The following is a 57,671-nucleotide window of genomic DNA, read 5'->3' on the forward strand; positions in this document are numbered from 1 at the left end:
CCAGCTGCGAACGGTCGCCGGCAAAGCTGAATTGCATCATCGCCGCGTGATCGGTCGGCGTCATCCTGGTGACGATGCCATTGTCGAACGTGACCTGATAAAGGTCGGCACGCGCGATTTCGTTGTCGTGCGAGAAGCTCATCGCACGCTTGGCGCGGTCGAGCGTCGGCTCGCCGCTGGCAGCGGCCGCCGGCATCACCTGGAAGGTCTGGCGATCGCCCATCCAGGGGCTGGGCTCGTGGCTGAGCGAGAAGGCTTCGATGCGCGGACGGTTATCCGCGCCATTGTGGTCCTGGTACTGATACATCCAATCCGAGCTGGCCACCGTCACCGGCGTCCAGAAATTGAAACCATGCGGCACGGTAGCCGCCGGAATGTTATTGCCACGCGAGAAGTGTGCGTTGGCATTCGTGCCACGCCGCGTATCGACATATTCGTGCGGCGCGAGCGCATCGCCCGGCGCGGTCGATGTCCCCAGCCGGATATCGTCGATATAGCCGTGAAAGGCCGGACTGCCTGCAGGGGCATCTTCCACCAGTTCGATCGCGGCGATCTTTCGGCCCGCAGCAACGGCACCGATATCGATGTCCACCATGTTCCACTGATTGCCATGCAGGATGCGCGCATCGCCTTGTGCAGCCGCCTGCGCGGCCGTGCGATGCTGATCGGTCGCGCCCAGGCCGGAGAGACGCTTGCCGTCGGTGAACAACACATCGACCGCCACGTGCTGCGCCGGCGCGGCCGTGTCGTCTTCGACCATGACCGGAAAGATCAGATAGGACAGATGCAAACCCGAAGCGGCGCTCAGACCTTCGGGCTTGAACAGCGTCGTACGCCGCTCGGCGCGTTGCGCCACCGCGTCCGCGTCGTAGCGCAGCGCGTGCAAACCGGTAAAACCGGCCCCCGGTTTCGCCGTCAACACTTCGTTCTTGGCCGGACCGGCCACTACCGAAGTACGCCACCCGGCTACTGTCTTTGATGCCAAGGCCGGCTGGCCGTCTTCGAACGAATCGAAGAACGCGGCCTTCGCCGTCTCGGCATAGGCAGGCAGCGATGGCAACGAGACCAACGCCATGGCGATGCCTAGCGTCAACGACGACCAGCGCGTGCCCATCCCGGTGTTGCTGTTTTGTAGCTGCAGCCGCTTACCCATCCAGCTCTCTCCCCGTGCGATGCGGCGTCTGCTCTCCCCAGGCGCCGCATGCGATCGATTCAAATCAGGTGTCAATGAAAATCCGCGCGGTGATCACGAATGCGGTGGCGAGAACGACGGCGGCACATACTTGAGATCGCTGCCCCAGCTCGTGTCGGCGCTGCTTTGCAAACTGAAATTCAAATGGCCACCATGCTCGACCACGCTCGCCGGCAGCCAGGGTTTGACATGCGCCTTGCCATTGAACGTCAGCGCATGCACGAACGGCACATCGGTACCGGCCTGCGGCGCGTCGATCACCAGATCGCCGCCGGCGCGATGCACCACCGCGTGCGTGAACAAGGGGCTGCCCAGCATCAGCTCGGCGCGACCGGGAATTTCCGGATACATGCCAAGCGCCGACCATACGTACCAGGACGACATCTCGCCAAGATCGTCATTGCCCGGAATGCCGTCAGGCGTGTTCTTCCACAGCGTGTTCACCACGATGCGCACCGACTCCTGCGTCTTCGACGGCTGACCGGCGAAGTCGTAGAGCCACGGCGCGGCGACCGACGGTTCGTTATCCAGCTCCGAATGCAGCGGACCGGCCTTGGTCAGCGCCCACTTGCCGCTGTCGTCATGGAAGAAACGATCCAGGCGCGCGCTGGCTTTCTGATAGCCGCCCAGTTCATCGAACAGACCATGCACGTCGAACGGGATCATCCACAGGTAAACGGCAGCGCTGGCTTCGACAAAACCATCGTCGGTTTCCGGCTTGAATGCCGGCCAGCTACCGTCCGCGTTGCGGTTCTGGATATAGCCGCCCTCTGGCGTCGCGTTCGGATTGAAGATATTGCGCCAATAGCCCGCGCGGGTCAGGAACTGCTTCTCGCCCGCCTTGTCGCCCACCTGGGCAGCAAGCTGGGAGAGCGCAAAGTCCGCGGTGACGTCTTCGAGCGTTTCGGCCGCACCACCCCAAGCGTGCGACTGCGTCGCGATGTAATGCAGCTTCAGCCACTGGTCCAGCGATGGGCGCTGGCCCACGCACTCCACATTGCAACCATCGTCGGAGCTGTCGTGTGCGGTCGGCACGGTGGCCGCCTTGACCAGCGAGGCGTACGCACCCTTGAGATCGAAATCGCGCCCGCCGAACGCGTAGATATCCGCCAGCGCCGGCACGGCCGGGTCACCACTCATGACGTGGGTGCCACCGCTGTTGTGCGTCCAACGATCCCACTCGCCATCGTTCTGCCTGGCCTGGTTGTACAGCGACTGTGCGATATCGCTGCCGATCTTGGGATTGATCCAGGTCACCAATTGGAGATGCGAACGATAGATATCCCAGCCTGAGAAATTGGCGTATTGGATTTTCTGGCTGCCATCGACGCGATGGGTCTGCTGGTCGAAACCGCGGTACTCGCCGTTGACGTCGCTATAGACGTTCGGATGCATCAGCACGTGATACAGCGCGGTGTAGAACGTGGCGCGCTGATCGGGTGTACCGCCGTCGACGGCGATACGGCCCAGCGCATCGTTCCACGCCGTGCGCGCCGCGTCATGCACATGCGCGAGACTCGTGCCCTTGGGGATTTCCGCTTCCAGGTTCGCCTTGGCATTGGCGAGGCTGACATAGGAGATGCCGACGCGGACCGTTACCGGCCCCTTGGCCGGATCAAACGCCAGCCATACGCCCGAACCCTTGCCGGGCTCCGGAAAACCCTTGTCGCCGTAACCTGTGCCGCCCTTGGCAGAGGTCGAACCCGGCTTGACCTGATCGTTCTCCCACGCGCCGACATCGCCGATCGGCTGGTCGAAACTGGCGACGTAGTAAAGCGTGTAGTAGCTGCGCTGGTCGGCCTTGGCGAGGTAGCCACAGAAGTTGCCGCTGGTGACCGAACCGCTGACCGTGTTGGCCGCCTTGTCGACCTGCACCTGCGAATCGCTCGAGCCGACTTCGGAATCCGAAGCGCGAATCAGCAGGTTCGCCGGCTTGCCTGCCGGAAAGCTAAAACTCGCCATGCCGCTGCGCATGGCCGCACCCAGTTCGACCTTGACGCCGTCGGCCAGCGTCACGCGATAGTCGCCGGCCTTGGCCATCTCGTTGGCGTGCGTGAAGTCGCTGGCGTACGTGCCGTCTTTCAGATCGGCCGACGGCGAACTCGTCACCGCTTGCGTGATCGGCATGAACGGCACATCGCCGCTGGCACCCGCACAACCAGCGCCGGACAGATGCGTCAGGCTGAAGCCGCGGATACGTGTGGCCTTGTACTCGTAACCGCTGGGCGACGCCGTATGCGTGTGCTTGCCGCGCGTGTTTTCCGGACTCCACTGCAGCATGCCAAAGGGCATCACCGCACCGGGGAACGTATCGCCACCGTTGGTCGTACCGATCAACGGGTTGACGGCGTCGGCGGGGGACACGGCGCTTTGCGCCCATGCACTGCCAGCCATCGCCAGGGAAACGCTGGCGCACAGAACGAGGGACTTTATCGATGCAACGGAACGGGACATAGGCGACATCACGGACTCAGACGAAGGGGGGAATGCCAAACACCGCTCGCGCGGCTTGGCCCTTGGCCGGGTTCGTCGCAAATTCGCCAACATTTTCTGTTGCCATACGACGGTCCCGACTCGGTTGATCCAAGACAACTGACACGCGGCCTCGAGAGGCCCCTGCAACTCAAACGCCTGGCCGCAACCGGGCCGTGTATGCGTGGCCGGAAGCACCCAGACAAAAATTTAGATCGATCCAAATTTCGTGCGGAAAAATGTGCGGTTAGGTCTTCTGTAGTCTGGAATGTCCCCGGGAATCGATGGTGGCGATGCGAAAGACGCAGCTGGATAAACACCGTCAGCCTGCGTGTGGCGGCGACTCTACATCGAAATTTAACGGACGGCTATGCCCCCAAACGATGTTGCGTTGCGGCAACGAAAACGATTGCTGTCAAAGCGCCCGCGTCGGCGCCGCAAAGCAGCCGCGCAGAAAGTCAGCGAAGGTGTGGATCAATAACGAGGTTTGCCGGTGTTGCGGATAGACCGTATGTACAGCAGCCACCGGCGGTCGCCATGCATCCAGCACGGTGACCAACTTCCCCGCTTCGATCGCGGCGCCCACAATGAAAGTCGGTAGATAGGCAATGCCGAGATCTTGAATCGCTGCATCACGCACCAGTTCACCGTTGTTCGCACGCATGCGTCCGTTCACCGTGATACGCGTTGGCGACGCACCGCCAAACAACCATTCGACGTGGCGGCCGTGCCCGTAAAGCAGACAGTCGTGCGTGGCCAGATCAGCCGGATGCTCCGGCGCACCATGCCGCTGCAAATACGCAGGGCTGCAACACGTAACGATCGTCATCGGTGCGATGCTGCGCGCGATCAGCGACGAATCGGCCAGGCTGCCGATGCGCACGGCGAGGTCGTAGCCTTCACCAAGCAGATCGACTGTGCGATCGCTCAAGTCGAGTTCAATCGATACCTCAGGATAGGCCACGAGGAACTTCGGTATGACCGGACTAAGGTGCATCGTGCCGAACGACATCGGCGCGGTAACGCGCAGCCTGCCGCGCGGTATGCGATTGGTACCGGAAATGCGCTGCTCCAGACCGTCGACATCCTGCAGGATGCTGCGTGCCTGTTCTTCGTAAGCACGCCCCAGGTCGGTCGTGCGCAAATGCCGCGTACTGCGCGTCAGCAGCCGCACGCCCAGGCGCGCTTCCAGCGCCATGATGCGTTTACTCAGGAACTGCTTCGATAGCCCCGCTTTTTCGGCCGCGGCCGTAAAGCTCCCCGCATCAACAACCTCGATAAACAGCCGCATGTCTTCGAGCTGGCTCATTGTCAACTCCATGGCGACAGTGTCGCGCATTCTACGTGGTTTATCAGCCCCTGGGGCGACATTAGCATGTGCTTCAACAGATCCGCCGGACATCCCGGCCCCAGACACCAAGGACACCGCGCTCATGAACACTCGCAACCTGCCAGCCGTCGCCCTCATCGGCCGCGTATTGCTCTCCACCCTTTTCCTGATCAGCGGCTTCGGCAAACTTGCCGCACCCGCAGCGACCAAGGCTTACATCGCCTCCGCTGGCCTGCCCTTGCCAGACCTGGCCTATATCGTGGCGGTCATTGTCGAAGTGGGCTTCGGCCTGGCGCTGCTGGTGGGCTATCGCAGCCGCATCGTCGCTACGGTCATGGCGCTGTTTACCCTGGCTGCCGCCTTCGGTTTTCACGCTCACTTCAATGACCTCAATCAGCAGATTCATTTCCTGAAGAACTTCGCCATCGCCGGTGGCCTGTTGCAGATCGCAGCGCTTGGCGCAGGCGCCTGGACCATCGATGGCCTGCTTGCACGTCGTAGCACTTCGCACTGATCGATCCAAACCGATACTTACTTATTACGGAGAACGCCATGTTCGATATTCTCAAAGCCAATGCTCGCGGCGTCGCCAATCACGGCTGGTTGAATTCACGTCATAGCTTTTCGTTCGGCCACTACTACAACCCCGAACAGATCGGCTTTTCCGACCTTCGCGTGATCAATGACGACCGCGTCGCACCGGCGCAGGGCTTCGGCCAGCATCCGCACCGCGATATGGAAATCTTTTCCTATGTGCTCGAAGGCAGCCTGGAACATAAGGACAGCATGGGCACCGGCTCGGTGATCCGCCCGGGCGATGTGCAGCTGATGAGCGCCGGTAGCGGCGTGACGCACAGCGAGTTCAATCACTCCAAGAACGAGCCGGTGCACTTCATGCAGATCTGGCTGATGCCCGCGGAGCTCAATGCCGCGCCGCGATACCAGCAGGAGCATTACGCCGATGAAGAAAAGCGTGGTCGTCTGCGCCTGATCATTTCGCCGGATGGTGCGGAAGGTTCGCTGAAAGCGCGTCAGGATGCGCGTGTTTATGCCGGCTTGTTTGATGGTACGGAATCGGCCACGTTGACGTTGCAGGCGAACCGCTACGCTTATATCCAGGTGGCTCGCGGCAGCGTCACGGTGAATGGGCAGCGCTTGAATGAAGGTGACGGCGCGCGTGTTCGCAAGGTCAATAGTTTGAGCTTCAGTGATGGCGATAAGGCCGAGGTGCTGGTGTTTGACTTGCGGCCGAATGAGTTGCCGCAGATGGGGTGAGTTTTGGGGTGGCACGAAGATCAAGAGCCCCCTCACCCCAGCCCTCTCCCCCGGCAGAGCCAGGGGAGAGGGAGCCTACTGAGGCAACCTCAAAGGTCCGCACTTGCGCAACGCAAGCCTCCTCTCCCCTGGCTTCGCCGGGGGAGAGGGTTGGGGTGAGGGGGCCGGGGACTCGCGAAATCCCCAGCAAAAGCTTGAAAACCCCGCTTTTCGCCCCTTCTATACTGTTATCCCATTCCAAAAAACAGACCCAGCCCCATGATCGAACTAGTCGGCTTCGATGGCGACGATACGCTGTGGCATAGCGAAGGCTATTACCAGAGCGCGCATGCCGAATTCGAACGTATCGTCGGTCGCTATGCCGACCTGGAAAACCTGCGCCTGCACGAGCGTTTGCTGGAAACGGAGCGACGCAACATCAAGCTGTTCGGCTATGGCGCCAAGGGCATGACCTTGTCGATGCTCGAAGCGGCGATCGACGTGACCGACTCGCGCATCAGCGCTACGGATCTGCATCGCATCATCGCCATCGGCAAGGATGTGCTGGCGCATCCGGTGGAGCTTCTGCCCGATATCCGCGCCGCCGTCGAAGCCGTCGCCGGACGCTATCGTGTCGTGCTGATCACCAAGGGCGATCTGTTCCACCAGGAGCAGAAAGTCGCCAGTTGTGGCCTGGCCGATCTGTTCCAGCGCATCGAGATCGTGTCCGAGAAAGACGAGCGCGCCTATCGCCGCGTGCTCGGTGAATGCGCGGTGCCGATGCAGTCCTTCGCCATGGTCGGCAATTCGCTCCGCTCGGATATCGCACCGGTCGTCACCCTTGGCGGCTGGGGCGTGTATATGCCGTATCACGTCACCTGGGCACACGAAGCCGATACCGATTTTGCGGACAGCTCGCCGCGTGTCATGCGCGTGGACGGTGCAAAAGATATCGTCGGCGCACTCGACGAACTCGATCGGCGCGCTGCGGCATGAACACCACTGCCACGGCCATGCTCGACAGTCTGGAGCGCGATCGCGCACGACTCGCGCAATTCATCGAACGCCATCCCCGCCTGTTCGTGCTCACCGGCGCCGGTTGCAGCACGGACTCGGGTATTCCGGACTATCGCGATACCGATGGTGGCTGGAAGCGACCGCCACCGGTCACGTTCCAGGCCTTCATGGGTGAGGAATCCACGCGCCGGCGTTACTGGGCTCGCAGCCTGGTCGGCTGGCGGCGCTTTGGTCGCGCTCATCCCAACGATACCCACCGCGCCCTGGCGAAGCTGGAGCAAGACGGCAGGGTCGATATCCTGATCACCCAGAATGTCGACCGCCTGCATCAGGCCGCGGGCAGCGAGAACGTGGTCGACCTGCATGGCCGGCTGGATCTGGTGCGCTGCATGCACTGCGAAACACGTAGCTCCCGTAGTGATTTCCAGCATGCCCTGGAACACAGCAACCCGGACTGGCTGCATCTGGAAGCCACCGACGCCCCCGACGGCGACGCCGATCTGGACGGCCTGGATTTCTCCGGGTTTCACGTACCGCCCTGCCCACGCTGCCAGGGCATCCTGAAGCCCGACGTGGTGTTTTTCGGCGAGAACGTGCCGCGCGAGCGCGTCGACGCCGGCATGCGCGCTGTACAGGACGCCGATGCCCTGTTGGTGGTCGGCTCGTCCCTAATGGTCTACTCCGGCTATCGCTTTGCCTATGCCGCCTCGCGGGCTGGCAAGCCCATAGCCGCGCTCAACCTGGGCCGGACCCGTGCCGACCCTCTGTTGACCCTCAAAATCGACCAGCCTTGTGCAGCAGCCCTGGGTTTCGTCATATAGTCGACCTCCGATCTGCGTTCCTGTCGTTCTCCGGTCGAGACGAAATCGTATGAATGCACAGAAGTCCCTGGTAGCTGGTCCGGATCATTCCAACGGCGAGTTTCGCCGTTGCTGCCGCGCTATCGAGGGCTATCTGCAAAAAGCCGAGCAGGCGCGCATCGATCTGCTGCTGCAGTACGACGCCAAGCGACTGCATAGCTGGCGCGTGAACCTGCGTCGCGTAACGGCCACCCTGGACAAGCTGATCCATATCCACGGCGGCGATGAAGCGAACGTCTTGCTGGAAACGCTCAAGCAACATCGTGACGCCACCGGCTCCAGTCGTGACCTGGATATTCTTGCCGAAGAAACATTGCCTGCGTTTGCCACCGAACATCCCGGCAGCATCCCGACACCCGCGTTGTGGCAAAAACTGGAGCAGCAACGTAATCAGGCGCGCCATGACATGCTCGAGGCGCTGCGTGAGCATTCATTGACCCCATGGATCGCCGACTTCAACGCCTGGTCGCAGAAACATGATGCGCCCAGCGACAAGACACTGCGACACGCAGCGTCCGCGGCGATCGAATCGGCACATCGCAAACTTTCCAGACGCGCGGACAAACTCGACGGCGGCCGCAAACCCTTGCATCGCATGCGCACGGCAACGAAAAAGCTTCGCTATACCATCGAACTTTTTCAGCATGCGTTTCCGCATAAGGCCGCACAAGCATGGCTTGAAGCGCTGACCGATCTGCAAGGTCAGCTGGGCAAGGCGCACGATCGGATGACGGGACGCAATCTGGGCAGCGTATTGCTCGCCGATCAAAGCGACGAGAAATTCGTCAAGCAGTTGCGTCGCTGGAGCAAACGCACGGCGCATCGCGCGACCATTCATGCCGACACCTCATACAAACACCTTTCCAAATTGGAACCGTACTGGCGTGGTTGATGGCTGAAACAGAGAGGCTGTTTAAATAAATTTTCATGTGCATGGCGGCGTGCCCGCCCTTGCAATCAGGCAAGCCAGCGCCATTCCATTGTTTTTACCTCACTGGCAGGAGTTCACATGGAATTTAGACGTCTAGGTGCATCGGGCTTCAAAGTCCCCGTCTTGAGTTTCGGTACCGGCACGTTCGGCGGCAAAGGCGAGTTCTTTCAGGCCTGGGGCCAGACCGATGTGGCGGAAGCCAAACGCTTGGTCGACATCTGCCTCGACGCCGGCCTGAACATGTTCGACAGCGCCGACATTTATTCCGGCGGCGCCGCCGAGTCGGTACTCGGCGAGGCGATCAAGGGCCGCCGCGACAAGATCCTGATTTCGACCAAGGCCACCTTCCGCTTCAGCGACGAACCGAACGACGTGGGCTCGTCGCGCTTCCATCTGATCAACGCCGTGGATGCTGCGCTCAAGCGACTGGGCACCGACTACATCGATCTGTTCCAGCTACATGGTTTCGATGCGCTGACCCCGGTCGAGGAAACCTTGTCGACGTTGGACAATCTCGTGCGTGCGGGCAAGATCCGCTATCTGGGCGTATCGAATTTCTCCGGTTGGCACCTGATGAAATCCTTGGCCGTGGCCGACCGCTATGGCTACACCCGCTATGTCGCCAATCAGGCGTATTACTCGCTGATCGGGCGCGACTACGAATGGGAACAGATGCCGTTGGCCGTCGACCAGGGTGTGGGCGCCGTCGTCTGGAGCCCGTTGGGCTGGGGTCGTCTCACCGGCAAGATTCGTCGTGGCCAGCCGCTGCCGGAAACCAGCCGTCTGCACAAGACCGGCGACATGGGTCCGCAGATGCCCGACGAACTGCTCTATCGCGTGGTCGATGCGCTGGACGACATCGCCAAGGAGACCGGTAAGACCGTCCCGCAGATCGCCTTGAACTGGTTGCTGCAGCGTCCCACCGTCTCGACCGTCGTCATCGGTGCGCGCAATGAGGAACAGCTCAAGCAGAACCTCGGCGCCGTCGGCTGGAATCTCACCACCGAACAGGTAGCCAAGCTCGATGCGGCCAGCGAAGTCACGCCGGCGTATCCGTATTGGCATCAGAAGGGATTTGGCGAGCGCAATCCGTTTCCGGTGAAGGTGTGAGGGTCTAAAGCCGCCCGCCACCAAGGGTAAAGCCGGCTACCGGCTTTACCTTCGGGAACGAAAAAACTCCCGCAACATCGTCGACGCTTCATCCGCCAGCAAGCCGCTTTCCACCTGGACGCGATGGTTGTGCCGCTCGGAAACCAGCGTATCGAACACGCTGCCGGCCGCCCCGGTCTTTGGATCGGTGGCGCCATAGACCACCCGTGCAATTCGCGCGTGCACCAGCGCCATTGCGCACATGGCGCAAGGCTCCAGCGTCACGTAGAGCGTTGCGCCGATCATCCGATAGTTGGCCAGCTTCTCGCCGGCCGCCCGCAACGCCTGTATCTCGGCGTGTGCGGTCGGATCGTTGAGCGTGATATTTCGGTTCCAGCCCACGCCGATAATCTGGTCGTCGAGCACCAGCACGGCACCCACCGGCACCTCGTTCTCGGCATCGCGCGCGTGTTCGGCAAGCTGCAGGGCGCGGCGCATGTAGTTTTCGTCGGCGGCTGAAAACGCCTGGGCGGGTACGGGGCTTTCGTCGGTCATGAGGGTGCGCCGTGGAAGGGTCGCGAGGAGCGACGTCGGGCGACTCCATCGTGGATCAGGCGGCAGAATACTAGAAAAGCCGGCCAATCGCCCCGACAGGGCGATTGGCCAGCCATTTTCTAAAGATCAAGACGGACGCTTTTCACGGGTCAACAGAAGCAGCAGGCGATCGCGTACATCGCGAACCAAGGCGCTTCCGCCTACCGCACTTATCGCATGTCGATCGTTATCGAATGCGTCGGCCAGCCTGGCGAGCGGACGCCAGGTAAAGAACCATTGCAACCACACATACAGGGCCGCGCATACAGCAAAAAACGCGATCCCGACGATCGACCAGAAGGCCTCCTGGTCGATCCCACGATCGGAACGAGTCGACGGATTCAGTGCAACCAGTGCGGCGTGGCCACTGCTCAGCTTGAGCGGCGTGACCCAGATATCGGCCGACTGCAAACGCATCCCCGTGCCCTGTTCGCTGCCTGCGGCAAGAATCTCCTGGCGATGCGCGCCCAACAATTCGACAAGACCCGCATCGAGGCCACTCGAATAGGACACCGGCTGCGGCGAAGCATCGAGCACCAGCGCGACATCGCCATGTACCAGGTGCCCAACCTTGGCGAAGAAGCTCTCGCTGGCATGCGAGGCGGTAATCAAATACCCCTGCGGCGTGCGGCCCCGCAGCAACGGGCTCACGACGACCCAAAGCAGATCGCCCTGATCGAGCCATGCGCCCTGCACCGTCGTGAGCTGGCTGATCGATGCCACGACCAGCGGGTCGTGCGAAATGCTCGCGCGGTCCTTGCCCAACGTACCGATCGCGGTAATCGGCGTACCGGTCGGATCGAGAAGCATGACGATATCGTCGCCATGGCGGCGCTGCTTCAGCAAATCGCTGATCGACAGATTGTCGACCGCGCCCCCAAGCTGCGGATTGGGTACCAACGATTGGGTGACATAGTCGACGAAGGCAGGATCGCCGGCCAGCGTCTGTGCACGAAGCTGTAGCATTTCCAACTCCTGTGCCTGCAAGTCATGCACGATCTCGCTGGACGTCTGCAAACGCGCCAGGGCACGCGCCCGCTCTCCCCGATGGGCGTTCCATAGCGCGGCGGCCGTGGCCAAGGCTGCGCAAACGATCACAAGAATCCATCCACCCCATAACGCTTTGGTCGCGGGCTTCATGGATGCGCGGCCTGATTCAATTCCGTGGCGACGCGCGGCTTGATCGCGACCAGTTGCAACGAGACATCTTTTTGCGGCGCACCGACAGGCTGGCTTTTAAGGGTTCCGCGAGGATTCCAGGCATACAGAGTCCCGGGACCCGGCGGCAAACCATGGAGCGAGAAACTCCCGTCGGCTGCTACCGCCGCCATGTATGGCGTGGGCACGACCAACAGGTCCAGCTCCATGAAGTGATGCACATTGCAGCTCACCAGCACGGGGCCTGGCTGAGTAAAGCGGTGACTCAATACTTCGCCGACTTTCTGAAACTGGTAGTTGAAAACCGATCCCGGCGTGGACGAATACAGGTTGTGCAGCACCTGGTCCAGGTTGGCGAACTTCACCGTGCTGCCGGCAGGGATCGCCATCGCCGCGGGGCGAAAATCCTGATCGACCGAATACACCGTGTAAGTCCCCGGCCGTACTTTGGCCTTGCCCGACTTGGGCACGAAATAGACGAGCGTGTCGGTCACTTCGCCAGCGGCGAGGACCTGCCCCGGATTGGCGACCAGCTCCACGTGGCCGGAAATCTCCGATCCCGTGGATGCGTGCATTTGATGCGCAGTGGCGGCGCTGGCCGTCGCGGCCAGCCCGCCCAGTGCCATGGCAAGGCACAGACGAAGAACGAACATGTAGCCCCCTGAAGTTGCGTCGACGATTGTCTGGAATGCAAACCCGTCGCAGCTTATAGAGTGGAGCAACATCAATCTAATTGATTGATGAAATGAAGTTCATTCGTTTGGCCTATGGCAGATCCGTTACATATCCTTGAATTACGCCGGTAGCGATACGCCGGTAAGTTTCTCGCTCAAGACCCAAAGCTGTTCGGCCTCGTCGTGATCGATCGCCCATGGGCGCACGCCAAGCGAGGCTTCCGAATCGGCTGCTACGGCCTGTGCGATATCGCTGTTCTCGCAATACAGGCCACCCATGCCATCGAGTTGTGGACTGGTGGCACACCACACGCTGGTCGCCGCACCCTGCGGTGGCGACTTCATATCACGCGATGGATCAAAAACAGGCGTGCCATCCTCTCTGACGAAACCGGTAGCGACCAATTCCTGCTTGCTCAAATGCCGCGCCAGTTCCGTGACGATACCGCCCGGGTGCAAGGCAAATGCGCGGATGCCATAAGGCTGACCGAGCTGATCGAGCTTGATCGCAAACAACGCGTTGGCTGTTTTCGACTGACCATAGGCCACGCGCTTATCGTAGTCACGATGCTCGAACTGCGGATCGTTGAAATCCACCGGCGAAATACGATGGCCACGAGATGACACCGATACGACGCGCGCGCCGCCGGCCCGGCGCAATGCCGGCCATAGACGCAGCGTCAGTTGATAGTGGCCAAGGTGATTGGTGGCGAACTGCGATTCATAGCCGCGTGCATCGCGTGTCAGCGGATTCATCATCACCCCGGCGCTGTTGATCAGAATGTGCAGCGGCTGTCCGGTTGTCAGAAACCGCTCGGCAAACGCATCGATGGACGCCGGATCTATCAGGTCGAGCGATTCGACCGTGACATGGGCGATGCCATCGAGGTTCTTGTGTGCGCGTTCGAGATCGCGCGCCGGCACGATGACCTTGGCACCAGCCGAGGCCAGGGCCTTAACCGTATCGATGCCGATGCCCGAATAGCCGCCAGTCACGATGGCGACCTTGCCGCTGAGATCGATGCCCGCGATAACGTCATAGGCCGTCGAGGCCGGGCCGAAGCCCGAGGAAATGGGGGATTGCTGGTGGGACATGGATGACTCCCGTTCGAAGTGGCGCTCACTATGCGCCGCCGGGACCGGATTTCGAATGCTTGTTCATACGGATTTCTTGCGCCAAAATCCGGACCATGGCCGATCCACTCTCCGATATCCTCGAACTGGTCGACGCTCAGTGCGCCATGAGCGGCGGCTTCCGTGCCGGTACGCGCTGGTCCCTGCGCTATCCGCCGCCGACCCAGATCAAGTTCTGCGCCATGATGAAAGGCCATGGCTGGTTCATGCTCGACGACGGCGCCCTGCCGATCGAGCTCGATACCGGCGACGTAGTGCTGATCAATAGCGACAAGCCGTTTATCCTGACCAGCGATCCGGCACTCGATCCGATCGACGCCACCACGATATTCGCGCGCAAGGTCGATGGCATCACCCGCTACGACGATGGTGACGACACGTTCATCCTCGGTGGCCACGTCACGCTCGACGAAACACGTGGGCATCTGCTGCGCGACGCTTTACCACCCGCGCTTCATGTCAGCGCGGCCTCCAGCGAAGCGGCCATTCTGCGCGGGTTGTTGCAGCAACTCGTCGGCGAAATCGCCCAACGTCAACCTGGCTCCGCGCTGGCTTCGGCCAATCTTGCACAACTGATGTTCGTGCAGATGTTGCGTGCGCATCTGGAATCGAACGATCGACTGGTCAGCGGTTGGCTGCAGGCGCTGGCCGATGGGCGTATCGCGCCGACACTGCAGCTGATGCACGGCGACCCAGGCCGCAACTGGGGCCTGGAAGAACTGGCCAGGGAGGCCAACATGTCGCGCACGACCTTCGCCGAGCGCTTCAAACAGGTCGTCGGCATGGCACCGCTGGCCTATCTCACCCGCTGGCGCATGTACCTGGCCGAGCGCGCCTTGATCGAAGAAGACACACCCGTCGCCCAGCTCGCCTTCTCGCTTGGCTACACCTCCGAAAGCGCTTTCAGCAATGCGTTCAAGCGCACCATGGGGCTGGCGCCGAAGCGCTACCGTTCGCGCGCGAAGCCGGCAGCAGATGTGCTCGACTCCGTCTGACGCAACTCACATCACGGGATACGGCCCGTCGGTAAACACCGTGTCGTGATATCCCTTGCTGCCCACCTCGCGGGCGAGCGGGCTGCGGATATCCGTGCCGTTACGTAGAGTGTCCAGCACATGTTGAAAACCGTAACGCGGTTGCCAACCCAGCGCCTCTCTGGCGCGCGTATTGACGTAGACGCGATCGAGCCCGTCGAGAAGGTGCCAGCCTTGCGCTGCGTAAAGCGATGCGCATGCCGGAAAGCGCGCCTGCACTACCTGATCGGCATGTAACCTGATGCTCGCCAGGTCACCGGGCTCGAATGGCGTCGTCGCCGAAACGATGTAGCGGCCAAAACCCAGCCTGGGTGCCGCGTCCAGCGCCAGAAGATGCGCGCTGACGACATCCTCGATATCGGCTCGCCGATACAACAGCTCATTGGCCTGCGCATTGTCCGGCGCAAAAGCCGAGCGCACCTGCGGATCGTCATCGGCCTCGGGGAAAAAGCGCGATGTGCGCAGCACGATCGCTGGAAGTCGATGCCGCCTCGCAAACAGTTCGCACAGATTCTCCGCCGCGAGCTTGCTCACGCCATAGATATTCTTCGGCACCGGAACAACGTCTTCCGTGATCCATGCCGCCGGCTCGCCGGCTGGTGGAACGAGCGCCGATCCAAATACGCTTGTTGTGCTTGTAAATACAAACGCACCGACCTTGCGACTTGCCGCCTCTTCAAGAAGATTGAGCGTGCCGGTGATATTGGTATCGATAAAATCCTGATATGCATGCGTGGCGACGTGCGGTTTGTGCAGCGTTGCCGTGTGGATGATCTGGTCGATACCAGCCAAGCACTCGCGCACGAAAGTGCGGTCGCTGATCGACCCCACTCGGTCCGTGAACGGTGACGGCTTGAGATCGATGCCAAGTACGTCTCGGCCTGCTTTTCTCAACGTACGCATCAGCGCTTCGCCAAGATGGCCCGCGCTGCCGGTGACCAATATCTTCATGTGCGTCCTCTTGCCTGGGGAGGTCGCGGTCGCGACCGTCCCGCCACATCACGTTAGCAGCCACAGCCAGCGCGATATACGCATAAAATATGCACGGCATCCCAAGGAGCACGCTCATGGGCACGATCAACGCTTTCGGCTTCGACATGCGCCGCATGCGCCTGCTGCGCGGCATGAAACAGCAACACCTGGCGCAACTGCTCGGCGTGGACCAGGCAACGATATCGCGCTGGGAACGCGGCACGCTCTCACCCTCGAAAAAGCAAGGCGACGCCGCGCGCCGTCTGCTGGTGGACACACCGGCGCCGACGCAAGACGCAGCGCTGAAACGCCTGGTCGAATCATCGACGCAAAAAGTGCATCTGATCTGCAGCCGCAGCCATCGCCTGCTCGCCGCATCCCCTGCCCGCACGGCCGCATGGCAAGTCGATGCCACCACACTGCTCGGCACCTCCATGCTCGGCTACGCCAGCGACGATATCCTGCAGGCCGAGGCGAGCTTGAACGAACTCGGCTGGCACGAGGGCGAGATCGCCGCGCTCGAAGTGCGCACCGGCGCAAACCGCGACCCGCACGTACCGATCGTGCCTGGAACGATGCTGTGGGAACGCATCGTGCTGGCGGATGGCACGATCGGGCGCCTGGTCACTACGCTGGCGTGAGCCGGATCAGCTCGCTTGCCGGGCAGCGGTGTTGACCGCCAATTGAGCCGCGAAAGCCCGTTGATAAGCAGGCCGCGCTTCGCCGCGGGCGACATAGGCAGCCAGGTTCGGAAATTCACCCAGGATGCCCGACGGCCGGGTCCTGAGCAGCACCGATACCATGATCAGATCGCCCACGCTGAATGCACCATCGAGCCACTCGGCATCGCCCAGGCGAACCGAAAGCTGACCTAACCGCTGACGGATACGGTCCGCCACTAGCGGCACGCGTTCCGCGCTCCAGGGCTTGTCACCTTCCGCAAACTTGGCGTTCGAGAGTTCGAGGATCGGCGGTTCCACCGTGCTGAGCGCGGCAAACATCCAGGTAATGGCGCGCGCCCGGGCATCGGGATCGGTCGGCAGCAGCCCCGTATGACGCTCGGCGATATGGAAGACGATCGCGCCGGTCTCAAATAGCGCAAGAGTGCCTTCTTCATACGTTGGAATCTGGCCAAACGGGTGAAGGCGCAGATGCGCGGGTGCCTTCATCGCCTGCGGCGAAACGAGGCGAACCTCATAGGGTTGGCCAGCCTCTTCAAGCGCCCAGCGAACGCGCGTGTCGCGTGCCAGTCCCTTGCCACCATCGGGCGAGCATTCAAAAGCGGTAATCGTGATCGTCATCGAATGGCTCCTCTAGACCAGCATCGGTAGCTGTGGGTTCTGAGCTTAGTTAAATGGCCGAATCTCGATCTCACTCGGGCCGGGCATGGGATTCGGGCAGCGCTTCACCCAGGCGAGCGCCTCGTCCATGTCCCTGACGTCCCAGATCCAGAAGCCGGCGACCAGTTCATGGGTTTCGGCAAAGGGCCCATCGATCACCCTGCGACTGGGACCGTCGAATGCGACACGCTTGGCCTGCGAGGTGGGCTGGAGGCCCTCGGCCATGAGCAGAACGCCAGCCTCGCGCAGCTCGTCGTTGAACCTGCCCATCGCCGCCATCATCCCGGCCACCCACTCCGCCGAGGCCGTCCCGTTTTCGCTCTGGTCGGTTGCCTTCACGAATACCATCACGCGCATCGCCTTTCTCCCACCCTGGAGCCGGCTTTACCGGCTTGATATAGGAACGACGAACAAGGCTTTAGAAAATCGACAGCATCCCGAGAATTTTTTCTGCGCTCGAGACTTAACCGGATCGAGCCTCTTTGGAACCCGGAAAATTTCAGCGTTCTCCAGACTGCACACGGACACAGGTATACCCCAGACGCAGATCCGACGTCCCTGCCTCCGCGGCGCCTTCAGGGTCGAAAGAAGCCATGTCGTTCGACGTTCGCGGATCATCGAAATGCCCCGGATGAGCCGCTGGCGTTTGAGGGGCTAGTGGGTACTGCTGCGCCGGCTCTCGGACATGCTTGCCCGAGAGCTCGGTTTCCCGCATAGGAAAGAAACAGTAGCAGTAGCGCGCAAGCTCCGATCGAGGCGGGTTTTCGGTGCACGAGATGCGCTTTACCTGGTGGGCTGGGACCGCTTTAGCACCCAGTGTATCTCGCGTCCGTCATTCCCACTCGATTGTCGCCGGCGGCTTGCCGCTGATGTCGTAGACCACGCGGGAGACGCCACGCAGTTCGTTGATGATGCGATTGGACACCTTGCCCAGGAACTCGTACGGCAGGTGCGCCCAATGCGCGGTCATGAAGTCGATGGTTTCCACGGCGCGCAGCGCGATCACCCATTCGTAGGCGCGCGCATCGCCCACCACGCCGACTGATTTGACCGGCAGGAACACGGCGAAGGCCTGGCTGGTCTTGTCGTAGAGATCCCAGGCGCGCAGCTCTTCGATAAAGATCGCGTCGGCGCGCGCCAGCAGCTCGGCGTACTCGGCTTTGACTTCGCCGAGGATACGCACGCCCAAGCCAGGGCCCGGGAACGGGTGACGGTAGACCATTTCGCGCGGCAGGCCGAGTTCGACGCCGATGCGGCGGACTTCGTCCTTGAACAGTTCGCGCAAGGGCTCGACCAGCTTGAGCTTCATATGCTCGGGCAGGCCGCCGACGTTGTGGTGGCTCTTGATGACGTGGGCCTTGCCGGTCTTGCTGCCGGCCGACTCGATCACGTCGGGGTAGATGGTGCCCTGCGCCAGCCACTTCACTTCGCCGCCGCTGGCCTGGGTGAGCTTGGCCGACTCCTCGTCGAAAATCTCGACGAACAGGCCGCCGATGATCTTGCGCTTGGCTTCCGGGTCGTTGACGCCGGCCAGCGCATCGAAGTAGCGCTGCGCCGCGTTGACGCGGATGACCTTGACGCCCATGTGCTGCGCCATGGTCGCCATGACCTGGTCGCCTTCCTGCCAGCGAAGCAGACCGGTGTCGACGAAGACGCAGGTAAGTTTGTCGCCGATCGCTCGATGCAGCAGCGCCGCGACCACGGAGGAATCGACGCCGCCGGAGAGACCGAGCAGTACCTGATCGTCACCGACCTGGTCGCGTACGCGGGCGATCTGGTCTTCGATGATGTTGGCGGCCGTCCACAGCGTGCGGCAACCGCAGATGTCGGTGACGAAGCGACGCAACAAGGCTTCGCCCTGCTTGGTGTGCGTTACCTCCGGATGGAACTGCACGCCGTACCAACGCTTTTCCTCGTTGGACATGGTCGCCACTGGCACACGATCGGTGCGGCCGGTGACGGTGAAGCCCGGCGGTTCTTTCGCGACGTGATCCCCATGGCTCATCCACACATCGAGTGCGGGCTTGTCGGCCGGGTGATCGGTAAGGCCCTTGAGCAGGCTGTCCTGCGCGATGATCTGCACGGTGGCGTGGCCGAACTCGCGTGCGTCGGCGGCCTCCGTCGCACCACCCAGCTGCGCGGCGAGGGTTTGCATGCCGTAGCAGATGCCGAGCAGCGGCAAGCCCGAATCGAAGACCTCTTGCGGCGCCTTGGGTGCACCTTCGAGCGTGGTCGATTCCGGGCCACCGGAAAGAATGATGCCCTTCGCACCGAAGGCAGCGATCTCGGAGGGATCGTGGTCCCAAGCCCAGATTTCGCAATATACACCGATCTCGCGAATACGGCGGGCGATCAGCTGCGTGTACTGCGCGCCGAAATCGAGGATCAGAATTTTATCGGTGTGGATGTTGGTCATGGGGGCCAGTACATGCAAACGAAAAATGGGAGCAGCGAGGAATCAGTAGATAGTCAAAAGGAGCAAGAAACGAGCATCAAGGCGTCCGCCCTGCACTCTTTTCTCACTCCTCTTCACTCACTACTCGCCTTCAGGAATTCAGCCGATAGTTCGGCGCTTCCTTGGTGATCTGAATATCGTGCGGGTGCGCTTCGGTAACGCCGGCCGAGGTCACCTTGACGAATTGCGCGTTGTTGCGCACGTCGTCAATGGACGCTGCACCGAGGTAACCCATCGAAGCGCGAAGACCACCGATCAGCTGATGGATGATGTTGCGCAGCGGACCACGATACGGCACGCGACCCTCGATGCCTTCGGGCACCAGCTTGTCCGGGTCGGCATCGTCCTGGAAGTAGCGGTCCTTGGAACCGAGCGCCATCGCACCGAGCGACCCCATCCCGCGATAGCTCTTGTACGAGCGGCCCTGAAACAGTTCCACTTCGCCCGGCGATTCTTCAGTGCCGGCAAACATGGAACCGAGCATCACGGTCGACGCGCCGGCGGCAAGCGCCTTGGGGATGTCGCCCGAGTAACGGATGCCGCCATCGGCGATCAGCGGGATTTCGTCTTTCAGCGCAGTAGCGACCAGGTCGATCGCGGTGATCTGCGGCACGCCCACGCCGGCAACGACGCGCGTGGTGCAGATGGAACCGGGGCCGACGCCGACCTTGACGGCATCGACACCGACGTCGAGCAGCGCACGCGCCGCTTCGCCGGTGACGATGTTGCCGGCGATGACCTGCACCTGCGGGTAGTTCTTCTTGACCCAACCGGCACGCTCGATCACGCCTTGCGAATGACCGTGCGCGGTATCCACCACCAGCACGTCGACGCCGGCATCGACCAGCGCGGCCACGCGCTGCTCGGTATCGCCGCCCACGCCGACGGCCGCGCCGACCAGCAGGCGCTCGAGGCGATCCTTGGCGGCGTTCGGGTTGTCACGGGCTTTCTGGATGTCCTTGACGGTGATCAGACCGCGCAGCTGGAAATCGCCGTTGACGACCAGCACCTTTTCGATGCGGTTCTTGTGCAGCAGTTGCAGCACTTCGTCCTGGCTGGCGCCTTCGGGTACGGTGATCAGCTTTTCCTGGCGCGTCATGATGTTGCGCACCGGGTCGTCATGCTTGCGCTCGAAACGCAGGTCGCGGCTGGTAACGATGCCGACCAGCTTTTCGCCGTCGACGACCGGCACGCCGGAGATATTGTGTGCGCGAGTAAGCTGCAGCACTTCGCGAATCGAGGTGTTCGGGCCGACCGTAATGGGGCTGCGGATCACACCGGCTTCGAATTTCTTGACCAGTCGAACTTCGGCCGCCTGCTGCTCGGCGGTCATGTTCTTGTGGATGATGCCGATGCCGCCGTTCTGCGCCATGGTGATCGCCAGACGCGCTTCGGTCACCGTATCCATCGCCGCGGAGACGATGGGAATATTGAGCCGGAGGTTACGGGTCAAACGGGTGGAAGTGTCTACGTCGCGGGGAAGGACGGCCGAATGGGCCGGTACGAGGTAGACGTCGTCGTAGGTGAGAGCCTCGGCGAGGATGCGCATGCGAAAAGTCCCGCTGCAAAGAGAGGATTATACGCGCCATCCCGATGGTGCGCCACACCATCGGTACCGGGCTGCGTCAATCCGTCCGCGCCTCGGCAGCCTCGAGGGTATTTTCCATCAGCGTGGCCACGGTCATCGGGCCGACACCGCCGGGGACCGGCGTGATCCAGCTGGCGCGCTCGGCAGCGGGCTCGAATTCCACGTCGCCGATCAGGCGTCCGTCGTCCAACCGGTTGATGCCGACGTCGATCACCACCGCACCAGGCTTGATCCATTCGCCCTTGACCAGACCGGGGCGGCCGACGGCAACGATCACGATATCCGCCTGCCGGACAAACCCTTCCAGATCCTGGGTGAATTTGTGGCAGGTGGTGGTGGTGCAGCCGGCGATGAGCAGTTCCAGCACCAGCGGTCGACCAACATGGTTGGACACGCCCACGACCACGGCGTGCTGGCCGCGCACCGGGCGATCGGTATGCCCCAGCAGGGTCATCACTCCCTTGGGAGTACACGGGCGCAGACCGAAGCGGCGCAACGCCAGGCGGCCGAGATTGACGGCCTGGAAACCGTCCACGTCCTTGTTGGGGTCGATGCGGTCGACCAGCGCGTCTTCGTCAATATGGTCGGGCAGCGGCGACTGCACCAGGATGCCGTGCACCGCGGGGTCGGCATTGAGCCGGTCGATCAGGGCGAAGAGTTCTTCCTGACTGGTACTGGCCGGCAGGTCGAAGTCGAAGGAGCGGAACCCGACCTGATGGCAGGCCTTGCGCTTGTTGCGCACATAGACCGACGAACTGGCGTCGCTGCCGACCAGCACCACGGCCAGCCCCGGCTCGGCCAGCCCCTTGGCTTTGCGCTCGGCTACACGCTTGGCAATGCGGTCCAGCAGTTCCTGGGCTATCCGCTTACCGTCGAGGATGCGAGCGCTCATGGCATTTTCCTTATCCTGCAAAGCGCGACATTATCCTGACTCGACCTTGGCCGCACAAACGATGTCGGCTATTTACCAACAAGAGTCATCATGGCCACTGTTTCCGTACCCGTCCCCACCCCGTTGCATGCCCCGCCGCTACTGTTACGTCCCTGGCAGGACGACGATGCGCCGGCACTGTACGAAGCCATTCGCGAGTCGATCGAGAGCGTCGGGCGCTTCATGCCCTGGTGCCATCCCGAGTACCGCCTGGACGAAGCCCAGGCATGGACGGCCCATTGCCGCGCCAGCTGGCTCGAAGGCAGCATGCACGACTTTGCGATCCTGACGACGGAAGGCCGCCTGCTCGGTGCGGTCGGGCTCAACCAGCTCGACTATCGCAATTTTCGCGCGAACCTGGGCTACTGGATCCGCGATTCGGCCCGCGGCCAGGGCTATACGGCACTGGCTGCACGCACGGTGGCGGCGTTTGGCTTCGGGTCGCTTGCTCTACAGCGCATCGAAATTGTTGCCGCCGTGGACAACCTGGCCAGCCAGCGATGCGCCGAGAAGATCGGCGGTCAACGCGAAGGGATCGCACGTCGGCGTATCTGGATGCATGACGAGGCGCACAACGCCGTGGTCTACGGACTCGTCCCCGACGACCTGATTCAGCCGGCCGCGGCGCACCAGCGCACGATGTCTTCGTAGCCTTCGAAGATCGCCTGCGGCCCGCAGCCCGGGCATTCCGGATCGCGCCGCAAGCGGGTTTCGCGAAAACGCATGCCCAGAGCATCGAACGACAACAAGCGTCCGACCAACGGTTCGCCGAGCGCCAGGATCAGTTTCAAGGCCTCGGTCGCCTGTAGCAGACCGACGATGCCGGGCAGCACGCCAAGCACGCCCGCCTCGCTGCAATTGGGCGCATCGGCCGCTGCGGGTGGCTCGGGGAACAGACAGCGATAGCACGGCGAATCGGCACGGCGTGGATCGAACACGCTGACCTGGCCGGTGAAGCGTTCGACTGCGCCGTAGATCATTGGCATTTTCAGACGCTGGACGGCGGCGGCAATCAGGTAACGCGCGGCAAAGTTGTCCGCGCCATCGATGACGAGGTCGTGGCCTTGCAGCAAACGTTCGACGCTATCGGCCTGCAGGCGCTCGCTATGCAGATGCACTTTGATGCGCGGATTGAGCGCCGCCAGCGTCAGTTGCGCCGACTCGGTTTTCAGCATGCCCACGCGCGCGTCGGCATGGATGATCTGGCGATGCAGATTGGAACGTTCGACACGGTCGTCGTCGATCAACGTGATTTCGCCCACACCCGCCGCTGCCAGATAAAGCGCCGCGGGAGCGCCCAGGCCACCGGCGCCAAGCAGCGCGACTTTCGCCTTGCCGAGCTTGGACTGCCCTGCTTCGCCCACCTGGGGCAAACGCAGCTGGCGCGCATAGCGCTCGGCCGCGTCGCTATCGATGGTGCCGGCGGTGACCGGCAGGCCCTCGGTTTTCCAGCGCGTGAACCCGCCGGCGATCGAGGCAACCTTGCTGTAGCCCATGCGTTGCAGGGCTTCGGCCGCGAGCAGCGAGCGTTGTCCGCTGCCACAGATCAGCAGGATCGGTCGATCACGATCGGCCTCCTGCTGTTCGATGCGCAATTCGAGAAAGCCGCGTGAGATGCCCAGCGCACCGGTGGCGATACCGCTGGCGCGTTCGTCGTCTTCGCGTACGTCGATCAGCAACGCACCATGCGCTTGACGTGCGATGGCTTGGGCGGGGGTGATTTCTTCGACTTGCTGACGGAGGGCGGCGAGCCAGCTGTCGCGGTTTAGGGCGTCGGTCATGGGGTTAGTTTACGCCGCTGGAACGAGAGCGCCCCCTCACCCCAACCCTCTCCCCCGGCAAAGCCGGGGAGAGGGAGTTGAGTGAGGAGAGCTTCAGTGTTTCGATCTTGCGCAACATAGCTCCCTCTCCCCTGCCTTCGCCGGGGGAGAGGGTTGGAGCCTGCCCCGGACTTGATCCGGGGGTGAGGGGGCTTTAGAGCAAGCGCCTACTTGCGCTTCTTCATCTCGCGAATCATGCGCTGACGCTTGCGCATCTGCCCTTCGGTCAGCACGTTCTTCTTGCCGGCATACGGGTTCTCGCCATCACGGAAGCTGATGCGAATCGGCGTGCCTTCCAGCTTGAAACGCTGGCGGAAGAAGTTTTCCAGATAGCGGCGATATGCCGGTGCAATGTGCTTGGTGCGGCTGCCGTGAATGACGATGGTCGGCGGATTGCTGCCGCCGGGATGTGCAAAACGCAGCTTGGGCGCATGCCCGCGCACCAACGGCGGCTGATAGCCTTCGTAGGCGCGTTCGAGCGTCTTGGTCAGCTCGGACGAACCCAGCTCCTTGGTGGCGGCAGCATGCGCACGCACCACGGCGCGCATCAGTTCGCGCAAACCCGAACCATGCAGAGCCGAAATGAATACGCGCTTGGACCACTCGACGAACTGCAGTCGGCGCTCCAACGCACGCTCGCACTGTTCGCGCTGATACGCATCCATGCCGTCCCACTTGTTGACGGCAATGACCAGCGCCCTGCCCTCATCGATGGCATGACCGATCAGGGTGAGATCCTGGTCCGCAAGATTTTCGCGTGCATCGACCATCACTACGACGACTTGCGCGGCAGCCATCGATTGCAGCGTCTTGATCACGCTGAACTTCTCGACGGATTCTTCGACACGCGCCTTGCGCCGCACGCCGGCGGTATCGATCAGGGTGTAACGCTTACCGTCGCGCTCGACCGGCACGCGAATGGGATCGCGCGTCGTGCCGGCAACGTCGGAAACGATCAGGCGATCTTCGCCAAGCAGACGGTTGATCAAGGTCGACTTGCCGGCATTCGGACGGCCGACGATGGCGACACGAATACTGCCGTCTTCGCCTTCGACCGCTTCTTCCGACTCCGGCGGCAACAGCGGCAGCGTTGCCTCGATCAGCTCTTCGGTTCCGCGGTTATGCGCGGCGGACAAAGGCAAGGTCGTACCGATGCCGAAGACCGAGAACTCGGACAGCGAGGTCTGGATATCCAGGCCATCGGTCTTGTTGACTGCGGCAATGATCGGCTTGCCGCTGCGGCGCAGCTCGTCGAGGATGCTGCGATCCTGCGGCAGCAGGCCGTCGCGCGCGTCCACCACAAACACGAGCACGTTCGCCTCGGCGATGGCCAGGCGAACTTGTTGCGCAGTCAGACCTTCGAGACCTTCTTCGGTACCGGACAAACCACCGGTATCCACTACCACGAAGGGCCTCTCGCCAGTACGGCAGATACCGTAGTGGCGATCGCGGGTGACACCTGGCATATCGGCTACCAGGGCATCACGGCTGCGCGTCAGCGCGTTGAACAGGGTCGATTTACCGACGTTGGGGCGACCGACCAGAGCGACGACGGGCAGCATGGGGAATCATCGGCCTCGGGGATCAATGTCCGCCGAGACGATAGGCGCCAATACGGCCCTTCACGTCTTCGACGTACACGACATCGCCCACGACCAGCGGCTGAGCGCGGATGGCCTTCTTGGACAGGCGCTCGCGAGCGGCCAATGCACCGTCGCCGGTCTGCAGCCAGTGCACGTAGCCCTCCATATCGCCAGCGACGATATAGTCGGCCTGCACGGCCGGCGCGGTCAGCCAGCGGTACTTGAGCTTGTCGTTCTTCCAGATGTCGGCGCCACCGCTCTTGTCGAAGCTCCACACCTGCGAGTCGTCGCCAACGCCGTAAAGCGCATTGCCTTTGACATCGATCGAGGTGAAGGTAGAGAACGGACGCGACCACAACGGGCGACCGCTGGGACCGTCTACGGCCACCAGGTTGCCGTGAAACGCTGCGCCATACAGCGTGTTGCCGTCGATCAGGATGGCGCCGTCGGCATCGTTCAGGCGGTCGATTTCGGTACGGCCTTCACCGCTGGCGAGCGACTGCTCCCACAGCTTGTCGCCGTTATCCATGCGCAGCGCCACCAGCTTGCCAGCATCGCTACCGAAGAACACCACGCCGTTGGCGCCCAGCAGCGGGCCGTTGCCGCGCAGGCTGAGCAGCGGCACGGTGCTCTGGTCGTAGGCCCAGCGACGCTCGCCGGTACCGCTGTCGAAGCCATACAGGCGGCCGTCACCGGTACGGGCAACCACCAAGTTACCGACGATGGTCGGCGCGGTCAGCACTTCGGAATTGATCGTGGCCGACCAGCGCTCGCTGCCGTCCTTTGCATTCAGGCCATAGACGTGACCGTCGAGGGTGCCCACGACCAGCAGGTCGCCGGAAACCGCCGGACCGCCGGCGTAGTACGAATCGTAGCGCTGCTTCTTGGTGTCGCCCCAGCCGAACCAGCCATGCTGGCGCGAGCTCTTGCTCCACAGGGTCTTGCCGGTCTGCGCGTCGAACGCGGCCAGATGGCCATCCGTGCTGGCGGCGTAAAGCACGCCATCGGCATAGGCCGGACGCAGGCGCAGACCGCTGTCGCCCGCCCCCTTGCCGACACTGCTGCGCCACAGGCGCGTGACCTGCACGGACGACTTGAAGCCCTTCTCAAGCGGTGTGGGCGGCTGAACGTTCTCTTTCTTGAAAGAGTGGCAGCCAGCGAGCGCTACCAAAGACGTCAGCGCGATCAGCAAAAAACGACGGTTCATGCACCCTGCTTCCCGGCCACTGCCAGATCATCGATTTTGTTCTGCAACAAGGCACCGCCCTGTGGCGCGTTTTGACCCAGGATCGCTTTAGCGGCCTCATAGGCCTTGCGCGCTTCCTCGGGGTGACCAAGCTTGACCTGCGCATCGCCGCGTAGTTCCTGGCTGATGCCTTCGTAGCTCTTTGCGGGCATGCGACCCAGGGTGGCGATGGCGTCATCGGCCTTGCCCTGCGCCAGCTGCACCTGCGCGGTACGGAACTGCATCAGCGCCTTCAATTGCGCGTCGCCGGCGTATTTCTCGGCATCGCCGAGCGCGGCCACGGCCTTGTCCAGCTGATTGGCCTGCACCAGGCGCTGCGCACGCTCGCTGGCGGCAAAGCTGGCGTAGGCGGTATCGCTATAGTCCTTGAGCAGGCTGTCGGTCAGCGTTTCGGCCAGATCGTTCTTTTTGGTCAGCACCGCCATCTGCATCTGCTGATAAAGCTCGGAGGCCTGTTCCTGGTGGCCTACGCGATGCGCGCGCCACTGCTGCCAACCGAAGATGCCCACCAGGCCGATGGCAATACCGACGATGATCGACAAGCCGTTCTGGCGCAGCCACTTCTGTACGCGTTCGCTCTGTTCGTAATCGTCGTACGCTTCAAATGCCATGCTTAAAGTTCACCGTTGAAAAGACCACGCAGGACCAGCGCCGGCAGACAGCGCCTGTTGCGGAAAAAGTCGAGCCTCGCCCGGCGGAAGGCCGGCGGGCGGACAATACCCAAGCATAACGTAACTTGCCCCCGGCCGCGTAGCCGGCGGGCAAGCGGGAGCCGATCAGAAGTTGGCGGGACTGGCCTTGCCGTCCTGCACTTCGATACGGAAATGCGCCACATTGGCGCGGCGATAGCTGTCCAGCGGCATCGGCTGGCCATCGAGCGTCACCTGTGCGCCGTTGGCATTGCCGATACGTACATCCAGCGGCTGATCGCTCTGATAGGTCTTGCTGGTGCCCGCACGAAGCAGGCCGTATTCGAGCTTTGAGCCATCCTTGCGGATGATCTCCACCCAGCTGTCGCTGGGTAGGCTCAGCACGAGGCTGTGCGCACCGGAACCGGCGACCTGCGGCGCGGCGATCTCCGGCTTGGCGGTCGCGTTGTCGTTGCTCAGGTTCGGGAACGGCGCCATGGATGCCAACAGCGGCTGCTGGTCGTCCTGGCGCTGCGGCTGCGCTGCTGCCGCCGGCGTGGTCGCCGTGCTGCTGGACGCGGGATTGGCCGACGCCATCGTGGTAGCCGTCGTGATCGCGCTGCTGCCCGATGCGGCCGGCAGCACCTGCTCCTGCTGCGCCACCGGCGTTGCATCGAGCGGGGCCAGATGGCTGACATCGCGATCGAACGCCCCGCGCATGCCCAGCCAGATCGCCGGCACGGCGATCACGCCGGTCAGCACCACGTAGGTTGCCGCGCGAAGGTAGTTTTCAAGCAGATAGCGCGAATGCGAAATGCCGCCGGTCGCCACCAGCGTGGGCTGGACCTGGCTCGGCTTCAGGCGCTGGATTTCAGCCTGGATCGCCGATTCTTCGACACCTACGTGCTGACCGTACTTGGTCAGGTAGCCGGCCAGATAAACCTGGTAGTCGATGCCGCTGTAATCGCCGCTTTCGAGTTGGCGAACAACCCGAATCGGCAGACGCAACGTATGAGCGCAAGCTTCTACGCTCAGGCCACGTGCTTCGCGGGCCGCGCGCAGGCGGGCACCAAAGGATTCAGTCGCTTCATGCGTCGTCGATGTGCCCACGCCCGTCGCGGACGTGTTGAACAGATCAATGTCGCCCTGAGCGTGTTCGGCCGGTTGTGACGGATTGGAAGTCATGGGCTAGCAGTAGTATCGAGGGCACGCGCCTGTTCCGAGTCCGGGAACTGGGTCTGAAGTCGCCTGCTGTAATTAAGGGCCGCATCCCTGTTGCCCAGGCGGGATTCGATGTCGTGACCGAGCTTGAGTGCCTGCGGGCTGCTGCTGGATGGCCCAAGGGCATCGTAGCGCTGCATGAAAGCACGTGCACGGAACGCATCGTTACGCTGATAAAGCATGTTGGCGAGCTGATAGAGCGCCTCGCCATTGTTCGAATCGATCGCCAACGCCTTGCGGAAAGATTCTTCCGCGCCGGCAACATCGCCATTGCGCGATTGACAGCTACCGGCATTCGTCCAGGCCAGCGACGGCGTCTGATAGAACGGATCGGCAACGGCTTTCTGGAAATACGGCATGGCTTCGGCCGCGCGACCGGAGTTGCACAGGAATACACCCAGATTGTTGTTCGGGCCCCCGCGAGCCGGGTCGATTTCCAGCGCCTTGCGGTAGTGCAGCTCGGCGTTGGGTTGATCCTTGATGCGCTCGTAAACCACGGCGATGACGGTTTGCGCCGGCTCGTAGTTGGGGTTGTACTTGAGCGCCTTGTTGAGTTGCTCCAACGCGCCCTGCAGATCGTTGTTCTGCATGTACTGCTGGCCGAGCTGAGTCAGGATGCGCGCGCCGTCCTCGTTCTTGTTGGACTTGGTTTCACGCAAACGGCTTTCGGGTGTGTCAGGGCCGGTCGTCACGCAACCGGCAAGCGCCAGCATCAGTCCTACGGACAGAGCCGCACGATCAAGCCGCATGGGCGGACCCCTCATCCAGACGCTTGCGGAATTCGGCCTGGCGACGCGTGCGATCGAGCACCTGCCCCTTCAACTGACCGCAAGCCGCATCGATGTCGTCGCCGCGCGTGCGACGCAGCATCGTCAGGATGCCGGCATTGAGCAACTGGGTCTGGAAAGCGCGAATGACTTCGACGTCCGAACGCTCGAAACGCGTACCGGGAAATGGATTGAAGGGAATCAGGTTGACCTTGCAATTGGGCAGGCGACGCATCAGCTTGATCAACTGGCGTGCATGCTCGGGCTGGTCGTTGATGCCCTTCATCAAGGTGTATTCGAAGGTGATCGACGTACGCGGCTTGCGTGCCAGCCAACGCAGGCAGGAGGCCACGAGTTCGGCGATCGGATACCGCTTGTTGAGCGGCACCAGTTCAGTGCGCAGTTCGTCGTTGGCCGCGTGCAGCGACACCGCCAGCGAGACATCAATGGATTCGGACAGCTTGTCGATCATCGGCACCAGGCCGGCGGTCGACAGGGTCACGCGCTTGGACGCCAGGCCAAAGCCGAAGTCGTCGCGCATCAGGCTCATCGCCTTGACCACGTTGTCGAAGTTCAGCAGCGGCTCGCCCATGCCCATCATCACCACATTGGTGATGCGACGGTTCTGATGCGTGACATTGCCCAGGTGCTTGGCCGCCACCCACATCTGACCGATGATCTCGGACGTGGCGAGGTTGCGGTTGAAGCCCTGCGTCGCGGTAGAACAGAACTGGCAGTTGAGGCCGCAGCCGACCTGCGAGGACACGCACAGCGTGCCGCGCGTGGGCTCGGGAATATAGACCGCTTCGACGGCATTGCCGCCGTCCATGCCCAACAGCCATTTGTGCGTGCCGTCGGCCGCGCCCTTGTCGAACATCGTCTTGGGCGGCCCGACATAGCAGGTCGCTTCGAGCTTGGCTCGAAGCGACCTGCCTACATCGGTCATGTTTTCGAAGTTGTCTTCCAGGCGGTGGTAGATCCACTTCATCACCTGATCGGCGCGATAAGGCTTCTCGCCGATACCGGCGAAGAAATCGCGCAGGCCCTGTCGATCGAAATCGAGCAGATTGACCTTGTCGTTGGGGGTGACTTCAACCTGGTTCACTTGCGTCATGACCTCAGCGCGAAAAGACTTCCGTCTCGGCGAAGAAATAAGCGATTTCGACCTTGGCCGTCTCGGCCGCGTCCGAACCGTGCACCGCATTGGCGTCGATCGAATCGGCGAAATCGGCGCGGATCGTACCCGGCGCAGCGTCCTTCGGATTGGTCGCACCCATCAGCTCACGATGCTTCAGGATCGCGTTCTCGCCTTCCAACGCCTGGATGATCACCGGACCGGAGATCATGAACTCGACCAGCGCATTGAAGAACGGACGCTCGCGATGCACCGCGTAGAAGCCTTCGGCTTCACGACGCGACAGATGCTTCATCTTCGCAGCCACGACCTTCAGGCCGGCCTTTTCGAAGCGTGCGTAGATTTCACCGATCACGTTCTTGGCAACGGCGTCGGGCTTGATAATGGAAAGGGTGCGCTCCAGCGCCATAGTCGATCTGCTCCGGGAAACGGTTTTTGAGTTTTTGTGCTTGGGCGGTGCCGACCCCCCGGCCGGCGGATTTTGGCCAAATCCGTCAAGAAATATGGATTTAGCGCGGGAAAGTCTGACAGATTCTAGCGGATACGCAAGTTGTACACATACAAGGGGACATGCTCTGTATGAAAGGTCTCAAACAAACGTTTGACGGAAGCGTTCGACCGATATAATCTTAAACGATCGTTTGACTCCTACCGCCCAGGCCAGAACGTGCAGACATCACAGCAATCGACCAAAGAACGCATCCTCAGTGCCGCCGAAGTGTTGTTTGCAAGGCACGGATTCGACGGCGCTTCGCTGCGCCAACTCACCGCCGCCGCCGGGGTCAACCTCGCCGCGGTCAATTACCACTTCGGCTCGAAGGACCGCCTCGTCGAAGAGGTCTTCCGGCGCCGGCTGGACGAGCTCAACAGCCGCCGCCTGAAGGCGCTATCGCGCATTTCCGGCGACCCCGGGACGACCCTCGAAGACGTGCTGGCTGCCTTTATCAAGCCCGCGCTGGAGCTGTCACACGATGGCAGCGGCACGCTGTTCATGCGCGTACTGGCTCGGGCCTTCGCCGAGCACGACGACACCCTGCGCAAATTCCTGTCGGAGAACTACGGCCATGTCATGCGCCAGTTCACCGCCGAATTCGCCCGCCTGCTCCCGCACCTGAGCAAGGAAGAGCTGTATTGGCGCGTCGACCTTGTCACCGGCGCCCTTACCCACGCCATGTCGGGCTTCGGCATGATTCAGCGCAAGAGCGATGTCACCGAAACGGTCCATCGTGAGCAGACTGCCGCCCATCTGATTCGTTTTGCCGCCGCCGGCCTCAGCCATCCCTGAGTCGAGCCTGGCACCCGTCTTTAACGCAAGCACCTTCAGTGTCCGTACTTCGTCGGAGATCCCAATGACTGCTCCATCTTCATCAACGTCCGCCCTACGAATTCGCAAAGCCGCGGTACTCGGCGCCGGTGTCATGGGCGCGCAGATTGCCGCGCACCTGACCAACGCCGGTGTCGAAACCGTGCTGTTCGACCTGCCCGCCAAGGAAGGGCCCAAGAGCGGTATCGCCCTGAAGGCGATCGAGAACCTCAAGAAGTTGTCGCCTGCCCCGCTCGCCGAGAAGAACCTGGCCGCCGCGATCATCCCGGCCAACTACGACGAGGACATGGCGCACCTCAAGGACGTCGACCTGGTGATCGAAGCGATCGCCGAAAAGATGGACTGGAAGCTGGATCTCTACACGAAGATCGCGCCGCATCTGTCCAAGACCGCGATCATCGCGTCCAATACCTCGGGCCTGTCGATCAACGGCTTGGCCGAAGCGCTGCCCGAAGACATGCGCCATCGTTTCAGCGGCGTGCATTTCTTCAATCCGCCGCGCTACATGCATCTGGTCGAACTGATCCCGACCAAACTCACCGACAAGAACGTGCTGGACGGCCTTGAAGCCTTCCTGACCACGACCGTCGGCAAGGGCGTGGTCATCGCCAAGGACACACCGAACTTCATCGGCAACCGCATCGGCGTGTTCTCGATGCTGTCGACGATGTATCACACCGAACAGTTCAAGCTCGGCTTCGACACCGTCGATGCGCTGACCGGTCCAGCCGTGGGCCGTCCCAAGAGTGCGACCTACCGCACCGCCGACGTCGTCGGCCTGGACACCATGGCGCACGTGATCAAGACCATGGCCGATACGCTGGCCGACGATCCGTGGCACGAGTTCTTCAAGGCACCGGCATGGCTGCAGGGCCTGATCGAGCAAGGTGCGCTCGGCCAGAAGACCGGCGCCGGTTTCTATCGCAAGGCGGGCAAGGACATCGTGGTGCTCGATGTCGCCAAGAAGGACTACCGCCCCTCCGAGCAGAAAGCCTCGGACGAAGTGACTGCCATCCTCGCCATCAAGGACCCGGCCGAGAAGTTCGGCAAGCTGCGCGCGTCGAGTGATGCGCAGGCGCAGTTCCTGTGGGCGACGTTCCGCGACCTGTTCCACTACACCGCCTATCACCTGGCCGATATCGCCGACACCGCACGCGATGTCGATTTCGCCATTCGCTGGGGTTACGGCTGGAAGCTCGGTCCGTTCGAAACCTGGCAGGCCGCCGGCTGGCAGCAGGTGGCCAAGTGGATCGAGGAAGACATCGCCGCCGGCAAGACCATGAGCAAGGCACCGCTGCCCAAGTGGGTGACCGACGGCCGCACTGGCGTGCACGGCAAGAGCGGCTCGTACTCGGCCAGCGCCAACGCCGACAAGCCGCGTTCGCAGCATCCGGTTTATCAGCGCCAGCTGTTCCCCGATCCGATCCTCGGCGAGAAATTCGATCAGGGCACGACCGTGTGGGAAAACGACGGCGTTCGTTTGTGGACGCTGGGCGATGATGGCATCGGCATCATCTCGTTCAAGACCAAGATGAACACGGTCAACGATTTCGTGCTCGACGGTATCCAGCATGCGATCGGCATTGCCGAGGAAAAGCTCAAGGGCGTGGTGATCTGGCAGACCGGCGAGCCGTTCTCGGCCGGTGCCGATCTGAAGGGCGCGCTGGGCTTGCTGCAGGCCGGCAAGTTCGACGACTTCGACAAGATGGTCGCCAACTTCCAGCGCACCAGCATGCGTATCAAGCATTCGCTGGTGCCGGTCGTGTCGGCCGTGCGCGGCCTTGCCCTCGGTGGCGGCTGCGAATTCCAGATGCATTCGGCGCGCACCGTTGCCGCACTGGAAAGCTATATCGGTCTGGTTGAAGCCGGCGTCGGCCTGCTGCCGGCCGGCGGTGGTCTGCATGAGCTGGCCGTACGCGCCGCACAGCAGAATCCGAGCGACCCGTTCGAAGCCTTGAAGAAGGTGTTCGAAACCATCGCGATGGCCAAGGTGGCTGGCAGCGCGCTGGAAGCGAAGGAGATGGGCCTGATGCGCGACAGCGACGTGGTCGTGTTCAATGCCTATGAGCTGCTCTACGTCGCCAAGAAGGTCGCGGCCTCACTGGCCGAAAGCGGCTATCGCCCGCCGTTGCCGGCACGTGCGATTCCGGTCGCCGGCGATGTCGGCACGGCCACGTTCAAGGCGTCGCTGGCAAACATGCAGGCCGGTTACTTCGCGTCGGAGCACGACGTGGAGATCGCCTCGCGCATTGCCGACACCTTGTGCGGCGGCGTGATCGAGCGCGGCTCGCTGGTGGACGAGGAATGGCTGTTGGCGCTGGAGCGCAAGCATTTCGTCGAACTGGCGAAAACGGAAAAGACCCAGGCACGCATCGCACACACGATGACGACCGGCAAGCCGCTGCGTAACTAAAAGCTCGTCGCTCCTGCTGACGCGGGAGCCCAGCGACTTCGTATCACTGCAAAGACACTGGATCCCGGCCCACGCCGGGATGACGAACAAAAAACCTAGCGCGTCGCAGCCTCGAAGCGCGACGCAACGGAGCAAATCCATGAGCAAGCAAGTGCAAGACGCTTATATCGTTGCCGCCATCCGCACACCCGTCGGCAAAGCGCCGCGCGGTGTCTTCCGCAACACCCGCCCGGACGACATGCTCGCCCACGTGATCCGTGCCGTGATGGCACAGGCACCGGGTATCGACCCGCACGAAATCGGCGACGCCATCATCGGCTGCGCCATGCCCGAAGCCGAGCAAGGCATGAACGTGGCGCGCATCGGTGTGCTGCTGGCCGGCCTGCCGGACACCGTGCCGGGCGTCACCATCAACCGCTTCTGCTCGTCGGGCGTGCAGGCCATCGCCATGGCTGCCGATCGCATTCGCCTGGGCGAAGCGGACCTGATGATTGCCGGCGGCACCGAAAGCATGAGCATGGTGCCGATGATGGGCCACAAGGTCGCGATGAATCCGGCGATCTTCAACAACGAGAACATCGGCATCGCCTACGGCATGGGCATCACCGCGGAAAACGTCGCCAAGCAGTGGAAGGTCAGCCGCGAAGAACAGGACACCTTCTCCGCCGCCAGCCACGACAAGGCGCTGGCTGCGATCAAGGCCGGCGAATTCAAGGACGAAATCACCCCGTTCAAGCTCGACGATCACTACCCGGATCTGAAATCGCGCGGCATCAAGACCGATAGCCGCGTAATCGACACCGACGAAGGTCCGCGCCCGGGCAGCACGGTCGAAGTGCTGGGCAAGCTCAAGCCGGTATTTCGCAATGGCCAGTTCGGCGGTTCGGTGACCGCGGGTAATTCGTCGCAGACCTCCGACGGTGCCGGCGCCTTGTTGCTGGCCAGTGAAGCTGCGATCAAGAAGTACAACCTGCAGCCGCTGGCGCGCTTTGTCGGCTTCTCGGTTGCCGGCGTCAAGCCGGAGATCATGGGTATCGGCCCGAAGGAAGCGATTCCGAAGGCGCTCAAGCAGTGCGGCATGACCCAGGATCAGTTGGACTGGATCGAGCTCAACGAAGCGTTTGCCGCGCAGTCGCTGGCGGTGATCAAGGACCTGGGCCTGGATCCCTCCAAGGTCAACCCGCTCGGTGGTGCGATCGCACTCGGCCACCCGCTCGGCGCGACCGGTGCGATCCGTGCCGCCACGCTGATCCACGGTCTGCGTCGCCGCAAGCAGAAGTACGGCATGGTGACGATGTGCATCGGTACCGGCATGGGCGCGGCGGGGATTTTCGAAGCGCTTTGATCCTTCGTTAGACGATGCTTCAAGTCCAGCGGCGGTGCGCAAGCATCGCCGCTTTTTATTGCGTCGCGTTTGGGCGCGTGCTTTGACATTTCTGGAAGATGTCATCGTTCAAAATAACCGCCTTGCCGTTTGTCCAAGGAGCTATTCCGTGCCGTCCATGCAAGCCATCGAAATAAGCCAGCCCGGTCCGCCTGAGAACCTTCGTCTGACGACGCGGCCTCGCCCGCAACCTGGCAAAGGCGAGGTCTTGATCAAGGTGGCGGCATCCGGCGTGAATCGTCCGGATGTCTTTCAACGACAAGGCGCCTACCCGCCCCCGCCCGGCGCCTCGGACTTGCCCGGCCTCGAAGTCGCCGGCGTCATCGTCGAAGGCGATATCGATCACGACAATCCATTCGGACTGAAAGTCGGCGACGAAGTCTGCGCACTGCTTGCCGGTGGCGGTTATGCGGAGTATGTCGTTGCGCCGCTTCCACAGTGTCTTCCGGTGCCACAAGGCTTTTCGGCAATCGAAGCGGCGGCCTTGCCGGAAAACTACTTTACGGTCTGGAGCAACGTCTTCGACCGCGGGCGCCTGGGACAGGGCGAAGGCGGCGAGCATGAAAGCCTGTTGGTGCAAGGCGGCTCCAGCGGCATCGGTGTTACTGCGATCCAGCTTGCGCATGCGTTCGGGCATCGTGTGTTTGCTACGGCCGGCAGCGAAGAGAAATGCCGTGCCTGCGAAAAGCTGGGTGCCGAGAAAGCGATCAACTACAAGTCCGATGACTTCGTCAGCGCGATCCATGCATTGACCGACGGCCGTGGTGTCGACGTGATCCTGGATATGGTGGCCGGCGACTATGTGCCGCGCGAACTCGATGTACTGGCCGAAGGCGGCCGGTTGGTGGCCATCGCAACGCTGGGCGGCAACAAGGCGAATATCGATATCGCCAAGATCATGCGTCGGCGCATCACGATCACTGGCTCGACCTTGCGACCGCGTCCGGTTGCATTCAAAGGTGGCATTGCGCGTAGTTTGCACGAAAAGGTTTGGCCGCTACTCGCTGCAGGCACGGTTCGTCCGGTGATCCATCAGGTGTTTCCGGCCGCACAGGCGGCGGGTGCGCACGCCTTGATGGAGAGCAGCTCGCATATCGGGAAGATCATGTTGAGCTGGTAGCTCGCGCCTATAAAAACCCTTCCTATCCGTCATCCCGGCGAAGGCCGGGATCCAGTGGCGTCGGTTTCAGGTTTTCGCTATAGAGCAGAGGCTTGTTGTCCCTCGCGATAACCCATCACAAAATCACTGGATCCCGGCCTGCGCCGGGATGACGACTAGGGTGTTCGAGGTTCCTTACGTCCCACGAAAACTCCGCCGATAAGAAGCCGGCGACGTAGCAAACGCCGCAACAAAATGCTGACGTAGCGATACGGTGGAACCGAAACCGCTCGACTCCGCAATACGATCCACGGTTTGATCGGTAGTCTCCAGCAACCGCTGTGCATGCGCCAGGCGCTGCGACAGCAGCCATTGCGTCACGCTCGTTCCCGTCGTGCGCTTGAAACGCCGGGTAAAGGTACGCCGGCTCATGGCGGCACGGTCGGCCAGTGCATCCAGGCAAAGTGGTTCACGCAGATTCGCCAGCGCCCACTCCAGGGTGCTGTTCAGACGGTCGGCATGATCCATCTTCGGCACGGGTTGTTCGATGTATTGCGCCTGCCCGCCATGACGATGCGGTGCCACCACCATGCGTCGAGCGACCCGATTGGCCACCTCGGCACCATGGTCGCGACGCAATAGATACAGACAGCAATCGATGGCCGCGGCGGTACCTGCCGAGGTAATGATGTCGCCATCGTCCACGTACAGCACATCGCGCTTCAACAGCACCTGCGGATAGCGCTCGGCAAAATCCTCCATCCACACCCAATGCGTCGACGCGCTGCGTCCGTCGAGCAGCCCGGCTTCGGCCAGTACAAATGCCCCTAGGCACAAACCCACGATGCGTGCGCCACGCGCATGGGCTGCCTGCAGCGCATCGAGCAAGGCTTGCGGTGGACGCTCTGTCGGATCGCGCCAGGCCGGGACAATGATCGTGTCAGCGTCAGCCAGCCGTTCCAGGCCATGCGGCGCATCGATCGAAAACCCCGCCATGGTCCGCAGAGGCCCAGGTTCGGCCGCGCAAACCACCAGCTCGTAGCGCGGCGCACCTAGCCGGGCCAGATCCTCGCCAAACACCATGCACGGCACAGCCAGGTGAAAGGGGCTGATCTGGTGGTAGGCGATCACCGCCACCGTGTTTTGTGGGCACTCCGGAGACATGGCCCGATTCTATCACTGAGTGTCCCGCGAGCCACTTCTGGGCGTTCCGCGATCGGCGAACAATGCACACCAAGCCGCCAGCTCGGCGGTATGGACTTCTCAGTACATATCAACTTGTGCTCGCAAACCTTTGATTAAGGAAATCAATATGAAAAACGCTTTGTTCGCTTCATTGGTCGCCATGACGGTCACCGGCCCGGTTGCCGCGGCAACCAACGATCACCCCACCCTGCGCGCCATCGGCGGTGCCACTGCACCGACGTCGCTCGACGCCAGGACAACGGCCCTGCTGGTGATCGACTTCCAGAACGAGTATTTCTCGGGCAAGTTGCCGATTCCCGATGGCCGCAAGGCGCTCGACCAGGCCAGGAAGCTGGTGGGCTTCGCCGACCAGCACGGCATCGACGTGATCCACGTGCGTCACATCACGCCGGCTGGCTCACCGGTCTTCGCCGAAGGCAGTAACGGCGCCGAGATTGTCGACGGCATCAAGCCAGGCAAGAACCACACTCTACTGACCAAGAACCAGGTGAGCGTGTTCGCCAGCACGGACATCGATGCACGCCTGCGCGCCAAGGGCATCAAGACCCTGATCATCTCCGGCTTGATGACCCATGCCTGCGTTGCCGGCGCAGCGCGTGACGCGGTACCGCTGGGCTACAACGTGATCGTCGCGTCCGACGCGGTGGCTACGCGCCCGATCGATGCGTTCGACGGCAAGGGCGTGGTCTCCGCGCAGGATCTCCATCGCGCGGCGCTGACGGAAATCTCCGACGCGTTCGCCACGGTGGAACCGACAGGCGACATTCTCGCCCTGCCGGTGAACTAAGGCCGGCTACGCCAGACGAGCTCCGTTGGGAACGCTGCGTTCAACCGTCGTCACCACGATGCCTTCGTCGGTATGAAAACCGGTCAGCAAAAACTGGGAACGGAACGGACCGATCTGCTTTTCGGGGAAGTTGATCACCCCGACGATCTGTCGCCCAAGCAGATCGTCGGGCTTGTAGATGCCGGCGATCTGCGCGCTGGTTTTCTTTTCGCCATACGGGCCGAAATCCACCCACACCTTCAATGCCGGCTTGCGTGCTTCGGGGAACGGTTCCACGCGCACCACGGTGCCGGCCACGATCAATACCTTTTCGAAATCGCCCCAGCTGATGGAATCGACCTCTTGTGCGATAACGTTGCTCATCCTTCCAGTCTCGTCTTGAACCAGTCTTTGCCCTGCTGCCACCAGTAGCCGGCCTGCGCCGCGAGGTAACCGATGGGGCGATAGGTATTATCCAGGCCGTAGTGCGCAAACGGTTTCCATGCCTCGCTGCCTTCGGCTAATGCCGCCGCCAGCAGTTCGCCGGCGGCACAGGTCGGTGCCAGGCCGTGACCGCCAAAGGCCTGCGCCCACCATAGGCCATCGCCACGCGTGCCGATCTGCGGCATCTGATGACGTGCATAGCTCATCAGACCCGACCAAGCATAGTCGACGCGTGTACCTTTGAGCGACGGGAACACGCGCAGCAGATCGTTCATCAACAACCGCTGCACCCCTCGCGCGGAACGATCGCGCACCGAGATGCGTCCACCCCACAACAAACGCGAGTCCGACAGCGGCCGGTAGTAGTCGAACGCAAACCGCGAGTCGTAGATGGCAGCGCGTGTACGAAGGATGTCACCTATCCGCTCACCCAAGGGCTCGGTGACCATCACATACGTAGCGATCGGCAGGATGGCGCGATCGATCTGGCGATGCAGACCGCCGAGATAACCGCCACAGGCCAGCACGACCTGATCGGCCAGGATTTCTCCATGTGCCGCACTGATGCACCATCGCGCGCCCTCGCGCCGTACACGCCACACATCGGTTTCTTCATGAATACGCACGCCCTGCTCGCTCGCCGCCTTGGCCAGGCCAATGGCGAAATTGAGCGGATGCAGATGCAGCGCATTGCGCTCGTACAGGCCGTCGAAATAACGTTCGCTGCGTACCAGCTCGCGTAATCGGTCGCGTTCGAGCCAGGTCCAGTCCACGCCATAATGTTCGGCCAACAACTGCTGACGTTGGCGCAAGACACCCGGATCGCGGAACCAGTTCGCCCAGATCACGCCTTCATCGACCACGTCGCATGCGATGGCGTAACGGCGGGTCAGCTGCCGGATACGTTCTACTGCATCGGTCGTGCGCTGGAACATGGCTCGCGCCAGCTCCGCGCCATGTGCATCGAGCAGGGCTTGTTCGCCCAGCGAATAGCCGGCGAATACGAAACCGCCGTTGCGTCCCGAAGCGCCAAACCCGACCTGCTCGCGCTCCAGCAGAACCACATCGTGCACGCCGCGCTCGGCCAGTCCCAACGCCGTGTGCAGCCCGGCGAAACCGCCCCCAATGATGGCCACCTTGGCTTCGCTACGGCCTTGCAACGGCGCGTACGCGGGATACGCGTTGGCCGTGGCGCGGTAGTAGGAAGCGGGGGACGTGTTCTTCATTCGTGTCTGAGATGCTTGATGCAACGATAAGGTTGGGAGGATAGCGCCAAGAGCGCCCCCTCACCCCAACCCTCTCCCCCGGCAAGCCAGGGGAGAGGGAGCTAAAGCCGGCACGTTTCGATCTTGCCTCAAGCTGCTCCCTCTCCCCTGGCTCCGCCGGGGGAGAGGGCTGGGGTGAGGGGGTGCTCTTACTCCACCAGACTCACACCAAGCGCCCGCTGATCACTCTGCCCCCGATCATCCACCACACGCACCGAATAATTCCCCGCCCCCGGCGCATCCCAGAACAGCAACTCGCCGGGCGCGCTATGCCCGATATAGGCATCGTTGACGAACCAATAAAGCTGACGCACGGCCGCATCGCTATTGGCACTGAAACCGATGCGATCGTCACCCTGCTTTTTCAGCCGCATGGTGTAGATACTTCCGCGCAAGGGCGAGGTGATTCTTGGCGGTTCGCCTTCGGCCGCGCCGCCATCGACGCAGGCATCGTTCTGCGGCGGCTTTCGGCGTGGCATACCGGCCTGCACGAAGACCCGTTGCAATTCGGACGGCCAGTATTCGTAGACCTCGATATGCGTGAGCTTGCCGGCATAGGGCGGACACGCCGGTTTGCCCGTGGCATCGTCGATCACCACCGGCCTGTGCACCTGACTGACACGAATCGGCGACTTGCCAGGAATGAACCAGGTGTAGCCCTTTTGCGGACACCACTGGTTAGGCAGATCGCCACTGGCCAGACAGATTTGCTCACGTTTCAGATTGGCCGGCATGTGGTGGATGGGCTCGGACATGCCCGGCCATTGCGCACGCATCGCGTCGACGATCTGAAAGAACAAAGGCGCTGCCGCTTCCACGCCGATAAAGGCCGGATTGCCGCTGCCGTCGAAATTGCCGACCCACACGATCAATACATAGGGGCCGAAACTGCCGGACGTCCAGGCATCTCGAAACGCCCATGACGTGCCTGTTTTCCAGTAGACCGGTACGCGCGACGGATTCGCACCGGACGCCTCGTCCGGACGCGGATTCTGCCGCAGCATGTCCATCACCATGAAGCTGGCTTCTTCGCTGATCAGTCGCGTGCCGGTAGAGGCAGGATCGGACGCAAGCCAGCGCAGCGGCTTCAGCTCACCGCGGTTGGCCAGCATCGCGTAGAGGCCCGCCTCTTCCTGCATGGTCACCTCGCCACCACCGAGCACCAACGCCAGCCCATAGTGTTTTTCGCTGGCCATGCGGCTGATGCCTGCCGCACGCAGGAATTGATACAGGCTGGGCTGCTGCAGCTGCGACGCCACCCAGACAGCGGGAATATTACGACTGCGAATCAATGCATCGGTCGCAGTGATCGGCCCGAGGAAATGGCCGTCGAAATTTTCCGGCGTATACGGACCGAACGAGGTCGGCACATCGCGCAATACCGTCTGCGGATGCAGTACGCCCTGATCGAAGCCCAGCGCGTAGATGAAAGGTTTCAGAGTCGAACCGGGCGAACGCTTGGCCTGTGTCCCGTTGACCTGCCCCTGGATGCCCGCGTCCGCATAGTTGGCCGAACCGACCAATGCCTTGACGCTCATATCGCGCGTATCGACCAGGATGGCTGCTGCGTTGCGTATACCTTGCGCATCGCCACGCTGGACAAAATGAGCGACTTGGCGCTCCAGCGTGTGCTGCATATCCAGGTCCAGCGTCGTGGCGATACGGCTGTCTACGGCGTCGCCTTCGACACGCCGTGTCGCCAGGATCTGTTCGACCGCGTGCGGCGCTTCGAACGGCAGCTGCGATAACGGGCGCAGATTGAGCGGCAACGAAAACAGCGGCTTCAATGCGGCGTCGCTTGGATGCCCATGCAGCCAGCGTTCGTAGAGTCGATTGCGCGAGTCGGCCAGATACTTGCTGATGATGCCGATCGGTGCATCGCTATCGAGCGATGGCGCACGCAAGCGGCGACTCGGATCCTGCGGTATCACCGCCAGCGTCAATGCCTCGGGTAGATTCAATGCCGCTGGCGATTTGTCGAAATACGCGAGACTGGCCGCACCTACACCTTCGACGTTGCGGCCATAAGGCGCGTAATTCAGATACGCCTCGAGGATCTGCTGCTTGGAGTAGAACATCTCCAGCCGCACCGCAAGACCAACCTGGCGCAGCTTGCCCCATGGCGAACGGGTGTTGAGGCGATACAGCAGGCGTGCCAGCTGCATGGTGATGGTCGAACCACCTTGTGGGTTACCGTGGCGCACATAGGTCACCCAGGCGCCGCGCAACAGACCATACGGATTGAAACCCGGATGCCAGCGAAACCAGCGGTCCTCGTGCAATTGCACGGCGTCGACCAGTGCCGGCGACATGTCTTTCAGCGGCACCCACAGACGATAACGATCATCGTCGGCCAGGGTCAGACGCATCAATCGGCCGCGATCGTCGTAGACCGCGGTCGATGACGGCAGGTAATCACGCAACGACTGATGCGGCCACACACGGATGCCGACCAGTACGCACACGATCAACCCCGCGCCGACCAGCCAGTTCTGCCAGCGTTTGATCCAGCGGATGAACGCCTGGGTTATCGAGTACGGCAACTTAGCTCACGCTCATTCGATGCCGCTCTCCCAGGACGGGAGAGCGGCGCTGTCGCTTACGGTTTGCGTACGACGGTCAGGATGGCGCCACCGGGTGCGCGTGCCTGAATCTTGCGGTCGTACAAGGACTCGCCAAAGGCCGGCGGCACGATGAACTTGCCCGCATTGGTCGCCTTGATGCGATAGACGAACTCGCCCACATTGGGTGTGGCCTCGCCATAGAGCACGACGCGGTCTTCGCGCACGTCCGCGTATTGCAAGGTCCAGCTCGATTGACCCACGCCGATCGGCGAACGCCATGCGCTGGCCGCGACGGTGCTGTCACCGCCCTGGTCGTTTTCGCTGTCGTCCGCGGCCTGTTGATCGGCGACGGGCGGTGGCGGCTGGATGACCGGCTCGAAGCCGCCCGGCAGCAGGTCGACAATGGCCAAGTCGCCAACGGAGACGTTGGTGGTGGAACGGATCTTCAGATGAACGTCGATTTCCTGACCGATGGTCACCTGATCCAGCGCCTTGCCGTTGGTGTCGGTGTAGTCGCGGGTGATCTCCACGCCCTCACGCTCGGCCTTGGTCGGGGCGTCACGATCGTAGCCACCCTGACTGACCACATACCATGCCGGCAAGGTGGTGCCGTTGGTGAAGCGCAGGCGTGCATCGGACGGTGTCCAGCTACCGTTCTGCAGCATGCCCTCGACCTTGCCGATGGATCTTACGTTGCCATCGGCCTTGACCGCAGCGATATCCAGCTTCGCCACTTCGCCTTGCGCCTGATCGGCATAGGCATCGAGTGCAAGGATCGTCATCGACGAGGAATAGGTATTGAACCACCCGTTCTGCAGCGGACGCACGATGTTCTCGAACGCTTGCGGCGGCAGGCTCTTGAGCTGGTCGGGGAAATGCTTGGCCAGCAGATAGAGCGTGATCGAATCGCGGGTCAGCGGATCGTAGTAGTAGTGATAACTCCAGGGCTCGCGACTGCCTTCGCTAGACAGCATCTTCAACGGACCGGCAAGCATCTGGCCAGCCAGCTTGTCCTGCTTGAGCAACTTGTAGGATGCAGCAATCCACGCCGCCGTCAGATCGTCCTTCCATTCCTTCGGCTGTGTTTCGCTCAGGCGCTTCTGCAACGACGCCAGATAGTTGGTGGTGACGTTGCCCTGGCGAGTCAGCAGATAGATGGCATAGGCACGCTGGCGCAAGGCTTCGATCGAGTCGCCACTATCGTCGGCAGCGATCTGCTTCAGGAAACCATTGCCGGCGTCGAACATATCGCGCGGCACGGCCAGACCACGGTCGCGCGCTTCGAGCATGAAGTGCATCGCGTAGTCGGTCAGGAAGGCATCGCCGTCCGGCGTCGCGGTCCACAGGCTGAAGCCACCCTGCCCGTTCTGGCGCGTATGCAGTGCGTCGTACAGGCTCGCCAACGACTCCGCTTGCGTCTTGCCACCAGTGTTCTGCGACGCCATCAGCACCTGCTTGAACTCCGGGCGCTGTCCAAATACCAGCGCCGGCATCGAGCTGCTGAGTATCTGCTCGGTGCAGTAGTGCTCGAAATCGACCAGATAGGACGTCAGGCCCTGGGCCAGCACGAGCGGCAGGTTCGACATCGCCACATTGCGTTTGGCATAGGCGTCGTACAACTTGCGCACGCCCGTGAAATCCGCCTTGTTGCCCGCTTCGACCTTGCCGATGCCGACTGTGGTGCGGAACGCGGCCGCCGGACGTACCGAAAGGTCAACGCTCTGCTTGGCCGACTTGTCACCGTAGGCCGCACTGAAGGTCAGGTTGCCCGAGCCCAGCTGATCGGTCGCCTTGACCCGGAACAGCGCCACGCCTTCGCGCATTTCGCCCAGACTGATGCTCTGCGTCGCATTGCCGACCAACTGCAATTGCGGGCCGGTCTTCAAGGTCACCGATACCGGCACCTGCTTGCCGCCCAGCCCGGTGAGATTGTTTGCCACGCCGACGCTTACTTCGACTTCGTCGCCTGGTGCCAATGTGGTCGGCACGTTCGGCGACAGCACGAAGTCGCCGCGCACCGTAGTGGCGCCTTCGAAGGTACCGATCTTTTCTGGCGAGACCGCCACGGCCATCACACGCAGCTTGCCGTTGAAGTAATCGGGCACGTGATAGGTCACCTCCTTCTCGCCATCGACATCGACGATGCCGGACCAGTAGGCCACTGGCTTGTCGCGTTTGCGCTTGAACGGGTTCAGCTGACGACCGATCGCACCATCCGCATCGCCGCCCGGCGCGGCCATCGCCATCAGTTTCTCGAAGTCCGGCAGGATCAGGTCGAGAATCTGCGAGGTGCCCACTTCCAGCATGCGCTTGCGAAAGAAGTACTTCAGCGGATCGCCCAGCTTGTAGCGCGCGACCTGCAGGATGCCTTCGTCCACGGCGAAGATCACCGCTTTGGTCGGCTGGGTCGAGGTCAGCTTCAAGGTGACGTCCTGCCCCGGCTTCACCATGGCCGGCGCATCGACCTTGATGTCGTTGCGGCGGGCATCGAGGTTGACCGAGAACGGCACCACGCCGTAGCTCAGCGGGCTCATGAAGATTTCATCCGACGACGGATCGCGGATGTACTGCACGTTGATGTAACCGTTGCCTTCGAAATCCGCTGGCACCGTGATGTGCTGGACCGAGCTGGTGGTATCGGCATGGAACCATGCATGCGCATAGACCTTGTCACGCTCGATGGTGATCAGGCCGCTACCGGCATACGGTGCGCGCACCGCGATCTCAACCGACTCGCCCTGTGCATAGTCCTTCTTGCTGAGATTGAGCTGCAACTCGGCATTGCGGTCGAGCGAACGCGACACATTGGCGTCGCCCGCCACGCTGTATTCGACTCGGTTTACTTCCTTTCGGTCCGTACGAAGGATTACCAGCGCATAATTGCCTGGCTTGTCCGTCGGCAGAGTGTAGTCGGAGCCACCGGCGGGAATGGTCAGCGGCTGTTCGCTGATCGGTACTTCCTTGAGCTTGGACTCGTACTTGTAGACGCCCGAGTTCTGTTTGGTCAGCACGGAGATGTAACGGCGCTCGATCAACTGGGCTTTCAGATCGCCCAAGACCATCGACTTGGCCTGCGGGTCGATCGCGACCAGGTGCACCGTACGGCTGGCATTACGGCTGACGTAATCGAGGTTGTCCTCTGCCTTGTAGCCAACCAGCCATTCGTTGCTCGACACCAGGGTCTGCGTCGCAGCGGCGACATTGCGGCCGCCTTCGGCCTCGTACGCCTTGGCCAGGAAATACAGCTGGTAGGTCGCGTCGGCGTATTTTTTCAGATCGAGATCGAACTCGGCATGGCCCTTGTCGTCGGTCTTGCCGTCCTGAAGATTCTCTTCGTAACCTTCCTTCGCGCGCTTCACATCATAGAAGTGATAGTCGGGCCAGCTACGGAAGGCCGGGAAAGCCGGACGCAGTGTCAACGACGCCTCGACACGACGATCGGCGGCAGGCGTACCGAACAAGTTCTGCGCGTCAACCTCACCCTTCAATTGATCCGGCTTGACCCAGCCTTCGGCCACCTGCTGCGACAGCTTTGCGTCGACCTTCATGCGATCGGGGAGGAACTCCTTGACCTGCACGGTGGTGTTGCAGACCTGCGCGTTCGCCTTGCCGTCCTTGACGATGTAGAGATTGACCGTCCAGGTACCGGTCGGTGCGGTTTCAGCCGGCGCGTATTCCAGTTCGCCGAAGCCGGACGCATCCATCGACAGCGGGATCTGCTTCACCGCCACGCCGCGCGGGTCGACGATTTCCGCCTGCAACGGAATACCCGCAACGCTACGCGTCCACGTCGCTGCACGAACGATCAGACCGATGTGGAAGGTATCGCCCGGGCGATAGATACCGCGATCGGAGAACAGATAGCCCGACAACTGACCCTGGTTGATCGCATTGCGCTCGCCGCCGATATCGAAGCGCGAGAAGTCGAGCTGACGATCATAGGTGCCGATCGGCAGGAACGACAGGTCATCGCCTTTCTTGACCAGGTACAGCGTCGGCTTCTTGTCGCGGTCCAGACCCTTGAAGGTTGGAAAATGCACAACGCCGTCGGCGCTGGTGGTCTGCGTATAAAGCGTCTGGCCGTTGATCGCCATCACCGAAACGCTGGCGCCACCAACCGGCTGACCATTGCCGATCGACTGCACAAACACGTCCTGGCTGCCATCGACAGCCTTCTTTACCAACATGCCCAGATCGGTGACGACGACCAGACGGGTGTCCTGCGGCGTTACGCCGGTGTCCTCACTCGCCTCGCCACTGTCATCGCCATCGGCGGCACCATCGGGTTCATCACCGGTTGCCTCATCGCCTTCATGGGCGTTATCTGGCGCATAACCTTTTTCGGCATCCGCCGCGGCCTGCTTCTGTGCCTTTTCGCGCTTGGCTTCGGCCGCGGCATCGTAGGAAGACAGATGCAGCATGAACACGCCGCGCTTGCCTTCCTTCAGATATTGGCCGAGGTCCACGCCTTCGTAATGTGCCTTGCCCGGATCGCCCTTGGGGAAGCTGCGCTTCACCTCGTAACGCTCAACGATATGGTCTTCGCTGAAGCCATAGGTCAGCTCGGGCTTGGTGTAGTTGCCCTGGTTGAGGCTGACCAGATGCTGGATCTGATCGGGCAGCACGCGGCCGACTTCCACACGCATACCGGGCAGATTGCGCGACACGACCGAAATGCGCTTGCTGCCGCTCATCGACAGCAACGAACCGTCCGCCATGAAGCGCAGCAGCTTCGGATAGTCAGGCACGGTGATGGCTTGCGCCGTCGCCTGCCCCGACAGATAGCCGCCGAACGATTTCAACCCTTTTTCGACACGCACATAAATGCGCTGGCCGGGTTCGGCGTGAAACTTGAAGCTTTGCAGCGACGCGTATTCGTTTTCCGTCGGCACCAGCTCCAGCTTCAGCGGCTGGGATTTTTTCAACAGCGATTCGCTGATTTCCGACGGCTGCCACTCATACGGTGCCGCATCTTCGTCATCGCTGTACTTCGGATTGCGCTTGGGCAGCACCCAGGCCTTGGTCAGGCCGGCGACTTCGCTGTCGCGCACGTTGTCGCTGACATCGACCAACAGCACCTGCTCGGGCTCGTACTTGTCGTTGTCGACCAAGGTCGGTTCGATACTGGTGATGGCAAGGCTGTACAGGCCCGGCACCGCGATGCTGGTCTCTTTCTTGTCGGCCGTAGCGTCGCCACCACGCGAACTGCGCACGCCCTTGTCGATCGTGTAAGCCACTGCGCCGGCAGCGCTCGGCAAGGCCAGCGGCTGCGAATGAATCCAGGCGTGCAGCTTGTATTGATCGTAGGTGACGGTGTACTTCAGATCGCCGCCCTTGCTACCTGGCTGGTTCAACTCCAGCCCGATGCGCTTTTCAAACTGCGCAGCATCCACCGGGTAATTGAAATCCACCGGCAGAATGGTTTTCTTGGCGGTGGCGTCCTGGGGATCCTGATAGAACTCGCCACGACCCACGGTCATGTCGAACGCCACGGTGTCGAACTCCACGTGGTCGTCTGCCATCAATACATGACCGGCAAACGCCTTGGGTACGTCAAAGCGGACCTCGAAATGTTTGCCGACCGGCCAGTCTTCGGCGGGAACGAAGCGCAGGTTTCGATCGTCGACCCAGCTCCATTGACCTTTGACGACAGGTTGCATGCTGATGCCCGTCGTCACCGTCTTGCCGACCTGCTCGATCGGCGCGGCAGACTTGGAGAAGCGTATATCCAGCGGCGAGATGACGATCGGCTGCTTGGTGTAGTCGGTCAGCAGCGGCGCATGCGCAGTGATCGCGATCTTGACCGGTTCCTCGGGCTTGGGCCGGTTCTTGTACCACTGCCACCCGTACCAGCCGCCAAAGCCCACCAGCAGCACGGCAATCAGCGCTCCTGCCGACTGCAGCGGCCGGCGACGCACGGCGCCGGCTGTCGCCGGCGCCCAGGCGGGCGCGGACCAGGACACGTTGCCGATCAGCGGCTTGAGTATCAAGCCGATAAGGCCAAACAGGCCGCGCACGAGGCGCACAGGCAACAACAGCAAAAACCGCAGCAGATCCATAGTGCTTTCCTGAGCTCATCCGATGAAACAAACGGCGGGGATCAGCCAAGCACATGCCAAAGCCGCCCGAACCACGGACGGCCAATGATCAAGCCAGCTTCCCCAATGCGAATCCTGCGCCCGAAAAATGGCAGGTTCGGGCGCAGATTGTGACATGTTGCCGCCTTCGGCGGAAACGGGGTGACGCCTGTTTAGAGGGGCGCAGGCAACCTTGTAGGAGCGACTTCAGTCGCGACCGGCCGTGACGTCACGGTGGGTCGCGACTGAAGTCGCTCCTACAGGCTTAGGCGGAGCTCTCCGGCTTCAGAGCGCTTTAATGAAGTCGCGCACGGTCGGCGCGAGCTTGGGGTCCTGCATTGCCATATGCATGGTGGCGCGCACCAGGCCGGCTTTGTTGCCGCAGTCGAAACGCGTACCTTCGAAGCGGTAGGCCAGGACCTTGCCCTGCTCCTTCAGCAACGCATCGATGGCATCGGTCAGCTGAATCTCGCCACCGGCACCAGGCGTGGTCTGCTCCAGCAACTGGAAGATGCGCCCGGGCAATACATAACGGCCGACCACGGCCAGGTTCGACGGCGCGTCGGCAGGCTTGGGCTTTTCCACCATATGGCGGATCTGCGCACTGCGCTCGTCGATCGGCGTGGCGTCGACGATGCCGTACTTGTCGGTGTCGTTCTGCGGTACTTCTTCCACCGCGATCACACCGGCACCCTGTGCCTGCGCAAGCTCGGCCATCTGGCGCAGTGCGCCCTTGCCCTTATTCCAGATCAGGTCGTCGGGCAGGATGATGCCGAACGGCTCATCGCCCACTACCGGCTTGGCGCACAGCACCGCATGCCCGAGGCCGAGGGCCTCCGGCTGCGTGACGAAGATCGCGCGAACGTGCCGCGGCAAGGTGCCCTGCACCAGCGCAAGCAGTTCGTCCTTGCCTTTCTCTTCGAGCTTCGCTTCCAGCTCGTAGGCCTTGTCGAAATAATCGGCAATGGCGTGTTTATAACGATTGGTGACAAACACCAGCGTATCGGCGCCGGCGTCGACAGCCTCGTCGACGGCGTACTGAATCAACGGGCGATCCAGTACCGGAAGCATTTCCTTGGCGACAACCTTGGTCGCGGGCAAAAAGCGTGTTCCCAAACCAGCAACGGGAAAAACCACCTTACGCAACGGCTTGCTCACTCACTTCTCTCCAGATTCAACGCGACGAATCGACACCACGTTTTCCGGCTGGCCGATATCGCTCCAGCGGAACGAAGGCAACAAGCCGGAGACACACGCACGAAGATTTTCTTCGTCGAAGGCAATGGTAGCGTCCGTCGCCTTGGTCAGCTGAACCTGCAACAGATCCCACGAGACCTGACGATGCTGTGCCAGGAAGATCTTTGCGTGCGTGGTGGCGCTATAGTTTTCCAACGGATGAAACAGCTCTTCGAACAGCTTCTCACCCGAACGTAAGCCGGTATAAACGATCGGCACTTCGGTGCCCGGTTTCTTGCCGGCCAGACGAATCATCTGCTCGGCGAGATCGCGAATCTTCACCGGCTCGCCCATGTCGAGCGCGAAGATCTCGCCGCCATGCCCCAGACTCGCCGCCTGCAGAATCAGCTGGCAGGCTTCGGGAATGGTCATGAAGTAACGCGAGATCTCCGGGTGCGTGATGGTCACCGGCCCGCCATTACGAATCTGCTGGCGGAACAGCGGCACGACCGAGCCGGCCGAATCCAGTACGTTGCCGAAACGCACTGTGATATAGCGCGTATTCGACTTGGCGTTGAGATTCTGGCACCAGATTTCGGCGATGCGCTTGCAGGCGCCCATGACGCTGGTCGGGTTGACCGCCTTGTCCGTCGAGATCAATACGAAGCATTCGACCTTGTGCTGATCGGCCAGGTCGGCGATGTTGCGCGTAACCAGTACGTTGTTGCGGAAGGCCTGACGCAACTGACCTTGCAGCATAGGCACGTGCTTATAGGCTGCCGCGTGGAAAACTACCTGCGGCTGATTTTCAGAAAACAACTTGCGCATGGCAGCCGCATCGCCGGCATCGGCCAGGATGCCCTCGAAAATCAGCTCGGGATATTCCGCGCGCAGTTCCTGAGAAATTTGATAGAGATTGAATTCGCTGTGATCGACGACTGCCAGCGAATGCGCGCCCAGGCGTGCCACTTGTCGGCACAGCTCCGAACCGATCGAACCACCGCCGCCCGTCACCAGCACACGGCGACCCGTCAGTGTTTCGCGAATAGCCGTCCAATCCAACTCGACCGGATCGCGGCCAAGCAGATCTTCGATGGCCACTTCCTTGATCTCGTTGAACTGCGCGCGACCGGCGACGACGTCCTCCAGCTTGGGAACGGTGCGGTACGGCAAGCCGGTGAGATCGCACAGCTCCACGATGCGGCGCATTTCCGTGGTGGTCGCGCCAGGCATGGCGATCAGCAGCATCTGCACCGCCGCTTCGCGGGTCAACTCCGGCAACTGATCGATACGGCCCAAGACGGGACGTCCATTGATGCTGGCGCCACGCAGGCTTTCCTTGTCGTCGACAAAACCGACCACATTGAAACGCGCATCGCGATGCAGGTCGCGCGAGAGCGCCTCACCCGCCCGGTCGGCACCCACGATCAATACGCGCTGCGCACCTTCGGCCGGAAACATGTCCAGGCGACTGTCCTTCCAGAAGCGGTAAGCGAGTCGGGGCGCACCGAGCAAAATCGACAGCACCACCGGATACAACAGAAGCACCGAGCGCGGAACGTCGTTGAGGCGGTTATATAAGAACAACGCCAGGCCGATGGCCAATGCGCCAATGATGGTTGCTCTCAGAATATTCCACAGATCGGGCAAGCTGGCGAAACGCCACACGCCACGATAAAGACCGGTCCAGCTAAGCACCGCCGCCTGCACCAGCAGCACCAGCGGAAACTCCAATGGATGAAAGGCGTAGTTCCCGTCATTGATCAGGTCGTAGCGCAGTGTCTTTGCGATCCACCAGGCCAATGCGGCCATCAGCAGATCGTGCAGCACGACCGCCGTACGTGGATGAATGACACCGATTAATTTACGTAACGACATGACGGGCCTTGTGCGAAATGCGCCTCAGGCGTTGGCGCTTGACTAGCATCCATGCTGCGCTCGCAGCAAGGTAGACGAAAACGCAGATCGGGAATGCCAGCCGGGGATAAACCCATGCCAGTACTACCGAGGGCGCCACGACTAACGCATTCCAGATCAGATACCACATGCCCCCTGCTGCATGGGATAACCCGCTGCGAACCAACCATTGGTAGAGATGTTCGCGGTGCGCAGTGTACCAGCGCTTTCCTGCCAACATCCTGCTCAAAAGGGTAAGCGCAGCATCCACGACAAAAGATGAACTCAAGGTCAAAGCAGGCCAAACCAGCCCCGTTTCGACGCGCCACAGCATGACCGTGAGCACAAAAATCAGCAATCCTACGGTGCCGCTACCGACGTCCCCCATGAAAATGCGAGCACGGGGCCGATTGAAGAACCAGAAGCCCAGACTGGCCGAGGCCAGGCAAGCACCCGCCCCCGCCAGCGCCGACTGCCCTGCGGCCCAGGCCAGCCAGGACAGCCCCAGGCCGACGAAAATCGCTTGTTGCGCCAACAAACCGTCGATCCCATCCATGAAATTGTGCAGGTTGATGCTCCATGCGCCAGCCAGCATAAGCACCGGCAGCCACAGCATGGACAGGCTGCCATCGAACAAAATTACGACGGCGAACAGTGCACTGGCTAGAAGCTGAACGCCCAGCCTGGGAAGGATCGGTAAAGGGCGGTGATCGTCCCACCAGCCCACCCCCGCCGTGAGCAAGGTGGCCACAGCCAGGGCCGCAGCTACCTGCCAGGACCACGCAGCGGGCAAAAGCAGCAGCGCGACCGGCATGGTCAGCACCGCCGAAATGATCAGACCTATGCCGCCACCGCGAGGCGTGGGGATGGTGTGCGAACGGCGCTGGCCCGGCTGGTCGAACATGCCGCGCCGATGGGCATAAGCGATCGCGCCACGCACCAGCGCAACCGATATCAGCAAGGCCGCCAATGCCAGAACGAGAAGGCGCTCGAAACTCGGCATGAAACTCACTCGTTGGCTACGCCATGGATCGGGCGAATCGTGCTCCAGCTCTTGCAGCTCGGACACTGCCAATGATGTGCCTTGGCACCGAAGCCACAACGGCTGCAGCGATACATCGCCTGGCCTTCGAGCAACTTTTTGGTGAGGTCGCGCAGGATCAGGAAATTCTCCCTCGCCTCACCGTCGATCTTGTCCATGGTCGCATCGATCAAGGCCATCAGCCCACGTACCGACGGACGCTGACGCAACTGCGAGGTCAGGAAATCAATCGCCGTGCGTTCACCATCGCGCTGCTGATAAAGCTTGGTCAATGCCAGCACCGGCGAGATACCGTGATAACGGCCAAGCATGTCGCGCAGGAAATGCTCGGCGCGTTCCATCTGCTGCGAACGTGCATAGCTATTGAGCAAAGGCGGCAGGATTTCCGGCACAAAAGCGATATCCGCTTCGATCGCTTCTTCGTACACCTTGACCGCTTGCGCGTGCTCGCCTTCGTCGGCGAACAGGCGCCCCGTCAGCATGAAAGCGCGCACGCTACTGGGCTGGCTGGCGAATGCCTGCTGCAGATACTCGCGTGCTTCCTGACGTGCACCGTGCTGGCGTGACTGGTCGGCCAACTCGCAGTAGAACTGCGCGATCATGCCCGACTCGTCTTCGCCGATCATTGCCTCGAGCCGGCGCGCATGTTCGATGGCTTTATGCCAATCGCGCTCGTGTTGATAGATCGCAATCAGATGACGCAAGGCCGATGGTGCATGTGCATCCATGGCCACCAGATCGGAGAACAGCGTTTCGGCGCGATCGAGCAGACCGGCACGCATATAGTCTTCGCCCAGCTCCAGCAGCGCGACGGTCTTCATCGCATCGGACAGGCCGGGACGCGATACCAGATGTTGATGCAGTCGAATGGCGCGATCGACCTCGCCCCGGCGGCGGAACAGATTACCCAGCGCGAGATGGGTTTCGACCGTGTCGCGGTTGTATTCGGCCAAGCGCAGGAAAACTTCGATCGCCTTGTCCTGCTCCTCGTTGAGCAGGTAGTTCAGGCCGCGGAAGTAATCGGACGACAGCTCGCTGACCTGTGCCCCCGAGCGCCGGGCGCCCGATCGACGGGCACTCCACCACCCACTGGCAAAGGCCAAGGGAACCAGCAGAGCAAGCACATAAAGCCCCGTCATGTGCCGACCGTCTGCCCCGTCTTGTCCGTAGCCTTGCGCTCCCGACGGAGACGGCGGCGATGTTTCATGCTCACGCCGAGCCAAGCGGTCAGGCCGCCGAGCAACCAGCCGATCACCAGGGCGGTCAGCAACGCGGCACCCTTGGGTAGCTGCACGTGGGCAAAAGCCAGGTCGTAACTGACGAAGTCGGCGTTGAGCGCCCCCAGGACAATGCCGGCGGCGACGAAGAACAGAAGGATCAGGATGACGAGCAGTCGCATCGCGTGACTTTAGCTGATTGCCCGGCCCGGGCACAGCCGGGCGAGGAAGCGATGTTGTGATCGATGGCATACATATGCGCCCGGCCCATGCCCACCATGAGTGCCTTGGCAGCGCAGGAAGGTTTACCCGGGGCTAAAAAAAACGGCCGGCTTGCGCCGACCGCTTCTTGCTTTCTTTATAGCCACTGGACTCGACGGGCTCAGGCCGCGCCGGCTTGCTCCAGCAACATATTGACTCGCTCGCGCAATTCCTTGCCCGGCTTGAAATGCGGCACGTGCTTGCCCGGCAGCGCAACGGCGTCGCCAGTCTTGGGGTTGCGACCCATACGCGGCGGCCGATAGTGCAGCGCGAAGCTGCCAAAGCCGCGAACTTCGATCCTCTCACCATGAGCCAGCGCGTGGCTCATCTGTTCGATCACGCTTTTCACCGCGAGTTCGACGTCACCAAACGCAAGATGGGTTTGGCGCCGAGCCAGCGCTTCGATCAGTTCGGATTTGGTCATGGGTCCCCAATGTCCGTGACATGAAAACACAACTATAACGTTGGAGCGGCGCAATGCCGCTCCAACGCCAGGCCTGATTAGTCAGCCTTGTTCAACTGCTCTTTCAGCAACGCACCGAGCTTGGTCGTACCGCCGGAAGCGGACGAGTATTCGGCCATCGCATCCTGCAGATCTTCCTCGTCCTTCGCGCGGATCGACAGCTGCAGCTGGCGGCCCTTACGGTCCATGCCAGTGAACTTGGCTTCGACCTTGTCGCCCACCTTCAGATGCTGGGTAGCGTCGTCGATGCGCTCCTTGGCGATGTCGTTGGCGCGCAGGTAACCCTCGACGCCTTCGCCCAGGTCAATGACTGCACCCTTGGCGTCGACTTCCTTGACGACACCGTTGACGATGGTGCCGCGCGGGTTGGTCGCCATGAACTGACCAAACGGATCCTGCTCCATCTGCTTGATGCCGAGGGAGATGCGCTCGCGCTCCGGATCGACCGCCAGAACCACGGCTTCGATCTCGTCGCCCTTCTTGAAGTTGCGAACGAGGTCTTCGCCCGACGCCTGCCAGGAGATATCGGACAGGTGAACCAGGCCGTCGATGCCGCCGTCCAGACCGATGAAGATGCCGAAATCGGTGATCGACTTGATCTGACCGGACACCTTGTCGTTCTTCTTGTGCATCGCTGCGAAGGCTTCCCACGGGTTCGAGCGGGTCTGCTTGATACCCAGCGAGATGCGGCGACGCTCTTCATCGACGTCCAGCACCATCACTTCGGTCTCGTCACCAACCTGCACGACCTTGGCCGGGTTGACGTTCTTGTTGGTCCAATCCATTTCGGACACGTGGACCAGGCCTTCGACGCCCGGCTCGATCTCGACGAAGCAGCCGTAATCGGTGACGTTGGAGACCTTGCCGAACAGGCGGCTGCCGACCGGGTAGCGGCGAGCGATGGCGACCCACGGGTCGTCGCCGAGCTGCTTCAGGCCCAGCGACACGCGGTTGCGCTCGCGGTCGTACTTCAGCACGCGGACGTCCAGCTCGTCGCCGACGTTGACGACTTCGGACGGATGACGCACGCGCTTCCACGCCATGTCGGTGATGTGCAGCAGGCCGTCGATACCGCCCAGGTCCACGAATGCGCCGTAGTCGGTGAGGTTCTTGACCGTACCCTTGACCACTGCACCTTCGGTCAGGCGCTCCAACAGCTTCTCGCGCTCCTCGGAGAACTCGGTCTCGACGACGGCGCGGCGGCTGACCACAACGTTGTTACGCTTGCGGTCGAGCTTGATGATCTTGAACTCGAGGTCCTTGCCTTCCAGGTAAACCGGATCGCGGACCGGACGCACGTCGACCAGCGAGCCCGGCAGGAATGCGCGGACGTCCTTGATGTCGACGGTGAAACCGCCCTTGACCTTGCCGGAGATCTTGCCGGTGATGGTCTCTTCCTTGTCGAACGCCTGCTCGAGGTCGTCCCACACCATCGAACGCTTGGCCTTCTCACGGGAGAGCTTGGTCTCGCCGAAACCGTCTTCCAGTGCGTCGAGGGCAACCTTCACCTCGTCGCCCACCTGCACTTCCAACTCTCCGCTCTCGTCCTTGAACTGCTCGATCGGGACGATGCCTTCGCTCTTCAGGCCAGCGTTGATCACGACGACGTCGTTGCGGATTTCCACAACGATACCGGTGACGATCGCGCCCGGCTTCAGCTTGGAGATGGCCTGTTGGCTCTGTTCAAACAGTTCGGCAAAACTTTCAGTCATGTTGATTCCAGAAATGGGAAAAGGCCGTAGACCCTCGTGCGTTATGACGAACGCTCGAGCATCTCATCGGCCCACCGGCTGTGGGTGTCTTTCGGATTGGCTACCGTCGAACACCGTTGACCAAAACTCCATGCCGTAGCACGGAGCACGAATGCCATCGGCAGCCTTATGGCTGCACGACGGCGAGTACTTTAGCGACCACGTCCCCGATGCTTAAGCCGGTGCTATCCACCAGAATCGCATCTTCGGCGGGCTTGAGCGGCGCGACGGCCCTCGATGCATCCCGGGCGTCACGCGCTTCAATTTCGCGCTGAAGGCTTGTAAGTGTAACGCTGAGTCCCTTTTCCTTCAACTGCTTATAGCGTCTTTTCGCGCGTTCGGCGGCACTGGCGGTCAGGAACACCTTGAACGGGGCATCCGGGAAGATCACCGTCCCCATGTCCCGGCCATCGGCCACCAGTCCCGGCGCCTTGCGGAAACCCAGCTGCATGGCAACCAGGGCCTCCCGGACCGAGGGTACGGAGGCGATGGCCGAGGCTGCAGCGCCGGCTGTCTCGGTCCGCAGCTCATCGGTAGCGTCATGCCCGTTCACGATGACCCGGGTGTCCTGCCCGTCGGGAGCGGCCCGAAACTGGATCTTGGTGGTCTGCGCGCAGCGGGTGACCGCTTCCACGTCGGACAGGTCCAGCCCGCCCGCGCCCGCGGCATAGCCGACGGCCCGGTACAGGGCACCCGAATCGAGCAGGCGCCAGCCCAGATGCTCGGCCACCAGGCGACTGATCGTGCCCTTGCCCGACCCGGACGGCCCATCGATGGTAAGTACAGGAACGGGGGTGGCAGGGGTCATGACGGCTCCGGTCGGGCTAAACCACTTATGATATCGCGTTGACCCCCACGCCGAGCGCGTGGTATCAAGCCGCGCACCTTTCCGCAAGC

At 61.8% G+C, this 57,671-nt stretch carries 48 protein-coding genes (1 of these 48 only partly in view); 14 read left to right on the forward strand and 34 right to left on the reverse strand.

Going from position 1 to position 57,671, the window contains the following annotated elements; genetic code table 11:
• The 3 genes from QMG46_RS16985 to QMG46_RS16995 all read right to left on the reverse strand — a co-directional run.
• On the reverse strand, positions 1–1,153 hold the start of the coding sequence (locus QMG46_RS16985; RefSeq protein ID WP_345781773.1) for a GH92 family glycosyl hydrolase. The gene continues 2,258 nt to the left of window position 1, outside the view; 1,153 of the gene's 3,411 nt are visible here — the first part of the coding sequence; its start codon is at positions 1,151–1,153; its stop codon lies off the left edge, out of view.
• A 93-nt stretch (positions 1,154–1,246) separates the two neighbouring features.
• Positions 1,247–3,646 carry a GH92 family glycosyl hydrolase gene (locus QMG46_RS16990; protein WP_281849034.1) on the reverse strand — a complete coding sequence of 800 codons (2,400 nt, stop codon included), beginning with the start codon at positions 3,644–3,646 and terminating at the stop codon, positions 1,247–1,249.
• Between the two features lie 433 nt (positions 3,647–4,079).
• Positions 4,080–4,973, reverse strand: a complete 894-nt coding sequence (locus QMG46_RS16995) for a LysR family transcriptional regulator (RefSeq protein ID WP_281849035.1) — start codon at positions 4,971–4,973, stop codon at positions 4,080–4,082.
• 124 nt (positions 4,974–5,097) lie between these two features.
• Here QMG46_RS16995 and QMG46_RS17000 point away from each other — a divergent pair, with 124 nt between their 5' ends.
• The 6 genes from QMG46_RS17000 (at position 5,098) to QMG46_RS17025 (ending at position 10,166) form a co-directional block, all read left to right on the forward strand.
• Positions 5,098–5,508: a DoxX family protein gene (locus QMG46_RS17000; protein ID WP_281849036.1), complete on the forward strand. Its 411-nt coding sequence runs from the start codon at positions 5,098–5,100 to the stop codon at positions 5,506–5,508.
• Positions 5,509–5,546: 38 nt separating this feature from the next.
• Entirely contained in the window at positions 5,547–6,269 is a 723-nt protein-coding gene (locus QMG46_RS17005; RefSeq protein WP_281849037.1) for a pirin family protein, read from the forward strand.
• 258 nt (positions 6,270–6,527) lie between these two features.
• Complete coding sequence (locus tag QMG46_RS17010; RefSeq protein WP_281849039.1) at positions 6,528–7,244, forward strand: HAD family hydrolase; 717 nt, start codon at positions 6,528–6,530, stop codon at positions 7,242–7,244.
• Positions 7,245–7,261: 17 nt separating this feature from the next.
• Positions 7,262–8,086 carry an NAD-dependent protein deacetylase gene (locus QMG46_RS17015; RefSeq protein ID WP_281852915.1) on the forward strand — a complete coding sequence of 275 codons (825 nt, stop codon included), beginning with the start codon at positions 7,262–7,264 and terminating at the stop codon, positions 8,084–8,086.
• 49 nt (positions 8,087–8,135) lie between these two features.
• The gene (locus tag QMG46_RS17020) at positions 8,136–9,017 is read left to right on the forward strand and encodes a CHAD domain-containing protein (RefSeq protein ID WP_281849041.1); all 882 of its coding nucleotides are present in this window, start codon (positions 8,136–8,138) and stop codon (positions 9,015–9,017) included.
• 117 nt (positions 9,018–9,134) lie between these two features.
• Positions 9,135–10,166, forward strand: a complete 1,032-nt coding sequence (locus tag QMG46_RS17025; protein WP_281849042.1) for an aldo/keto reductase — start codon at positions 9,135–9,137, stop codon at positions 10,164–10,166.
• A gap of 45 nt (positions 10,167–10,211) precedes the next feature.
• Here the strand turns inward: QMG46_RS17025 and tadA are convergent, their stop codons facing one another.
• The 4 genes from tadA to QMG46_RS17045 all read right to left on the reverse strand — a co-directional run bounded on the left by tadA (position 10,212) and on the right by QMG46_RS17045 (position 13,666).
• Complete coding sequence (gene tadA / locus QMG46_RS17030) at positions 10,212–10,700, reverse strand: tRNA adenosine(34) deaminase TadA (protein ID WP_281849043.1); 489 nt, start codon at positions 10,698–10,700, stop codon at positions 10,212–10,214.
• Between the two features lie 126 nt (positions 10,701–10,826).
• Entirely contained in the window at positions 10,827–11,879 is a 1,053-nt protein-coding gene (locus QMG46_RS17035) for a hypothetical protein (protein WP_281849044.1), read from the reverse strand.
• Positions 11,876–12,550 carry a cupredoxin domain-containing protein gene (locus QMG46_RS17040; protein ID WP_281849045.1) on the reverse strand — a complete coding sequence of 225 codons (675 nt, stop codon included), beginning with the start codon at positions 12,548–12,550 and terminating at the stop codon, positions 11,876–11,878. The genes QMG46_RS17035 and QMG46_RS17040 overlap by 4 nt, the downstream gene beginning before the upstream one ends.
• 141 nt (positions 12,551–12,691) lie before the next feature.
• On the reverse strand, positions 12,692–13,666 hold the full coding sequence (locus tag QMG46_RS17045) for an oxidoreductase (protein WP_281849046.1): 975 nt from the start codon (positions 13,664–13,666) through the stop codon (positions 12,692–12,694).
• 95 nt (positions 13,667–13,761) lie between these two features.
• Here QMG46_RS17045 and QMG46_RS17050 point away from each other — a divergent pair, with 95 nt between their 5' ends.
• Positions 13,762–14,700, forward strand: a complete 939-nt coding sequence (locus QMG46_RS17050; RefSeq protein WP_281849047.1) for an AraC family transcriptional regulator — start codon at positions 13,762–13,764, stop codon at positions 14,698–14,700.
• A 6-nt stretch (positions 14,701–14,706) separates the two neighbouring features.
• Here QMG46_RS17050 and QMG46_RS17055 read toward each other — a convergent pair whose 3' ends face one another.
• On the reverse strand, positions 14,707–15,690 hold the full coding sequence (locus QMG46_RS17055) for an NAD-dependent epimerase/dehydratase family protein (RefSeq protein WP_281849048.1): 984 nt from the start codon (positions 15,688–15,690) through the stop codon (positions 14,707–14,709).
• 116 nt (positions 15,691–15,806) lie between these two features.
• Between QMG46_RS17055 and QMG46_RS17060 the strand changes: the two genes are divergently transcribed.
• Complete coding sequence (locus tag QMG46_RS17060) at positions 15,807–16,352, forward strand: helix-turn-helix transcriptional regulator (protein WP_281849049.1); 546 nt, start codon at positions 15,807–15,809, stop codon at positions 16,350–16,352.
• A gap of 6 nt (positions 16,353–16,358) precedes the next feature.
• Here the strand turns inward: QMG46_RS17060 and QMG46_RS17065 are convergent, their stop codons facing one another.
• The 5 genes from QMG46_RS17065 to folD all read right to left on the reverse strand — a co-directional run bounded on the left by QMG46_RS17065 (position 16,359) and on the right by folD (position 21,986).
• Positions 16,359–17,012: a glutathione S-transferase family protein gene (locus tag QMG46_RS17065; protein WP_281849050.1), complete on the reverse strand. Its 654-nt coding sequence runs from the start codon at positions 17,010–17,012 to the stop codon at positions 16,359–16,361.
• A 45-nt stretch (positions 17,013–17,057) separates the two neighbouring features.
• Positions 17,058–17,408 carry a YciI family protein gene (locus QMG46_RS17070; protein WP_281849051.1) on the reverse strand — a complete coding sequence of 117 codons (351 nt, stop codon included), beginning with the start codon at positions 17,406–17,408 and terminating at the stop codon, positions 17,058–17,060.
• Between the two features lie 475 nt (positions 17,409–17,883).
• Complete coding sequence (gene guaA / locus QMG46_RS17075; RefSeq protein WP_281849052.1) at positions 17,884–19,467, reverse strand: glutamine-hydrolyzing GMP synthase; 1,584 nt, start codon at positions 19,465–19,467, stop codon at positions 17,884–17,886.
• Between the two features lie 130 nt (positions 19,468–19,597).
• Positions 19,598–21,055, reverse strand: coding sequence for an IMP dehydrogenase (gene guaB / locus QMG46_RS17080; protein ID WP_281849053.1), 1,458 nt, complete (start codon positions 21,053–21,055; stop codon positions 19,598–19,600).
• Positions 21,056–21,131: 76 nt separating this feature from the next.
• A complete protein-coding gene (folD, locus tag QMG46_RS17085; RefSeq protein WP_281849054.1) occupies positions 21,132–21,986 on the reverse strand; it encodes a bifunctional methylenetetrahydrofolate dehydrogenase/methenyltetrahydrofolate cyclohydrolase FolD in 855 nt (284 codons plus the stop codon).
• 90 nt (positions 21,987–22,076) lie between these two features.
• Here folD and QMG46_RS17090 point away from each other — a divergent pair, with 90 nt between their 5' ends.
• Positions 22,077–22,676, forward strand: a complete 600-nt coding sequence (locus tag QMG46_RS17090) for a GNAT family N-acetyltransferase (RefSeq protein ID WP_281849055.1) — start codon at positions 22,077–22,079, stop codon at positions 22,674–22,676.
• On the opposite strand, the gene moeB is transcribed toward QMG46_RS17090, so the two are convergent.
• The 8 genes from moeB to ndk all read right to left on the reverse strand — a co-directional run bounded on the left by moeB (position 22,637) and on the right by ndk (position 30,835).
• Positions 22,637–23,806 carry a molybdopterin-synthase adenylyltransferase MoeB gene (gene moeB / locus QMG46_RS17095; protein ID WP_281849056.1) on the reverse strand — a complete coding sequence of 390 codons (1,170 nt, stop codon included), beginning with the start codon at positions 23,804–23,806 and terminating at the stop codon, positions 22,637–22,639. The two genes, QMG46_RS17090 and moeB, sit on opposite strands and share 40 nt — an antisense overlap.
• 206 nt (positions 23,807–24,012) lie before the next feature.
• Positions 24,013–25,407, reverse strand: a complete 1,395-nt coding sequence (der, locus tag QMG46_RS17100) for a ribosome biogenesis GTPase Der (RefSeq protein WP_281849057.1) — start codon at positions 25,405–25,407, stop codon at positions 24,013–24,015.
• Positions 25,408–25,429: 22 nt separating this feature from the next.
• A complete protein-coding gene (gene bamB, locus QMG46_RS17105) occupies positions 25,430–26,635 on the reverse strand; it encodes an outer membrane protein assembly factor BamB (protein WP_281849058.1) in 1,206 nt (401 codons plus the stop codon).
• On the reverse strand, positions 26,632–27,285 hold the full coding sequence (locus tag QMG46_RS17110) for a YfgM family protein (RefSeq protein WP_281849059.1): 654 nt from the start codon (positions 27,283–27,285) through the stop codon (positions 26,632–26,634). The genes bamB and QMG46_RS17110 overlap by 4 nt, the downstream gene beginning before the upstream one ends.
• 165 nt (positions 27,286–27,450) lie before the next feature.
• Complete coding sequence (locus QMG46_RS17115) at positions 27,451–28,488, reverse strand: helix-turn-helix domain-containing protein (RefSeq protein WP_281849060.1); 1,038 nt, start codon at positions 28,486–28,488, stop codon at positions 27,451–27,453.
• A complete protein-coding gene (pilW, locus tag QMG46_RS17120) occupies positions 28,485–29,273 on the reverse strand; it encodes a type IV pilus biogenesis/stability protein PilW (protein WP_281849061.1) in 789 nt (262 codons plus the stop codon). Before pilW ends, QMG46_RS17115 begins: the two co-directional genes overlap by 4 nt.
• Positions 29,263–30,405: a dual-specificity RNA methyltransferase RlmN gene (rlmN, locus tag QMG46_RS17125; RefSeq protein WP_281849062.1), complete on the reverse strand. Its 1,143-nt coding sequence runs from the start codon at positions 30,403–30,405 to the stop codon at positions 29,263–29,265. Before rlmN ends, pilW begins: the two co-directional genes overlap by 11 nt.
• 4 nt (positions 30,406–30,409) lie before the next feature.
• On the reverse strand, positions 30,410–30,835 hold the full coding sequence (gene ndk, locus QMG46_RS17130) for a nucleoside-diphosphate kinase (protein ID WP_281849063.1): 426 nt from the start codon (positions 30,833–30,835) through the stop codon (positions 30,410–30,412).
• 258 nt (positions 30,836–31,093) lie between these two features.
• Here ndk and QMG46_RS17135 point away from each other — a divergent pair, with 258 nt between their 5' ends.
• From QMG46_RS17135 to QMG46_RS17150, 4 genes are all read left to right on the forward strand, one after another.
• On the forward strand, positions 31,094–31,711 hold the full coding sequence (locus QMG46_RS17135) for a TetR/AcrR family transcriptional regulator (protein ID WP_281852916.1): 618 nt from the start codon (positions 31,094–31,096) through the stop codon (positions 31,709–31,711).
• 64 nt (positions 31,712–31,775) lie between these two features.
• Positions 31,776–34,163 carry a 3-hydroxyacyl-CoA dehydrogenase/enoyl-CoA hydratase family protein gene (locus tag QMG46_RS17140; RefSeq protein ID WP_281849064.1) on the forward strand — a complete coding sequence of 796 codons (2,388 nt, stop codon included), beginning with the start codon at positions 31,776–31,778 and terminating at the stop codon, positions 34,161–34,163.
• A 139-nt stretch (positions 34,164–34,302) separates the two neighbouring features.
• Positions 34,303–35,508, forward strand: coding sequence for an acetyl-CoA C-acyltransferase (locus tag QMG46_RS17145; protein ID WP_281849065.1), 1,206 nt, complete (start codon positions 34,303–34,305; stop codon positions 35,506–35,508).
• Between the two features lie 157 nt (positions 35,509–35,665).
• The gene (locus tag QMG46_RS17150) at positions 35,666–36,667 is read left to right on the forward strand and encodes an NAD(P)H-quinone oxidoreductase (protein ID WP_281852917.1); all 1,002 of its coding nucleotides are present in this window, start codon (positions 35,666–35,668) and stop codon (positions 36,665–36,667) included.
• A gap of 174 nt (positions 36,668–36,841) precedes the next feature.
• Here QMG46_RS17150 and QMG46_RS17155 read toward each other — a convergent pair whose 3' ends face one another.
• Positions 36,842–37,810 carry a helix-turn-helix domain-containing protein gene (locus QMG46_RS17155; RefSeq protein ID WP_281849066.1) on the reverse strand — a complete coding sequence of 323 codons (969 nt, stop codon included), beginning with the start codon at positions 37,808–37,810 and terminating at the stop codon, positions 36,842–36,844.
• Positions 37,811–37,958: 148 nt separating this feature from the next.
• Here QMG46_RS17155 and QMG46_RS17160 point away from each other — a divergent pair, with 148 nt between their 5' ends.
• A complete protein-coding gene (locus QMG46_RS17160) occupies positions 37,959–38,639 on the forward strand; it encodes a cysteine hydrolase family protein (RefSeq protein ID WP_281849067.1) in 681 nt (226 codons plus the stop codon).
• Positions 38,640–38,645: 6 nt separating this feature from the next.
• Here the strand turns inward: QMG46_RS17160 and QMG46_RS17165 are convergent, their stop codons facing one another.
• The 12 genes from QMG46_RS17165 to cmk all read right to left on the reverse strand — a co-directional run bounded on the left by QMG46_RS17165 (position 38,646) and on the right by cmk (position 57,582).
• On the reverse strand, positions 38,646–39,002 hold the full coding sequence (locus tag QMG46_RS17165) for a tRNA-binding protein (RefSeq protein WP_281849068.1): 357 nt from the start codon (positions 39,000–39,002) through the stop codon (positions 38,646–38,648).
• Positions 38,999–40,288 carry an NAD(P)/FAD-dependent oxidoreductase gene (locus tag QMG46_RS17170; protein ID WP_281849069.1) on the reverse strand — a complete coding sequence of 430 codons (1,290 nt, stop codon included), beginning with the start codon at positions 40,286–40,288 and terminating at the stop codon, positions 38,999–39,001. Before QMG46_RS17170 ends, QMG46_RS17165 begins: the two co-directional genes overlap by 4 nt.
• 188 nt (positions 40,289–40,476) lie before the next feature.
• The gene (gene pbpC, locus QMG46_RS17175; RefSeq protein WP_281849070.1) at positions 40,477–42,870 is read right to left on the reverse strand and encodes a penicillin-binding protein 1C; all 2,394 of its coding nucleotides are present in this window, start codon (positions 42,868–42,870) and stop codon (positions 40,477–40,479) included.
• A 56-nt stretch (positions 42,871–42,926) separates the two neighbouring features.
• Entirely contained in the window at positions 42,927–48,950 is a 6,024-nt protein-coding gene (locus QMG46_RS17180) for an alpha-2-macroglobulin (RefSeq protein WP_281849071.1), read from the reverse strand.
• A 303-nt stretch (positions 48,951–49,253) separates the two neighbouring features.
• Positions 49,254–50,126 carry a UTP--glucose-1-phosphate uridylyltransferase GalU gene (gene galU / locus QMG46_RS17185; RefSeq protein WP_281849072.1) on the reverse strand — a complete coding sequence of 291 codons (873 nt, stop codon included), beginning with the start codon at positions 50,124–50,126 and terminating at the stop codon, positions 49,254–49,256.
• Positions 50,127–52,022, reverse strand: a complete 1,896-nt coding sequence (locus QMG46_RS17190; protein ID WP_281849073.1) for a polysaccharide biosynthesis protein — start codon at positions 52,020–52,022, stop codon at positions 50,127–50,129.
• Positions 52,009–53,043 carry an MraY family glycosyltransferase gene (locus tag QMG46_RS17195; protein ID WP_281849074.1) on the reverse strand — a complete coding sequence of 345 codons (1,035 nt, stop codon included), beginning with the start codon at positions 53,041–53,043 and terminating at the stop codon, positions 52,009–52,011. Before QMG46_RS17195 ends, QMG46_RS17190 begins: the two co-directional genes overlap by 14 nt.
• Positions 53,044–53,048: 5 nt before the next feature.
• The gene (gene lapB / locus QMG46_RS17200; protein WP_281849075.1) at positions 53,049–54,221 is read right to left on the reverse strand and encodes a lipopolysaccharide assembly protein LapB; all 1,173 of its coding nucleotides are present in this window, start codon (positions 54,219–54,221) and stop codon (positions 53,049–53,051) included.
• Positions 54,218–54,481, reverse strand: a complete 264-nt coding sequence (locus QMG46_RS17205; RefSeq protein WP_281849076.1) for a lipopolysaccharide assembly protein LapA domain-containing protein — start codon at positions 54,479–54,481, stop codon at positions 54,218–54,220. Before QMG46_RS17205 ends, lapB begins: the two co-directional genes overlap by 4 nt.
• Positions 54,482–54,681: 200 nt before the next feature.
• Positions 54,682–54,984: an integration host factor subunit beta gene (locus QMG46_RS17210; RefSeq protein WP_281849077.1), complete on the reverse strand. Its 303-nt coding sequence runs from the start codon at positions 54,982–54,984 to the stop codon at positions 54,682–54,684.
• 77 nt (positions 54,985–55,061) lie between these two features.
• Positions 55,062–56,735: a 30S ribosomal protein S1 gene (rpsA, locus tag QMG46_RS17215; protein WP_281849078.1), complete on the reverse strand. Its 1,674-nt coding sequence runs from the start codon at positions 56,733–56,735 to the stop codon at positions 55,062–55,064.
• A 166-nt stretch (positions 56,736–56,901) separates the two neighbouring features.
• Positions 56,902–57,582: a (d)CMP kinase gene (cmk, locus tag QMG46_RS17220; RefSeq protein WP_281849079.1), complete on the reverse strand. Its 681-nt coding sequence runs from the start codon at positions 57,580–57,582 to the stop codon at positions 56,902–56,904.
• Positions 57,583–57,671 lie beyond the last annotated feature (89 nt).

Origin of the sequence: Dyella sp. GSA-30 (assembly GCF_027924605.1) — a bacterium.
In the GTDB taxonomy this organism is placed as follows: domain Bacteria; phylum Pseudomonadota; class Gammaproteobacteria; order Xanthomonadales; family Rhodanobacteraceae; genus GSA-30.

What these genes read in the sequence shown, in the direction of transcription:
- QMG46_RS17035 (WP_281849044.1), bottom strand. Translation starts at nt 11,879, where the DNA reads ATGAAGCCCGCGACCAAAGCGTTATGGGGTGGATGGATTCTTGTGATC.
- QMG46_RS16990 (WP_281849034.1), bottom strand. Translation starts at nt 3,646, where the DNA reads ATGTCCCGTTCCGTTGCATCGATAAAGTCCCTCGTTCTGTGCGCCAGC.
- QMG46_RS17045 (WP_281849046.1), bottom strand. Translation starts at nt 13,666, where the DNA reads ATGTCCCACCAGCAATCCCCCATTTCCTCGGGCTTCGGCCCGGCCTCG.
- guaA (WP_281849052.1), bottom strand. Translation starts at nt 19,467, where the DNA reads ATGACCAACATCCACACCGATAAAATTCTGATCCTCGATTTCGGCGCG.
- tadA (WP_281849043.1), bottom strand. Translation starts at nt 10,700, where the DNA reads ATGACCGACGAAAGCCCCGTACCCGCCCAGGCGTTTTCAGCCGCCGAC.
- QMG46_RS17020 (WP_281849041.1), top strand. Translation starts at nt 8,136, where the DNA reads ATGAATGCACAGAAGTCCCTGGTAGCTGGTCCGGATCATTCCAACGGC.
- QMG46_RS17015 (WP_281852915.1), top strand. Translation starts at nt 7,262, where the DNA reads ATGCTCGACAGTCTGGAGCGCGATCGCGCACGACTCGCGCAATTCATC.
- QMG46_RS17025 (WP_281849042.1), top strand. Translation starts at nt 9,135, where the DNA reads ATGGAATTTAGACGTCTAGGTGCATCGGGCTTCAAAGTCCCCGTCTTG.
- QMG46_RS17145 (WP_281849065.1), top strand. Translation starts at nt 34,303, where the DNA reads ATGAGCAAGCAAGTGCAAGACGCTTATATCGTTGCCGCCATCCGCACA.
- QMG46_RS17065 (WP_281849050.1), bottom strand. Translation starts at nt 17,012, where the DNA reads ATGACGATCACGATTACCGCTTTTGAATGCTCGCCCGATGGTGGCAAG.
- folD (WP_281849054.1), bottom strand. Translation starts at nt 21,986, where the DNA reads ATGAGCGCTCGCATCCTCGACGGTAAGCGGATAGCCCAGGAACTGCTG.
- QMG46_RS17040 (WP_281849045.1), bottom strand. Translation starts at nt 12,550, where the DNA reads ATGTTCGTTCTTCGTCTGTGCCTTGCCATGGCACTGGGCGGGCTGGCC.
- QMG46_RS17210 (WP_281849077.1), bottom strand. Translation starts at nt 54,984, where the DNA reads ATGACCAAATCCGAACTGATCGAAGCGCTGGCTCGGCGCCAAACCCAT.
- QMG46_RS17195 (WP_281849074.1), bottom strand. Translation starts at nt 53,043, where the DNA reads ATGCCGAGTTTCGAGCGCCTTCTCGTTCTGGCATTGGCGGCCTTGCTG.
- lapB (WP_281849075.1), bottom strand. Translation starts at nt 54,221, where the DNA reads ATGACGGGGCTTTATGTGCTTGCTCTGCTGGTTCCCTTGGCCTTTGCC.
- rlmN (WP_281849062.1), bottom strand. Translation starts at nt 30,405, where the DNA reads ATGACGCAAGTGAACCAGGTTGAAGTCACCCCCAACGACAAGGTCAAT.
- QMG46_RS17090 (WP_281849055.1), top strand. Translation starts at nt 22,077, where the DNA reads ATGGCCACTGTTTCCGTACCCGTCCCCACCCCGTTGCATGCCCCGCCG.
- QMG46_RS17140 (WP_281849064.1), top strand. Translation starts at nt 31,776, where the DNA reads ATGACTGCTCCATCTTCATCAACGTCCGCCCTACGAATTCGCAAAGCC.
- QMG46_RS17070 (WP_281849051.1), bottom strand. Translation starts at nt 17,408, where the DNA reads ATGCGCGTGATGGTATTCGTGAAGGCAACCGACCAGAGCGAAAACGGG.
- rpsA (WP_281849078.1), bottom strand. Translation starts at nt 56,735, where the DNA reads ATGACTGAAAGTTTTGCCGAACTGTTTGAACAGAGCCAACAGGCCATC.
- QMG46_RS17060 (WP_281849049.1), top strand. Translation starts at nt 15,807, where the DNA reads ATGGGCACGATCAACGCTTTCGGCTTCGACATGCGCCGCATGCGCCTG.
- QMG46_RS17115 (WP_281849060.1), bottom strand. Translation starts at nt 28,488, where the DNA reads ATGACTTCCAATCCGTCACAACCGGCCGAACACGCTCAGGGCGACATT.
- QMG46_RS17010 (WP_281849039.1), top strand. Translation starts at nt 6,528, where the DNA reads ATGATCGAACTAGTCGGCTTCGATGGCGACGATACGCTGTGGCATAGC.
- bamB (WP_281849058.1), bottom strand. Translation starts at nt 26,635, where the DNA reads ATGAACCGTCGTTTTTTGCTGATCGCGCTGACGTCTTTGGTAGCGCTC.
- QMG46_RS17190 (WP_281849073.1), bottom strand. Translation starts at nt 52,022, where the DNA reads ATGTCGTTACGTAAATTAATCGGTGTCATTCATCCACGTACGGCGGTC.
- moeB (WP_281849056.1), bottom strand. Translation starts at nt 23,806, where the DNA reads ATGACCGACGCCCTAAACCGCGACAGCTGGCTCGCCGCCCTCCGTCAG.
- cmk (WP_281849079.1), bottom strand. Translation starts at nt 57,582, where the DNA reads ATGACCCCTGCCACCCCCGTTCCTGTACTTACCATCGATGGGCCGTCC.
- QMG46_RS17110 (WP_281849059.1), bottom strand. Translation starts at nt 27,285, where the DNA reads ATGGCATTTGAAGCGTACGACGATTACGAACAGAGCGAACGCGTACAG.
- QMG46_RS17150 (WP_281852917.1), top strand. Translation starts at nt 35,666, where the DNA reads ATGCAAGCCATCGAAATAAGCCAGCCCGGTCCGCCTGAGAACCTTCGT.
- QMG46_RS17160 (WP_281849067.1), top strand. Translation starts at nt 37,959, where the DNA reads ATGAAAAACGCTTTGTTCGCTTCATTGGTCGCCATGACGGTCACCGGC.
- pilW (WP_281849061.1), bottom strand. Translation starts at nt 29,273, where the DNA reads ATGCGGCTTGATCGTGCGGCTCTGTCCGTAGGACTGATGCTGGCGCTT.
- QMG46_RS17005 (WP_281849037.1), top strand. Translation starts at nt 5,547, where the DNA reads ATGTTCGATATTCTCAAAGCCAATGCTCGCGGCGTCGCCAATCACGGC.
- QMG46_RS17000 (WP_281849036.1), top strand. Translation starts at nt 5,098, where the DNA reads ATGAACACTCGCAACCTGCCAGCCGTCGCCCTCATCGGCCGCGTATTG.
- QMG46_RS17055 (WP_281849048.1), bottom strand. Translation starts at nt 15,690, where the DNA reads ATGAAGATATTGGTCACCGGCAGCGCGGGCCATCTTGGCGAAGCGCTG.
- QMG46_RS17155 (WP_281849066.1), bottom strand. Translation starts at nt 37,810, where the DNA reads ATGTCTCCGGAGTGCCCACAAAACACGGTGGCGGTGATCGCCTACCAC.
- QMG46_RS16995 (WP_281849035.1), bottom strand. Translation starts at nt 4,973, where the DNA reads ATGAGCCAGCTCGAAGACATGCGGCTGTTTATCGAGGTTGTTGATGCG.
- QMG46_RS17205 (WP_281849076.1), bottom strand. Translation starts at nt 54,481, where the DNA reads ATGCGACTGCTCGTCATCCTGATCCTTCTGTTCTTCGTCGCCGCCGGC.
- QMG46_RS17165 (WP_281849068.1), bottom strand. Translation starts at nt 39,002, where the DNA reads ATGAGCAACGTTATCGCACAAGAGGTCGATTCCATCAGCTGGGGCGAT.
- ndk (WP_281849063.1), bottom strand. Translation starts at nt 30,835, where the DNA reads ATGGCGCTGGAGCGCACCCTTTCCATTATCAAGCCCGACGCCGTTGCC.
- guaB (WP_281849053.1), bottom strand. Translation starts at nt 21,055, where the DNA reads ATGCGCATCCTCGCCGAGGCTCTCACCTACGACGACGTCTACCTCGTA.
- QMG46_RS17050 (WP_281849047.1), top strand. Translation starts at nt 13,762, where the DNA reads ATGGCCGATCCACTCTCCGATATCCTCGAACTGGTCGACGCTCAGTGC.
- QMG46_RS17170 (WP_281849069.1), bottom strand. Translation starts at nt 40,288, where the DNA reads ATGAAGAACACGTCCCCCGCTTCCTACTACCGCGCCACGGCCAACGCG.
- QMG46_RS17180 (WP_281849071.1), bottom strand. Translation starts at nt 48,950, where the DNA reads ATGGATCTGCTGCGGTTTTTGCTGTTGTTGCCTGTGCGCCTCGTGCGC.
- der (WP_281849057.1), bottom strand. Translation starts at nt 25,407, where the DNA reads ATGCTGCCCGTCGTCGCTCTGGTCGGTCGCCCCAACGTCGGTAAATCG.